54 protein-coding genes and 1 riboswitch (2 of these 55 running past the window's edge) are annotated in these 57,671 nt (G+C 46.6%); of the genes, 16 read left to right on the forward strand and 38 right to left on the reverse strand.

Annotated elements, in window-relative coordinates; genetic code table 11:
- From PPM_RS24950 to kduI, 5 genes are all read right to left on the reverse strand, one after another.
- Positions 1-945: the 5' portion of a winged helix-turn-helix domain-containing protein gene (locus tag PPM_RS24950; RefSeq protein WP_013373610.1), read on the reverse strand. It extends 207 nt beyond the left edge of the window; 945 of the gene's 1,152 nt are visible here — the first part of the coding sequence; it begins with the start codon at positions 943-945; its stop codon lies beyond the left edge, outside the window.
- The gene (locus PPM_RS24955; RefSeq protein WP_016324876.1) at positions 926-2,164 is read right to left on the reverse strand and encodes a CynX/NimT family MFS transporter; all 1,239 of its coding nucleotides are present in this window, start codon (positions 2,162-2,164) and stop codon (positions 926-928) included. The genes PPM_RS24950 and PPM_RS24955 overlap by 20 nt, the downstream gene beginning before the upstream one ends.
- A 249-nt stretch (positions 2,165-2,413) precedes the next feature.
- The gene (gene kduD / locus PPM_RS24960; protein ID WP_013373613.1) at positions 2,414-3,190 is read right to left on the reverse strand and encodes a 2-dehydro-3-deoxy-D-gluconate 5-dehydrogenase KduD; all 777 of its coding nucleotides are present in this window, start codon (positions 3,188-3,190) and stop codon (positions 2,414-2,416) included.
- A gap of 49 nt (positions 3,191-3,239) precedes the next feature.
- On the reverse strand, positions 3,240-3,884 hold the full coding sequence (locus tag PPM_RS24965) for a bifunctional 2-keto-4-hydroxyglutarate aldolase/2-keto-3-deoxy-6-phosphogluconate aldolase (RefSeq protein WP_013373614.1): 645 nt from the start codon (positions 3,882-3,884) through the stop codon (positions 3,240-3,242).
- Positions 3,885-3,963: 79 nt separating this feature from the next.
- On the reverse strand, positions 3,964-4,794 hold the full coding sequence (kduI, locus tag PPM_RS24970) for a 5-dehydro-4-deoxy-D-glucuronate isomerase (protein ID WP_013373615.1): 831 nt from the start codon (positions 4,792-4,794) through the stop codon (positions 3,964-3,966).
- 340 nt (positions 4,795-5,134) lie between these two features.
- Between kduI and PPM_RS24975 the strand changes: the two genes are divergently transcribed.
- Positions 5,135-6,091, forward strand: a complete 957-nt coding sequence (locus PPM_RS24975; RefSeq protein ID WP_013373616.1) for a sugar kinase — start codon at positions 5,135-5,137, stop codon at positions 6,089-6,091.
- Between the two features lie 180 nt (positions 6,092-6,271).
- Here the strand turns inward: PPM_RS24975 and PPM_RS24980 are convergent, their stop codons facing one another.
- Both PPM_RS24980 and PPM_RS24985 read right to left on the reverse strand, forming a co-directional pair.
- Positions 6,272-7,285: a LacI family DNA-binding transcriptional regulator gene (locus tag PPM_RS24980; RefSeq protein WP_013373617.1), complete on the reverse strand. Its 1,014-nt coding sequence runs from the start codon at positions 7,283-7,285 to the stop codon at positions 6,272-6,274.
- Between the two features lie 289 nt (positions 7,286-7,574).
- The gene (locus PPM_RS24985) at positions 7,575-8,984 is read right to left on the reverse strand and encodes an MATE family efflux transporter (RefSeq protein WP_013373619.1); all 1,410 of its coding nucleotides are present in this window, start codon (positions 8,982-8,984) and stop codon (positions 7,575-7,577) included.
- A 355-nt stretch (positions 8,985-9,339) separates the two neighbouring features.
- Between PPM_RS24985 and PPM_RS24990 the strand changes: the two genes are divergently transcribed.
- From PPM_RS24990 to PPM_RS25000, 3 genes are all read left to right on the forward strand, one after another.
- The gene (locus tag PPM_RS24990; protein ID WP_013373620.1) at positions 9,340-10,347 is read left to right on the forward strand and encodes an acryloyl-CoA reductase; all 1,008 of its coding nucleotides are present in this window, start codon (positions 9,340-9,342) and stop codon (positions 10,345-10,347) included.
- A gap of 256 nt (positions 10,348-10,603) precedes the next feature.
- Positions 10,604-11,164: an RNA polymerase sigma factor gene (locus PPM_RS24995; protein WP_013373621.1), complete on the forward strand. Its 561-nt coding sequence runs from the start codon at positions 10,604-10,606 to the stop codon at positions 11,162-11,164.
- Entirely contained in the window at positions 11,124-12,809 is a 1,686-nt protein-coding gene (locus tag PPM_RS25000; protein WP_013373622.1) for a DUF4179 domain-containing protein, read from the forward strand. Before PPM_RS24995 ends, PPM_RS25000 begins: the two co-directional genes overlap by 41 nt.
- Positions 12,810-12,918: 109 nt before the next feature.
- On the opposite strand, the gene PPM_RS25005 is transcribed toward PPM_RS25000, so the two are convergent.
- From PPM_RS25005 to PPM_RS25065, 14 genes are all read right to left on the reverse strand, one after another.
- A complete protein-coding gene (locus tag PPM_RS25005; protein ID WP_013373623.1) occupies positions 12,919-13,743 on the reverse strand; it encodes a carbohydrate ABC transporter permease in 825 nt (274 codons plus the stop codon).
- Positions 13,743-14,609, reverse strand: a complete 867-nt coding sequence (locus PPM_RS25010; RefSeq protein ID WP_013373624.1) for a carbohydrate ABC transporter permease — start codon at positions 14,607-14,609, stop codon at positions 13,743-13,745. Before PPM_RS25010 ends, PPM_RS25005 begins: the two co-directional genes overlap by 1 nt.
- Positions 14,610-14,625: 16 nt before the next feature.
- Complete coding sequence (locus tag PPM_RS25015; protein ID WP_013373625.1) at positions 14,626-15,858, reverse strand: ABC transporter substrate-binding protein; 1,233 nt, start codon at positions 15,856-15,858, stop codon at positions 14,626-14,628.
- Between the two features lie 199 nt (positions 15,859-16,057).
- Positions 16,058-16,825 carry a hypothetical protein gene (locus PPM_RS25020; RefSeq protein ID WP_013373626.1) on the reverse strand — a complete coding sequence of 256 codons (768 nt, stop codon included), beginning with the start codon at positions 16,823-16,825 and terminating at the stop codon, positions 16,058-16,060.
- A 12-nt stretch (positions 16,826-16,837) separates the two neighbouring features.
- Complete coding sequence (locus PPM_RS25025; protein ID WP_013373627.1) at positions 16,838-17,638, reverse strand: ABC transporter permease; 801 nt, start codon at positions 17,636-17,638, stop codon at positions 16,838-16,840.
- Positions 17,635-18,363, reverse strand: coding sequence for an ABC transporter ATP-binding protein (locus PPM_RS25030; protein ID WP_013373628.1), 729 nt, complete (start codon positions 18,361-18,363; stop codon positions 17,635-17,637). Before PPM_RS25030 ends, PPM_RS25025 begins: the two co-directional genes overlap by 4 nt.
- Positions 18,364-18,667: 304 nt before the next feature.
- The gene (gene abc-f / locus PPM_RS25035; RefSeq protein WP_013373629.1) at positions 18,668-20,752 is read right to left on the reverse strand and encodes a ribosomal protection-like ABC-F family protein; all 2,085 of its coding nucleotides are present in this window, start codon (positions 20,750-20,752) and stop codon (positions 18,668-18,670) included.
- Between the two features lie 103 nt (positions 20,753-20,855).
- Positions 20,856-20,999, reverse strand: coding sequence for an RAxF-45 family protein (locus PPM_RS29725; RefSeq protein ID WP_173364591.1), 144 nt, complete (start codon positions 20,997-20,999; stop codon positions 20,856-20,858).
- Positions 21,000-21,079: 80 nt separating this feature from the next.
- Positions 21,080-22,258, reverse strand: a complete 1,179-nt coding sequence (locus PPM_RS25040) for an MFS transporter (protein ID WP_013373631.1) — start codon at positions 22,256-22,258, stop codon at positions 21,080-21,082.
- Between the two features lie 68 nt (positions 22,259-22,326).
- Positions 22,327-22,426: riboswitch (purine riboswitch) on the reverse strand.
- Positions 22,427-22,481: 55 nt separating this feature from the next.
- On the reverse strand, positions 22,482-23,441 hold the full coding sequence (locus PPM_RS25045; RefSeq protein ID WP_013373632.1) for an acetylxylan esterase: 960 nt from the start codon (positions 23,439-23,441) through the stop codon (positions 22,482-22,484).
- A 12-nt stretch (positions 23,442-23,453) separates the two neighbouring features.
- The gene (locus PPM_RS25050; protein ID WP_013373633.1) at positions 23,454-24,503 is read right to left on the reverse strand and encodes a glycoside hydrolase family 130 protein; all 1,050 of its coding nucleotides are present in this window, start codon (positions 24,501-24,503) and stop codon (positions 23,454-23,456) included.
- Positions 24,504-24,547: 44 nt separating this feature from the next.
- Complete coding sequence (locus PPM_RS25055) at positions 24,548-25,381, reverse strand: carbohydrate ABC transporter permease (protein WP_013373634.1); 834 nt, start codon at positions 25,379-25,381, stop codon at positions 24,548-24,550.
- A gap of 2 nt (positions 25,382-25,383) precedes the next feature.
- Complete coding sequence (locus tag PPM_RS25060) at positions 25,384-26,268, reverse strand: carbohydrate ABC transporter permease (RefSeq protein WP_013373635.1); 885 nt, start codon at positions 26,266-26,268, stop codon at positions 25,384-25,386.
- 67 nt (positions 26,269-26,335) lie between these two features.
- Positions 26,336-27,655 (reverse strand): ABC transporter substrate-binding protein, encoded by a 1,320-nt coding sequence (locus PPM_RS25065; protein WP_013373636.1) that lies wholly within the window; start codon positions 27,653-27,655, stop codon positions 26,336-26,338.
- Between the two features lie 232 nt (positions 27,656-27,887).
- Here PPM_RS25065 and PPM_RS25070 point away from each other — a divergent pair, with 232 nt between their 5' ends.
- The 3 genes from PPM_RS25070 (at position 27,888) to PPM_RS25080 (ending at position 31,516) form a co-directional block, all read left to right on the forward strand.
- Positions 27,888-29,063, forward strand: coding sequence for an AGE family epimerase/isomerase (locus tag PPM_RS25070; protein ID WP_016324878.1), 1,176 nt, complete (start codon positions 27,888-27,890; stop codon positions 29,061-29,063).
- Complete coding sequence (locus PPM_RS25075) at positions 29,060-30,259, forward strand: glycosidase (protein ID WP_013373638.1); 1,200 nt, start codon at positions 29,060-29,062, stop codon at positions 30,257-30,259. The genes PPM_RS25070 and PPM_RS25075 overlap by 4 nt, the downstream gene beginning before the upstream one ends.
- 249 nt (positions 30,260-30,508) lie before the next feature.
- Positions 30,509-31,516 (forward strand): substrate-binding domain-containing protein, encoded by a 1,008-nt coding sequence (locus PPM_RS25080; RefSeq protein WP_040103815.1) that lies wholly within the window; start codon positions 30,509-30,511, stop codon positions 31,514-31,516.
- Between the two features lie 103 nt (positions 31,517-31,619).
- Here the strand turns inward: PPM_RS25080 and PPM_RS25085 are convergent, their stop codons facing one another.
- Together PPM_RS25085 and PPM_RS25090 are read right to left on the reverse strand one after the other, a co-directional pair.
- Positions 31,620-31,832, reverse strand: coding sequence for a cold-shock protein (locus PPM_RS25085; RefSeq protein ID WP_016822696.1), 213 nt, complete (start codon positions 31,830-31,832; stop codon positions 31,620-31,622).
- 119 nt (positions 31,833-31,951) lie between these two features.
- Complete coding sequence (locus PPM_RS25090; protein ID WP_013373641.1) at positions 31,952-32,467, reverse strand: DUF2179 domain-containing protein; 516 nt, start codon at positions 32,465-32,467, stop codon at positions 31,952-31,954.
- 156 nt (positions 32,468-32,623) lie between these two features.
- Here PPM_RS25090 and PPM_RS28225 point away from each other — a divergent pair, with 156 nt between their 5' ends.
- Positions 32,624-32,800 (forward strand): CsbD family protein, encoded by a 177-nt coding sequence (locus PPM_RS28225; protein WP_013373642.1) that lies wholly within the window; start codon positions 32,624-32,626, stop codon positions 32,798-32,800.
- Between the two features lie 254 nt (positions 32,801-33,054).
- Positions 33,055-34,104 carry a stalk domain-containing protein gene (locus PPM_RS25095; RefSeq protein ID WP_013373643.1) on the forward strand — a complete coding sequence of 350 codons (1,050 nt, stop codon included), beginning with the start codon at positions 33,055-33,057 and terminating at the stop codon, positions 34,102-34,104.
- Between the two features lie 102 nt (positions 34,105-34,206).
- On the opposite strand, the gene PPM_RS25100 is transcribed toward PPM_RS25095, so the two are convergent.
- A complete protein-coding gene (locus PPM_RS25100; RefSeq protein WP_013373644.1) occupies positions 34,207-35,004 on the reverse strand; it encodes a copper amine oxidase N-terminal domain-containing protein in 798 nt (265 codons plus the stop codon).
- A 185-nt stretch (positions 35,005-35,189) separates the two neighbouring features.
- Positions 35,190-36,296: a hypothetical protein gene (locus tag PPM_RS25105; RefSeq protein WP_013373645.1), complete on the reverse strand. Its 1,107-nt coding sequence runs from the start codon at positions 36,294-36,296 to the stop codon at positions 35,190-35,192.
- Between the two features lie 339 nt (positions 36,297-36,635).
- On the opposite strand from PPM_RS25105, the gene PPM_RS25110 reads away from it, so the two are divergent.
- Positions 36,636-39,185, forward strand: coding sequence for a LamG-like jellyroll fold domain-containing protein (locus PPM_RS25110; RefSeq protein WP_016324880.1), 2,550 nt, complete (start codon positions 36,636-36,638; stop codon positions 39,183-39,185).
- Positions 39,186-39,280: 95 nt separating this feature from the next.
- Here the strand turns inward: PPM_RS25110 and PPM_RS25115 are convergent, their stop codons facing one another.
- Together PPM_RS25115 and PPM_RS25120 are read right to left on the reverse strand one after the other, a co-directional pair.
- Positions 39,281-40,462: an NAD(P)/FAD-dependent oxidoreductase gene (locus PPM_RS25115; RefSeq protein ID WP_013373647.1), complete on the reverse strand. Its 1,182-nt coding sequence runs from the start codon at positions 40,460-40,462 to the stop codon at positions 39,281-39,283.
- A gap of 27 nt (positions 40,463-40,489) precedes the next feature.
- The gene (locus PPM_RS25120; RefSeq protein WP_013373648.1) at positions 40,490-40,921 is read right to left on the reverse strand and encodes a DUF1641 domain-containing protein; all 432 of its coding nucleotides are present in this window, start codon (positions 40,919-40,921) and stop codon (positions 40,490-40,492) included.
- A gap of 498 nt (positions 40,922-41,419) precedes the next feature.
- Between PPM_RS25120 and PPM_RS25125 the strand changes: the two genes are divergently transcribed.
- Entirely contained in the window at positions 41,420-41,815 is a 396-nt protein-coding gene (locus tag PPM_RS25125) for a rhodanese-like domain-containing protein (protein ID WP_013373650.1), read from the forward strand.
- 28 nt (positions 41,816-41,843) lie between these two features.
- Here the strand turns inward: PPM_RS25125 and PPM_RS25130 are convergent, their stop codons facing one another.
- Complete coding sequence (locus PPM_RS25130; protein WP_013373651.1) at positions 41,844-42,668, reverse strand: HNH endonuclease; 825 nt, start codon at positions 42,666-42,668, stop codon at positions 41,844-41,846.
- Positions 42,669-42,929: 261 nt separating this feature from the next.
- Between PPM_RS25130 and PPM_RS25135 the strand changes: the two genes are divergently transcribed.
- Positions 42,930-44,423, forward strand: a complete 1,494-nt coding sequence (locus tag PPM_RS25135) for an alpha-amylase (RefSeq protein WP_013373652.1) — start codon at positions 42,930-42,932, stop codon at positions 44,421-44,423.
- Between the two features lie 63 nt (positions 44,424-44,486).
- On the opposite strand, the gene gpmA is transcribed toward PPM_RS25135, so the two are convergent.
- The 3 genes from gpmA to PPM_RS25150 all read right to left on the reverse strand — a co-directional run bounded on the left by gpmA (position 44,487) and on the right by PPM_RS25150 (position 46,571).
- Entirely contained in the window at positions 44,487-45,236 is a 750-nt protein-coding gene (gpmA, locus tag PPM_RS25140) for a 2,3-diphosphoglycerate-dependent phosphoglycerate mutase (protein WP_013373653.1), read from the reverse strand.
- 157 nt (positions 45,237-45,393) lie between these two features.
- Positions 45,394-46,134: a Bax inhibitor-1/YccA family membrane protein gene (locus tag PPM_RS25145; protein ID WP_013373654.1), complete on the reverse strand. Its 741-nt coding sequence runs from the start codon at positions 46,132-46,134 to the stop codon at positions 45,394-45,396.
- Between the two features lie 149 nt (positions 46,135-46,283).
- Positions 46,284-46,571: a hypothetical protein gene (locus PPM_RS25150; RefSeq protein WP_013373655.1), complete on the reverse strand. Its 288-nt coding sequence runs from the start codon at positions 46,569-46,571 to the stop codon at positions 46,284-46,286.
- Between the two features lie 231 nt (positions 46,572-46,802).
- Here PPM_RS25150 and pepT point away from each other — a divergent pair, with 231 nt between their 5' ends.
- Together pepT and PPM_RS25160 are read left to right on the forward strand one after the other, a co-directional pair.
- Positions 46,803-48,038, forward strand: coding sequence for a peptidase T (pepT, locus tag PPM_RS25155; protein WP_013373656.1), 1,236 nt, complete (start codon positions 46,803-46,805; stop codon positions 48,036-48,038).
- A gap of 191 nt (positions 48,039-48,229) precedes the next feature.
- Positions 48,230-49,066: a methyl-accepting chemotaxis protein gene (locus PPM_RS25160; protein ID WP_013373657.1), complete on the forward strand. Its 837-nt coding sequence runs from the start codon at positions 48,230-48,232 to the stop codon at positions 49,064-49,066.
- 198 nt (positions 49,067-49,264) lie between these two features.
- On the opposite strand, the gene PPM_RS25165 is transcribed toward PPM_RS25160, so the two are convergent.
- Complete coding sequence (locus PPM_RS25165) at positions 49,265-50,140, reverse strand: hypothetical protein (RefSeq protein WP_013373658.1); 876 nt, start codon at positions 50,138-50,140, stop codon at positions 49,265-49,267.
- A gap of 445 nt (positions 50,141-50,585) precedes the next feature.
- Here PPM_RS25165 and hxlA point away from each other — a divergent pair, with 445 nt between their 5' ends.
- Both hxlA and hxlB read left to right on the forward strand, forming a co-directional pair.
- Positions 50,586-51,221 (forward strand): 3-hexulose-6-phosphate synthase, encoded by a 636-nt coding sequence (gene hxlA, locus PPM_RS25170; RefSeq protein WP_013312540.1) that lies wholly within the window; start codon positions 50,586-50,588, stop codon positions 51,219-51,221.
- 4 nt (positions 51,222-51,225) lie between these two features.
- Positions 51,226-51,783, forward strand: coding sequence for a 6-phospho-3-hexuloisomerase (gene hxlB, locus PPM_RS25175; RefSeq protein ID WP_013373659.1), 558 nt, complete (start codon positions 51,226-51,228; stop codon positions 51,781-51,783).
- Between the two features lie 76 nt (positions 51,784-51,859).
- On the opposite strand, the gene PPM_RS25180 is transcribed toward hxlB, so the two are convergent.
- From PPM_RS25180 to PPM_RS25200, 6 genes are all read right to left on the reverse strand, one after another.
- Entirely contained in the window at positions 51,860-52,576 is a 717-nt protein-coding gene (locus tag PPM_RS25180; RefSeq protein WP_013373660.1) for a glycoside hydrolase family 43 protein, read from the reverse strand.
- Positions 52,577-52,624: 48 nt separating this feature from the next.
- Positions 52,625-53,467, reverse strand: coding sequence for an endo-1,4-beta-xylanase (locus PPM_RS30300; protein WP_231860478.1), 843 nt, complete (start codon positions 53,465-53,467; stop codon positions 52,625-52,627).
- On the reverse strand, positions 53,406-54,749 hold the full coding sequence (locus PPM_RS30305) for a carbohydrate binding domain-containing protein (RefSeq protein WP_016324883.1): 1,344 nt from the start codon (positions 54,747-54,749) through the stop codon (positions 53,406-53,408). Before PPM_RS30305 ends, PPM_RS30300 begins: the two co-directional genes overlap by 62 nt.
- Before the next feature lie 104 nt (positions 54,750-54,853).
- On the reverse strand, positions 54,854-55,777 hold the full coding sequence (locus tag PPM_RS25190; RefSeq protein ID WP_013373661.1) for a carbohydrate ABC transporter permease: 924 nt from the start codon (positions 55,775-55,777) through the stop codon (positions 54,854-54,856).
- A gap of 390 nt (positions 55,778-56,167) precedes the next feature.
- Positions 56,168-57,148 (reverse strand): ABC transporter permease, encoded by a 981-nt coding sequence (locus tag PPM_RS25195; RefSeq protein WP_013373662.1) that lies wholly within the window; start codon positions 57,146-57,148, stop codon positions 56,168-56,170.
- Between the two features lie 14 nt (positions 57,149-57,162).
- On the reverse strand, positions 57,163-57,671 hold the final stretch of the coding sequence (locus PPM_RS25200) for an ABC transporter substrate-binding protein (RefSeq protein ID WP_013373663.1). Its footprint extends 1,159 nt past the window's final position; only the last 509 of its 1,668 coding nucleotides appear in the window; the start codon falls outside the window, past its right edge; it ends in the stop codon at positions 57,163-57,165.

The raw sequence follows: 57,671 nt of genomic DNA on the forward strand, positions 1-57,671 counted from the left end.
CCCCTCATCCATGAGCCGCTCGGCGTTGTCCACATCTCCAGTACGCAGCAGCATAAGTCCGCGCATCATGCGATAACGACCCAGTTCACGCAAATACGGAGCTTTCGACAGCATGCCTTCCAGACGATCAGAAAGTTCAGCAGCCTTTTCCATGTGATTGGCAACCAGATGCATGTACATCTCCATGAGCGCAACCGGCATCACAAATTTATCGAGATCATCCCGCTCCATGACCATTAAGGTCAGTGGTAGACCTTCCTGTGCGCGTTCAGGTTGTCCATTTTCCACATAAGCCTCCAGGATATTGAGGATGCGTAATTCGCGCTCTTGGTCACTGGACAGCAATCCACTGACAAGCGCACGCTCACATAGAGCAAGCCCCTCATCCGTTACCCCTGCTGTGCCCGTATATAGCAGCAGCATCCAATACAAACGGTCCGCGGGTGCAAAATCCTCCTGCTTCAAGAACCAAGCCACATCTGCCTGTACAAAACGGGTATACATTTGATAAAAGGAGGACATTTGAAAACCCATCTGCTCCTGCTGGGCAGCCAGTGCTACGATGGAATTTCCCTGTCCCAACAGCTGGTATTTGCGGAATAGTCCATGTACGGCGTCTTGCACCTCCTGATCGTGCAAGGACGGATGGTTCTGTTGCTGCACGTCAGTCAAGGTCAAGCTGTAGCCATACCCTCTGACCGTATGAATACGAAGCCCAGTCCATGCCTTAAGTTTTTTGCGCAATCTGTAGATATGATCATCCACGGTACGCTCCACTGGATATTCCAACGGCCACACACAATCCAGCAGTTGTTCCCGGGTGAACACCTGATTCCGGTTATCATATAGGAAGCGCAGCAACGCAAACTCTTTAGCCAACAACATAACACGATCTGCATTATAGACCACGCTATAGCCATCTGCATCAAATTGCAGCCTGATCATCCACCTCGCCTCCGACATATCGTTTCTTGGCTGCACCCAGGCCTATAAACATAAGCAGCACACTCAGGCACAAGAGTAAAAGCAGCGGAATTGTCCAGCCCTGTGTCGCATCATGCAAATAACCGAATAGTGTCGGTCCTGTCGCTGCCAGCAAATAACCAAAGGATTGCGCCATACCTGACAGTTCTGCGGCCTGCTGCGGTGTCCGGGTCCGCAAATTAAAGAACATCATGACTAGCGGGAAAGCAAAACCACCTGCTATTCCAATACAAATAACCCAAACTACACTCCACTGTGTAGCCCCGAGCAGAAATCCACCCAGACCGATAAAATAGAGCACTGCCATAATCAGAACCAATAGCCGCTGATCCTTCACTCGCGCCGCCCAAATAGGAACAATAAAAGTAAATGGCATTTGTGAAAATTGCAGCACAGACAGCATCCATCCCGCAGTCTCTGAATCCATTCCCTGTCCGCTCATCATTTCGGGAAACCAGGCAGCAGGAACATAGAAGAGGGCAGATTGCAGCCCCATGAACAGCGTCACCTTCCATGCCAAAGACGATTTATACACATTCACCGTTCGGGCGGATACTACCGCTTGATTAGCTGTTCGGCGCACCTTAAGAAGCTGGGGCACCCAGAGTAAAATACCTACGACGCCAATAATCGCCCAGATCCCTAAAGCACCACGCCAGCCCATTCCTCCATTCAGAGCCAGCGGTATACTCAGACCGGATGCTGTTGCAGCGACCACATTCATGGATACAGAATATACGCCGGTCATCAGTCCGCTATTGCGAGGGAACTCTTCTTTGATCAAGCTGGGCAGCAAAACATTGCACACAGCAATAGCCAGTCCCAGCATCGCAGTCCCGACAAATAATGCAGTCACCCCCAACGTCGAGCGCACCACAATACCTGCGGTCAACAGCAGCAAGGCTGCAAAAATAACAAGCGGCGACCCGAAGCGGCGCGACAATTGGGCTACAAAAGGCGACAACAGCGCAAAAGCAAGCAGCGGCAATGTCGTTAACAGACCACTTAGTGTATTCGAAATATGCAAAGAATCCTTAATCAAACCGATAAGAGGTCCTACCGAAGTAATCGAGGCGCGCAGATTGGCACCTACCAGGATGATCCCTACGGCTAGCAGCCAAGGACCGGCATGCCACAAAGATTTGTATACCAAAGCTCGTTGGTGTTGCTGTGAACTCATCTCTCCATTCTCCAATCCATTCTGTATTATGCTCAAAGGCTCCAACCAAGTGTAACGGCTGGAGCCTAGGCAATTTTTTATCTCATTAAATTATAAAGGCATTCGTGCCATATGCATAGGACGGAATCGACATAGCATCCCAAATCTTCATGTTCAGCTTAACGCTTCATCATGCAAAAAAGCTGCCTGAAAGGACGAATTCCTTTTGAGGCAGCTTTCAGTTCATGACTTATATGTGGTCAGCGCTGCTTAACGTACCAGCCAGCCGCCATCCACCGCCAAGATATGACCGTTCATGTAGTCCGAACCCTGACTGGCGAGGAAAACAACAACCCCCATCAGATCAGACGGATCGCCCCAACGACCCGCAGGAATACGCGACAAGATTTCTTGATTGCGGTTTTCATCCGCACGAATTGGAGCGGTATTCGCCGTAGCAATGTAACCAGGAGCAATCGCGTTAATCTGAATGTTATGAACCGCCAGCTCGTTTGCGAATGCCTTGGTCAAGCCAGCTACTGCATGCTTGCTTGCTGTATACGGCGGAACGAACTTGCCGCCCTGGAAAGCAAGCATAGAAGCGACATTGATAATCTTCCCGCTTTTTTGCTCTACCATTATCTTCGCCACTTCCTGGCTCAAATGGTATACAGCATTCAGGTTGATTTCCATAACAGCGTCCCAATCTTCGTCTTTATACTCCAGCAGAGGAGCGCGGCGAATCGTACCCGCATTATTGACAAGGATATCAATTTTGCCAAATTCCTTGATGCACTCTTCTACAAGCTTTTTAAGGGATGCTTTTTCAGTCAGGTCGGCTTGGTGAAAAGCAAACTTCACACCCGTCGGCTCCAGCAGACGTCTTGTTTCTTCATAATCATCATTGTTAGCTACAATGAACAGGTTTGCGCCTGCTTTGGCCAAAGCTACGGAGTATCCTTGACCCAAACCAGTGTTGCCTCCTGTTACAATCGCCGTTTTACCTTTGAGACTGAAAAAATCCAATGAAAAATGGTCCAAACCCATGCCTACGCCTCCATCACAAATTAGTATAAAAACCTATATTTTCTGAAGCCTACAACGCTGCACGTACTTCTTTATATTTAGCTACATAACGCGCTGCATTTTCTGTGATCAAGTCGTAGCGACCTTCCTTGGCTGGAGCCGTCAAATTGCCTCCAATTCCCACAGCCACACATCCGTTACGCAGCCAGGTTTCCATATTATCCAGATCAACGCCACCCGTTGGCATAATCTGCACGTGAGGCATTGGTCCTCTCACGGCCTTAACAAAGTCCGCCCCCATCGTATTGCCCGGGAACAACTTCACGACATCACTGCCCAATTTCATGGCTTCCTTGATCTCATTCAGCGTCATACAGCCAGGCATATAAGGAATCGCGTACAAATTGCATAGCTTCGCTGTTTCTTCTTCAAAAGAAGGACTCACAACAAATTCTGCTCCGGCCAGAATAGCAATTCTCGCCGTCAGTGACTCCAGTACAGTTCCTGCACCAATAACGGCCCGGTCCTTAAATTCGTCTCTCAATCTTCGAATGACCTGATCCGCATCCGGTGTGGTAAACGTAAGCTCAATATTATCCAAGCCGCCTTCAATACAGGCTTTGGACATTTGATACGCTTCCTCCGCTGTGTTTCCCCGAATGACTGCGACAACACCAACCGAAGTGATATGTTCCAAAACTTTCTTTTTCGTCATGTTCCTGATCCTTTCCACGAATGGGATGACCATGGTTCCTCAGCCGCTTGCAGGTCTACGCTCCAATGCAATGACCGGATTAACGCAGCTCGCTCATGGCTACCTGATCCATGTCCTTGTATGTTTTATTTTCACCGGCCATGCCCCAAATGAAGGTATAGCTACCCGTAGCCGCACCGCAGTGGATAGACCAAGGTGGGGAAATAACGGCTTCATCATTTTTCATGACCAGATGGCGCGTTTCGTTCGGCTCACCCATCAGGTGGAACATTCTGGCGTTCTCATCCAGCTCAAAGTAGAAATACACTTCCATGCGACGGTCATGAACATGTGTTGGCATAGAGTTCCACACACTGCCGTTCTCTAATGTGGTCATACCCATAACCAGCTGGCAGCTTTGAATGCCTTCATCATGGATAAAGCGACGTAACGTGCGGTTATTGGCTGTTTCCTGCGAACCCAAACTTTCAGACGGAACATCGGCAAAAGACTGCTTCGTCGTCGGATACGTGGTATGAGCCAAGGCTGAAACGATATAGAACTTCGCAGGTTTTTCGCTGGAATCGCTTTCAAAGATCAACTCCTTGGCACCTTTACCTACGTAAAGACAGTCTTTTGTGGCCAGCTCGTAAGTTTCACCATCCACCTTGACCGTACCACTGCCGCCGACATTAAAGACACCCAGTTCACGGCGCTCCAGGAAAGTTTCCGCTTTGATTTGATCGTTACCTTCCAGTGCAACAGATTTATTCACGGGGTGAATGCCCCCGATAATGACACGATCTTCATGCGTATAGACCAGCTTTACTTCCTCAGGTACAAAAAGCTCCTGGATCAGATAGTGCTGACGCAACTCTTCAGTCGTAAAATGCTTGGCATGTTCGGGATGAGTTGAATAACGCATTTCCATAAAAACATTCCTCCTGTTTAGATAAACTTTTTTATCAACGGAATTGTTATAAAAGCGATTTCTAACTCTACTTCTTAGCTAGAATTGTAATAATTATCTAAGAGGGTGTCAACCCAAAACTTCATTATTCCTAGAAAAAGCCTTAATATTCGCGAATTTTTACATACTTTTTACCTTTTGATAAACAAGAACATATTTTTTTATCTATTTTAACCAAAAAGTTTTTAGCAAATATATCAACTTACTCATTGTGAAAAACCGATTTATGTGATAATTTCATTTTATTCAAGTGGTGCATACGCTTACAGATTTAGTTTACTAAACATAAGGAGGAATTCAAATGACCGCAACATTGGATGCTGTTACCTTCGGAGAACCCATGGCCATGTTTTACGCCAATGAAGCAGGCTCTCTGGATGAGGTGCGTTCATTCACCAAAGCGCTGGCCGGAGCGGAGACGAATGTTTCGGCCGGTTTGTCGCGTTTGGGACTACGAGCCGGACTCGTGACCAAACTTGGCGAGGATACGTTCGGCAAGTTCATTGCCGATGCACTGCGTCAAGAGAAGATTGACACCCAAAATGTCATGTTTACCAAAGACCACTCTACCGGGATGCTGATTAAATCCAAAGTTACCAGCGGCGATCCTGAGGTCGAATATTTTCGCAGGCATTCCGCCGCTTCCACACTGAGCATTGCTGATTTTAACGAGGCTTACTTTGCCGGGGCTCGCCACCTGCACTTTACAGGTATTTCTGTCGCACTTTCCCCTGAATGCCGCGACTTCGCCCGACATGCGAAGCAGTTTATGAAAAAGGCAGGCAAAACCGTATCCTTCGATCCCAACCTCAGACCCAAGTTATGGCCTGACACACAAACGATGGTGGAGGCGATTAACGAAGCATCCGAGGGTTGCGACTGGCTGCTGCCAGGCATTCATGAAGGTAAAATACTAACAGGCTATACTTCGCCTGAAGATATCGCTTCGTTCTACCTCGATCGCGGCACCTCGCTGGTGATCATCAAGCTGGGAACCGAAGGCGCCTATTACAAATCCGCAGATGCAGAGGGATATGTCAAGCGTTTCCGCGTAGATCATGTCGTGGATACCGTCGGCGCAGGTGACGGCTTTGCCGCAGGTGTTATCAGCGCACTGCTGGAAGGATTACCCCTGGCTGAAGCAGTCAAGCGCGGTAATGCACTTGGTGCGCTGGCTGTCATGTCAGCCGGAGACATGGACGGCTATCCGACGCGAGCCGAATTGGAATCTTTTTTGCTCAGCGCCAGCACCAATTAGTTTGGGTTCATTCCCCGCATAACCTTCACCGCTATGAGCGCAAGCTCAACAAGGCCGAATCCTAAGTCAGCCTTAACTTCCAATAGCCCGTATTCGCATTTGTACGATCTGAGCAGCATACGCATACTTAGGTCGTACAAAGGAATACGGGCTATTTTTATATATATGACATATACTCGTCTACAGCGTTTTGACGGATTCCCCTCGATTGATATCCGGCACAAATCGGTAAATAATCGGAACCGACTCGCCGCCTTCCTCAATGCTGGACAGCAGCGTTTTTGCCGCCTGCTTCCCCATATCCGCAATCGGTTGTGTAATGGTCGTAATGGGCGGATTGTAAATATGGGCAAACTCCGCATCGTCAATCCCGATAATGGACAATTCTGCCGGAATACGTATACGGCGGGCATTCACATACTTCAACGCCTCAGCCAACACGATATCATTCCCGGCCAACAGTGCAGTCGGCGGCTCCGGCAGTTGGAACAGTTCCTTCAGTGTCTGCTGGATTTCTTCTCTCGGCACACTGTGCATATACTCTTCACGAAATGGCAAGCCATGCTCCTCCAGCGCCTTCTTATATCCGCTGAGCCGCTCCACTCGTGGAGTAATCCGATTCAAGCCAAGGGGCAAGGTAATCAACGCAATTCGTTCATGCTTGTGAGCCACAAGTTCCTGAATCGCCAGCTTAATCGCCATTTCGTTATCCAGCAGCAGGCTGCGTGTATTGACACCGTCCACCAGGCGGTCCAAAAACACCAATGGATATTTTTCCCGAATGAGCTGGTTGTAAATGTCCGCATGCTTTCCTGTCGGGAAGATGATTAAGCCGTCCACTTGGCGGGCCTTGAGCATCTCAATATACTGACTTTCCTTGTCAGGGTTTTCATCGGCGTTGCAAATGATCACCTGAATGCCAAAGCGCTGTAATTCCTCCTCAATCGCACGGATAGACTGAATCGACAGCGTATAATCAATGTTGGCTACAATAACTCCCACCATAAACGTCCGGTTTTGCTTCAAGCTGCGGGCCAGCCCGTTAGGCTGATAGTTCAGCTCTTGAATAACCTCGGCGATCCGGTCCTTGGTTTGGTCGCTCATATATTTATATCGTTTGTTCAGAAATTGCGAGACCGTGCTTTTAGACACTCCCGCCTTCTGGGCAACATCTTCAATCGTCGGCTTCTTCATCGGTACACTCCTTGTCTTTCATGTACTGCGTTAGTGCAACAAAAGTATATCTTTCTTTTAGTAAATTTACCATACTTCTATTTATGAATGCCATTATGATATATTCTGAGCTTAAAACTTACCTGTGGTGCCACTTCGCCAACTCCATTTTCATATACAATTTTTGGTCCTCTGCTATTTCCTCTCTACGCAGTAAAAAGAGGTAGTTCAAGATGTTCTCTTGAACTACCTCCACGTATACAACTCTATCGAAAAGCTAGGTTCCAGTTAACCCGAATGACTACTTGGATTAGTGTGCCGGAACAGGCGTAGCAGGTTGATCCGGTGTATCGTGCTCGACCAGCGAATGCCTTTCCCATAACCGGCTTCTCCAGCGGGCATACATGATGACAGCACGAGTCCATTCATCAGCAGCAATCGCCAGCCACACACCAGCGAGTCCCATATCCAGCTTGAATACCAGCAGATAACCCAGCGGCAAGCTCATGCAGACCATGGAGATCAGACCCATAAAGACTGGGAACTTGGCATCTCCAGCAGCACGCAACGAGTTAATAATGACGATATTTGTCGTCCGGCCAGTTTCCAGCAGAATGCTAAGTAAAATAACCTGCGCACCCAAACGAATAATTTCAGGGTTTTCCGTAAACAAACCGAGTAAGGGTACACGGAAAAAGATAACCACTGCATCAATGATCACAGTCACGAGCAGCGCCCATTTCACACTGCTCAATACACGTTTATAAGCCGTATCCTTCTCCCTGGCTCCCACGAGCCTTCCCACTACAATAGCCGTTCCCATACCAACTGCCATACTGAACAAATAAATATAGCTCGAAATATTATTGGCATATTGACGTGTCGCCATCGCTTCAGCGCCCAGATAAGTCACATACAGTGTAAATATGAGCTGACACGACTGATACATGATGGACTCCAGCGCGGATGGTACACCAATACGCAATATTTTTGTGATGAATTTTCTGGATAAATGGACGTAATATTTCCACTCGACACGGACCTCAGTTACCCGGTACATCAGCCAGAAGAAGATCAAGAGACAAATAAAGCGGCTACCTACTGTAGAAATAGCAGCACCTTCTACACCGAGTGCAGGCATTCCCCAATGCCCCAAAATTAAAACATAGTTGCCGACCACGTGGATCACGTTCATAAAAACCGATACATACATCGTTTCTTTGGTAAAACCATGCGTACGAATGGTCGCCGCCAGCGAGTTAATCAATGCCTGAAGGAAAATGGCCCCCCCGACAATACTCATATAGGATTCTGCGTAAGTCAGAATATCCCCCTGGACATTTAGCCATTGCAACATATGAGTACCAAACACAAGAAAAATCACGCTTAGCAAAAGACCTACCATTAAATTCAGAGTAATGGCCGTACCCGTCACCTGGGCCGCTTCGACAAGTTTCTTAGAACCGATATATTGAGCTACGACGATAGCAGCGCCGTTGCCGATAACCTCCAGTACAAGGATAGCGATTGAAATAATTTGATTGGACGCGCCCACACCCGACACTGCATTATCAGATACAGAACTGAGCATGAATGTATCGACGCTTCCCATTAGCATAAACAGGAACAATTCAAGGAAAATAGGCCATGTCAAACGGAACAAATTCAGTTCCTTGGCTTCGGACAATACCGAACCATTTTTTAGTGCTCTGGTTGTCATTCATTCACCTTTCTTCATAGAATATTTAATGATCAAAGGGTATGTTAGCACAGTCATTCTGAAAATACATCCCGTTTACGTAAAATGATTTGAAAAATACGTAAGAATTCATTTATCACCTTCTTATAATTGATTATCGAACTTTATTGAAACAGGATGTTGCAAGATTGTATTAGGAATCTGGACTTTTCGACGTCGTTATGAGCTAAAGGGTATAATAGATTAAGAGCTTGTGAGCATTGCCGCTGACAGGTTGTGCAGATTGTTGTATGCTTCCTAAGCATAATTTGTAAGCTGGAAATGGATTATATAGGTCATTCATAGACTTAAACGGTAATAAAGGAGGCTTTTACAGATGACTCAATCATTTCAAGCCCTTGTCGTCGATCAGACGCAGGACGGAGAGGTTCAAGCAGAAGTACGTTCTTTGAAAACTGACAGTTTACCTGCTGGAGAAGTATTGATTCGTGTCGCTTATTCCAGCATCAATTATAAAGACGGGCTTGCCGCCCGCAAGGATGGCAATATTGTCAAATCCTATCCGTTCGTACCCGGCATAGATTGCTCGGGAACCGTCGTCTCTTCGGAGGATAGCCGTTTTAGCGAAGGACAAGCGGTACTCGTTACCGGGTACGGGCTGGGTGTGTCTCATTTCGGAGGATTCAGCCAATATGCGCGTGTGCCTGCGGACTGGGTGGTTCCGCTTTCCGACGGACTCACGCTGAGAGAGGCGATGATTTTTGGGACAGCCGGATTCACCGCAGCCCTGTCGTTATATCGGCTGGAGCAAAACGACGTTGCGCCGGAGAAGGGTAAGGTGCTCGTCACCGGTGCGACGGGTGGCGTAGGCGGTGCAGCCATTGCCTTGCTGCACAAGAAGGGCTATCATGTCGTAGCCAGCAGTGGCAAGGCTGATTCGCATGATTACCTCAGGGCGCTCGGAGCAGCCGATGTTATTTCGCGTGAGGAGGTTTACGACGGTGCCGAGAGCATCCGACCGCTAGCCAAGCAGCTTTGGCAAGCGGCTGTAGACCCTGTAGGCGGAAAGCCGCTCGCTTCGTTGCTCAGCCAGATCGCCTACAACGGCTCTGTTGCCGTGAGCGGCCTGACGGCAGGCACCAAGCTGCCTACGACGGTGCTGCCGTTTATTTTGCGCGGCGTAAATCTACTGGGCATAGACTCTGTCTTCTGCCCCTATGATACCCGCGTAGCGATCTGGAAACACCTCGGCAGTGACTGGAAGCCGAAACAGCTAGAACAGCTCGTTGAGCGCGAAATTGGCTTGGGTGACCTGCCAAGCGCGCTTGAAGACATCCTGGCAGCCCGCTCACAGGGTAGAACGATTGTACGGCTGGCTGATTAAGCGGAAGGTTGTCCATAAGCTATTCGTTGACGGGTTTTTACGCGAAGGTGTGTTCATCCCGTAGGGTCTAGCAATGAAACCTATAAGAAGCCTGTAAATCTGCAGTTTTGAGATTTACAGGCTTCTTTTTTTGTGTGGTACATTGGAGAAAAAGTGGACACATTCAGAGCGTACGATCTATTTTTCACAACCAAATGAACCTTTTGGGGACTCCAGTTGTTATATAGGTAAACTGCACGAGAAAGGAGAACCGTCTTTGGAGAGTAATCGAGAACTGTTTGATCTGTATCAGCGGGATGTATATCGAACCTGCTACTACATGGTCCATAACGCCTCGGATGCGGAGGATTTAACACAGGAAGTGTTTATTACCTTGTTTCGCAGCAATCGTGAGCACATCGAGCAACTAAAAGCCTGGATTATGAAAGTTACGGTCAATCATTGTCTGAACCATCTTAAACGCCGAAAAAGCCTGCATCTGAAAGTATCGGCCAATCCCCATCTTTTTACTGGAACAGAAAACAAGCCTGTGGACAGGCAGGTGGAGGAACGCGAGTCGGCTGAGGAATGGGCTGTTTATATGAATCGCCTACCGGCCAAAATCCGCGCTGTGCTGACACTTCGCTATATGCATGATTTCACGCTTGCAGAAATATCCAAACTGCTGGAAATTCCGCTGGGAACCGTCAAATCCAGGACACACAAAGGGCTAAAGTTAATGGAACAAATACTGCGGGAGGCTGGCGCACAGATTCCCGAGCTGGAAGGAGAGAACTATGAACAACATAGAAAAGGCATTGAAGCACAAGTTAAATGATGATTCGAAAATGGCCTATCCTGACTTCGATGAGATGTGGAACCGGATGGAACAGACAGGGCATACTGCCCCTACGCTAACCGACACTTTCGATTCATTCACTCCGCACCGACATAGAAATTGGCGCAAAATAGCTATCGCTGCTTCCCTGAGCGCACTTCTCGTTGCCGTTCCCGTCTATGCCGCCATCCATTATAACTGGGACAATCTGCTGCACGGAAGAAGTGGAATTGAGACGGCTTTAGCTCAAAACCTTGGACAGCCTTTAGAACAGTCTGTCACCAGAGACGGGATAAAGCTGACGTTGCATACCGCTATTGTCGATGAGAACCGGACCGTGATTCTGTACAGCTTGGAGGTCGGAAAACGGGCAGACAACGAGTTTTGGAATGTCAAAGGCGTATCACTTAAAAATGCTGCGGGGAAAAGCAGCGAAGGGGAGTATAGCTTTCAGCAATGGGACGAGAAAAATCAACGCTATAACGGTTACTTTGAAAGTGATTGGACACCGCAGCAAGAAACAGAGAACGCGCGGCTGGCCGTAGATCATATAGAGCTCACCAGCGTTCAGGAACTGGATTTGCCGCTCGATATCAAATCACCTCAGACGCAGACTTTCAAACTGGATCGTAACGGCTTACAAAATATGAAGGTACAAGTATTTGAACAAGGTAAGGACAAGCTGATGCTGTCCTCAGCAATTACCTTCGATTCGTCCATACCAAAGGAATGGGACAATCCACAAATTATTGCCTACAAAGATGGGAAGCCTGTGAATCCTCAATCTGGAGGGACATTTGGTACACCCGGTGAGAACGGAGAATACACAGCCCAGCAGTATTTTACTAAAGAGGATATACCAGAAGGGCAAACTACTTTTAAACTGCAATATGCACAAACCGAGAAAAGTATACATGAGCCCCTAAATTTTGACCTGCAGTTAAGCAAGAAGAAAATGGAGAGCGGTACAATAAAAAGCGTGCTGAATACCCCATTAGAGAACGGCAATCCGAATTTTATGCTGGAACAAATGATTGTCACACCGACACAAATCCGTGTCACGATCAGAAGCAAGGAGAAATTCGCCATGTTACCTTATCAAAAATATTTTCTTTCTGTGAACGGTACAACGTTAGAGGGTAGCCGTTGGTCTTCACCTGATCAGGAACACGATCTGAACACGATCCGTTTTGAGCGACCGGCCAATCTTGTGATTACCAAGGACACTCCCATTACTTTTACAGGCAAATACAAGGTTACGACCCATTCGGATGACAAAACGCCACAGCGTTTAGCTGATATTTCTGAGCAAAAACAGACGCTAACGACGCAAATCGGTGGCTATCCTGTGAAGTGGACCTACTACAAGCAAGGCTCGGACTTGTTCGTAGAAACCGAAAGTGAGGACACTCACTTTGGGGGGATTAACCAGACGCATATTGGCCTGGGGGAAGAAAGGATTATTGGCAAGCCGATCACGGCCAACTTCGCCGGAGATGGCAATAATAAGGCAGTGGATGTCTACAAGAACTTCAAGGGAAAGGAAGCTTCTATTTATATGTTCTACTATACAACAGACGACCCGGAAGCAGAGACGACCGTACCCTTGCAGCCACTGACAAGCAACAGCAAAGTATCTAAATAACAATGCTATAAAAAGAGGGTTTTCTATACCTGTGTGATTCGCAGTATAGGAGCCCCCTTTTTATTTGCCTAATAAGGCACAGTCTGCGTGAAGCTGTTGTAGCTCAGCTTTACTTCACAGAACCTTGCGTAACACCATTGATAATCCATTTTTGTGCAATCAGGTAGACGATAATCATCGGCAGCAAGGCCATCAGGTACGAGGCAAAGGCCAGATTAAAATCCGTATTGAACTGTCCCTGAAATACATACTGAACGAGCGGCAGTGTATATTGTTCCGCATCGCTGATAATAATGAGCGGCAGTAAAAAGTCATTATATGTGGACAGACAAGTGAGGATCCCCACCGTAGCACTAATCGGCGCCATCAGCGGAAATATAATGCGCCAAAATGTCCCCCATGTCGTCGCGCCATCTACCGTAGCTGCCTCTTCCAATGCCACCGGTATGGAGCGAATATAACCGACATACACGAAGACATTAAACGCCAAGCCATATACCGTATGCAGCACGATAAGACCCAACAGATTGGTCATATGGAGGCCCGAGGCCAGCTTCACAATCGGCAGCATGATGATCGGGAACGGAATGAACATGGCGCTCACAAAGTAAAAATATAACCCCTTGAAGAAATGCCGCTGCATATTACGAGCAATGGCATAAGCAACCATGGAATTGGTGAGCAAAGTGAGGATAACTGTCGATGTTGTCACCATCACACTATTCTGAAAAGCACTGAAAAAGTTGGTCATTTCCACTGCACGACTAAAATTTTCCCAATGCAGCTCCGTCGGAAAGGCAAAGGCGGAATGCGCCATCTGCTCGGGATTTTTAAGTGCAATCGTCACCGTCATATAGAGGGGAAACAGGATAAATATTGTCCCCAACGCTACCAGAATCAGCACAGGCCAGTTGGTACGTCTGCTTGTTTTCATCAGTTGTCCATCTCCCTTCTCTGGAGGAATCGCAGCTGTAAGATGGAAATGATCGCGATCACAATAAAGTAAATCACAGAGTTAGCCGACTGATATGCAAATTCCCCACCTCTAAAGCCCCCGGTGTATATCAGATGGGAAATCGACTGCGTGGCCCGTCCCGGTCCGCCGTTCGTCAAGGCCACGATCTGATCAAATACCATCAGGGAATTTTTCATCGCCAATACCATATTGATCGTAAAAAACGGAGCAATCAACGGAAAGGTAATGCTCCAGAATTCACGCCATTTACCTGCACCATCCAGATTGGATGCCTCATACAGACTGGTCGGAATCGTTTGTAGCCCTGCCAGATAGAGAACCGTATTAAAGGCGATGCCCTGCCATACAGCTACAATGACCACTCCTACCCAAGCCAACTGCTCACTGCCTAAGATGTTCGTCGATAGTGAGCCAATACCTAAGTTCTGTCCCCAGATCGTAAACACGTTCGAGAACAGGTAATTGAATATGTAACCTACGATCAACACGCTCAAAATATTAGGTAAGAAATAAATCCCGCGAAAGAAATTACGAAAACGTATTTTAGCGTTTAGCCCTATGGCAATCAGCAAGCTGAGAATATTAATCGCAATGGTAACCACAATCGCAAATTTGAAAGTAAACCAGTAAGCATTGCCCACATTGTCGTCCTGAAACAAATTAATATAGTTCTTAAACCCGACAAAGTGATACTGATGGCCAAATCCGTTCCAATTGGTGAGCGAGTAATAAAATCCCTGCAAGGCAGGTAAGGTCAAAAATATAAAAAATAATAGCACCGCCGGCACCGTCATCCAGTAAAAAGTCGTTAGTCGCTTATTCATGTCTCGTCCTCCTCCCCTATCGGCGGTTAGCTACCTTATTCCACTCCCGGTCGAGCTTGGCTAGATAGGCATCGATGTCTCCGTTTTGCAGGAACGCCTGTACAATTGAATTCAATTGGACCGCTTTGGGAATATAATGATCGGCAAAATCAATGACACGGCCTGATTTAAAATACGGCAGCAGCTCTGTCACACTCGGGTCATCCTGCGTGACTCCCTTCACCGCTGAAAATAATGTTTGTTCCGTAATGTATTGCTTGCTGTTCTCCGGTTTTAATAAGAAGGCAATGAACTCCTTCGCCTCCTTTTTATGCGGCGTGCCTTCCGAAACGGCCAATAGCGTATCTATACCAGACACCAGCTTGACCGCCTTTGCGTCATTCCCTGAGGGTAACGGGAAAAATCCGAGTTCCACTTTCGGGTTAGCCTTGCGAATTTCAGATATAGCCCACGAGCCCTGAATGTACATCAGTCCCTGCCCGTTAGCGAAAGCACGATTACCGTCAGCATAGTTTTTGCCAAAATTATCACTATGTCCGTATTTCAGTAGCTCCAGCTGCTTTTCCGCAACCTCGCGGTACTTGTCCTGAAAGGTGACCTGATTCTCACGCCGTTGCAGGAAAAAATCAATGCCCACCAAATTCGGACCCAGTGCATTAAAAGGAAGGTTCGTTTGCCAATCATCTTTATATGTAAAATAAAATGGGATTTTACCAGCAGCCTTGATCTTTTGCGCCGTTGCAATCAGTTCATCCCACGTTTTGGGCACCTGTATTCCCATTTCCTTAAAAAGTGTCTTGTTATACATCACACCATTCGCATTCGCAGCATAAGGAATTCCATACACAGGATCGACCCCAGTCACATCCTTAAGCATTTTGAGGTAAATCGGGTCCACCGTACGTGGCAATTCTGTATTCGCGAGATCCGTAAAAATACCGCTCTGTGCCAAAATGGAGTAGGTATCCGTGGCCCCAAGTCCCACAATGTCAGGTACATCGTTTTTGACAACCCGGGTCAATAACACCGTTTCTGCCTCTGGCGGATTGACCTGTGTCACTTCAATACCGGGATGTTCCTGATTGAATTGAGCGATCAGCTTATCGAACGAACCCTTGGCCTCCGGCTTGTTTTGGAAAAACTCAATTTGTACCTTGCCTGAATTGTCACTCCTATTGCATGCGCTTACAATGATCACTAGCAGCAGGATCGCCGCTAGTGTAGACAGTCTTTTGACCCCATTCCACATGCTCATACCTCCTTTTCCCCTATGTCAATCTATGCGGGACTAGACAATTAATACCCGTCCCTTGCAGAAAAGAAACGATACAGTGGAAGCAATTACCGCCACGAGGTCCAACACCGTTCGTATAAAAAAAGATCCAGCTAACCTTCAAACGGTCGCTTGGATCTTTTTTATTTGTATAGTGTCAACTGCAAAATCTATGTTAAAAAATTCGTTTTTGCCACCGTACACAACTAATAATAATGCACACCACCAACATTCCCCCTGTACACACCCAAAATTCAAATGAATTTTGGACCCTTAGAGCAAGTAATATTTCCCGAAACGGGTCCATTAACATAATGAGCGGTCTAGACAATTTAAAGAGAAATGCAGATAAAACCAGAATTGATAAATAAGCAAACAGGGGTCGAGATATAAATAAGCATACGGCACTGCTCAACATGAGCTTCACCAAACAAACGATAAACAGTATGAGATAAAATGCGAGTATGTAGGTTATGGTATCAGATGAGGTAGAAGGTGTTGATGCACCATATTTTAAGAAAGTAGAGCTATGCGGGAAAAGAAACCATCCTGCAATCACGCTTATAAACAAACCTGTCCCAACGAAAATGACCGTCGTGACCGATAGTGCGAGCATCTTGGCAAGCCAAAACTGCAAACGACGGTACGGACGCAACATGTAGAGCCTATACGCCCCTGAATAAAGATCACCACTCAACTGATCCACATACAGGATAGGCAACATCGCCAAAGTTAGAAATAAAGCAACCTCACTCATCATCAGCCATGGCAGATTTAAATTGTTGACGAGCATGGTTCCTTCACCAAAACGGAAGATCTTTGTTCCCGTCATTTTATAACTCCATATAATCGCTACAATTATTAATATATAGGCTACGTACAACGAATAAGTGGACTTCCGCTTCCAAATTCGTTCCATTTCACTGTGCCAAATTCCCAGCATCAAGCAATCCCCCTAACACAAATAATCATCGGCTACAAAGCGGCGATATGCCCCCCATGTAAACAAGACAAGATATACACTTACAACGGTAATGATGGCCCCGTTCACAGATAAACTTCCGATTAAAGAATTATTCAATCCCGTATGTTGCAGATATGGAATAATCATAAATGTGACCACATCATATAGGTATGGAACATGAGAAACAAAGGATGCCAATTTTAGATACAGCGGATCAAATAACAGAGAAGCCAAATTGTATACCATGCAAATACCAATAGCATATGTAACACTCTTGCTATACATAGCAAAAAAGCAATACAAGGAACTTATAGCTAATAGAGAAGCAAATGCCCAGCCATAGTATTCAAGGATGCGCAGCAATCGAACTCCAGACAGACCTATATCACTTAAATCATATGAAAATTTCCATACTTCAACGATCACCTGTGAGGATAAGGCATATATAATGAGAAGAAGTAAGATAGAAACATTCAAAACCAGCAGCTTGCTCCAAAAAATCTGACCACGGGTAAATCGACGCATGAATAATAGCCGCAGCCGTCCACTTTGAAATTCCTCAGTAAACACAGCAGCAGCTAAAGCAGCCACAGCACTGTTGCAAAATAAATATAAATTCTCCTGCAGACTGGTGACGATAAAATTCTGGTGTAGCACCTCTATTGGAACATTCCGAGTACGCAAATAATATAATCCTGTCGAATAGGCTAGCACAGGTGTGCATAAAACCATAAGCCAGAACCACTTTCGCTTCCACAATCGTTCGAATTCACTGTGTATCAATCGCTTCATAATCCCATTAACCCCATAAAGGCATCCTCCAGACGTTGGCCCTCCTTTATCAGCTGATCAGTAGGCCCCTGCCAAACTAGCCTGCCCTCTTTAATTACGATAAGTTCATCGCACATCTGTTGCAATTCGTCCAGCAGATGACTGGAGATAAAAAAGGCATAATTGGCCGAGTTACGCAAACCAAGCACAATATCACGCAGTTCTCTCATCCCCATGGGATCAAGACCATTAGACGGTTCATCCAACAACAAAAGCTCCGGAGTACCCAGCATGGACTGTGCAATACCTAGTCTTTGCTTCATTCCAAGCGAATAGGTTTTTACCTTGTCGTCGCCCCGCGTTTCTAATCTCACCTTTGTAAGCAACTCTTCGATATGTGCCTCCCGATCTGAGGATGCAATTTCAGAGTGCAGGCGTGATAAATTACGTAAAACCTGCCTGCCTGTCATATAATCAAAAAAGACCGGAGATTCAATAATGGCCCCCACCTTGGACAGCGCTTTTTCCCGGTCCGTATGTACATTATATGAAGCTATCTGTACAGAGCCGCTGGTTGGCTTCATTAATCCAGTCATAATACGCATCATTGTTGTTTTGCCCGCTCCATTGGGTCCGATGAATCCATAAATCTTCCCTTTCTGAAGCTTGAATGAAATATTATTTAATAAATTTCTTTTCCCCATTTTTTTTGTTACCTGATTGACCTCCAGCAAGAAGTCCGACATATCGTTCCCTCCATCGTATAATTGATAGGCATGATATTAATATGGATAAGCCCATTTAATATTGGTTAACATCGCGTGCACAAATTAGAAAGTATCATATGTTGCGAAATGTAAACGAATTACTTTATATGTAAAATAAAAATATAAAAAATCATTAATACCAATTTATTTTAATATATGGTTATTCTATTGCCACTCTCTCATTCTCTTTACTATACAAAAATAGCCCTTCAGTAGGCGTGCTACCTCAGGGCTATCCTTTATAAAATATACGTTTGCCTATCTTCAGCAACCAGCCTATCACTTACTCTAGTTCAATCCACTCGCCGAGCAACGTGTCCAGCTCCGCTTGCAGCTGCTCACGCACGTCCCACAGCTCCGCCATGCGCGCCGTGTCACTACCAGTACCGAGCAGCTCCAGCTCGGCATCTGTCGCCGCCAATTCTGCTTCCTTGGCGGCAATCGCCCGCTCCAAGCGCTCGCGGGACGCAGCGGGCGAGCGGGATGGCTTCGCGGCCTTCGCTCCGCGTGCCCCACTCCGGGCATCAGGCGCCCCCAATTGACCTGCCGACCCGGAGCGAGCACGGCTCGCATCGGCTCCGGTGGTCGCTCCTGTCCGCGAAGCCATTCCCGCATCATTGCTCGCTGCGCCAGCAGGCATAGCTAGGCCCGAGCCTGAGCCGCCACCAGATGCGGCTCTACTTGCAGATGCCGATCGTCCCCCTGCATCCGCCCCATGTTGCAAGCGAGCGTTTTCCAGCTCCCGCTTCTTCGCGCGGTATTCATCGAAGCCGCCCAGATAAAAGAACAGCTGCCCGTTCTCCAGCTCCCACACGCGCTCAGCCAGCTTGTTCACAAAGTAGCGGTCATGTGAAATCGCCAACACCGTTCCCGTGTAGGTGTCCAGCGCTTCCTCCAAGGCCTCACGGGAATCGATGTCCAGATGGTTCGTCGGCTCATCCAGCACCAACAAATTCGGCTTTTTCATAACCAGCAGCGCCAGCCTTAAGCGGGACCACTCCCCACCGGACAGCATGCTCACGGGTTTAAACACATCCGCACCATAAAATAAATACTTCGCCAGCTGCCCGCGCGCCTCGCCTTCTTCCAGCCCTGCTTCCTCCTTGAAGTAAGCAAGCACCGTCGCCCGGCTATCCCGTTCTCTCTCTTGCTGCGCCAAATATCCGTACTCGACGCGCGCGCCCCATTGGACCGTGCCTGCATCTACGCTTTCCTGACCAAGCAACAGCTTGAGCAGCGTCGTTTTGCCCGCGCCATTATCGCCTAACAAGGCTACCTTTTCACCGAATTCTAGGCTACCCGTAGCCCCGTTTAATATCTGACGTTCTCCATAGGCTTTGGCGATTTCTTCAAACTGAAGCACCCGGCGACCGGAACGATCCTCCAGTCTTAAGTTAAACTCCGCTCCCTGCGGGTCCAGTACAGGCCGCTTCACCAATTCCATGCGCTCCAGCGCCTTGCGGATTGAGGCTGCCTTTTTGAAGAACTTTTCGTTGTCGCCATTGCGCCCCCACTCTTCCAAACGCCGAATGGTCTCCTTCATCTTTTTGATCCGCTTTTGCTGTTCCTTATAATCCTCAAATTGCAGCAGCAGACGTTCTTCCTTTTCCTTAACGTAGCCGCTGTAATTCGTATAGTACGTAAAGGCCTCGCCATCCTCCAGTTCGATCATCTTGCCAGCAACTCGATCCAGAAAATAGCGATCATGGGATACAACCACACAGGCCCCGGTGTAGCTCTGCAAAAATTGCTCTAGCCATTCCAGCCCTTTCAAATCCAGATGGTTGGTTGGCTCATCCAGCAGCAGCAAATCCGGCCGTCCAATGAGCTGTGATGCCAGTGCTATTTTGGTTTTTTCTCCGCCTGACAGTGATCCGAAGTTGCGCGTATACATAGCTTTGGGAATACCTAGCCCATCCGCTACCTGATCCATATTTGCATCCATTTCATAGCCGCCGTTACGCTCAAACTGCTCCTGTAGGGAAGCATACGTTTGCAGCATTTTCTCCAACAGCTCCGGATTCGCTGCCACAACCGGATCTGACATTTCCCGTTCGAGCGTGCTCATCTGATTGCGGCAATCCTTCAGTTCACGATAGGCGTAAGCCAGCGTTTCGTATACGGTGAAGCTCTCAAACTCCGCAGGGATTTGCGGCAAGTAGCCGATTTTCGTATCTTTGGCAATGACAAGCTGCCCTTCATCCGGGCGGGACAAACGTGCAATCAGACGTAAAAGGGTGGTTTTACCGCTTCCGTTGCGGCCGATGAGCCCCACTTTTTCTCCCTTATGGATATCAAACGTTACACCATCTAAAATCAGATTGGCAGCGTGGTATTTTTTCAATTGTTGACCGTTTACAATATACATGTTCAGGCTCTCCTTTATTTAGGAAGACCCTTACCCAGGTAACACAAAAAGAGCCGCAGGAGCAAGCCCGCGACTCTTCGGAAGGTACAGCAATCCGTTCGAGTTAAGGTAGGCGTCTTCTCGCGATGCTTACAACCGTATGATTAAAATTGGACAGACTTCTCCCGTTGTATGGAAAAGCATGAACAATGCCAGCCATAGCAATCGGCAGCTGGCTAATACGGTTGTTCAGCATCTCGTGATTCACCTACCTCACCCCCTTCTTCATAATTGGAAGTAGTATAACATGTTTTTTCGAATAATAAAAGGAGGAAATATCCTACTGGGCTATGAGACGGAGTGGTGTCCTCTGACTGTCTGCGATGTCCCCGCTCTCGTAATCGAAAATACGCCGCAGACAAAAGCAACAATCACAAATGCCCCGCCCACCCAGGCGTTCGTGGCAACAGAAGTACTATTATCAATCACTACCCCTCCCAAGGCAGAACCGAGGGCGATCCCGACCTGGAGTGCAGAGAAATTAAAGCTTTGCTGAATACTGCCTGATTCGGGTGCATTTTCAATAAGATAACTTTGCATTGGGGGCGACAAGGCCCAGCTCAGGATTCCCCAGATGATCAGAAGCGGCACAAACACATACATCGAGTGAATCGAGAACGGCAGCAGGAACATCACAGCGATAAACACACCTACGACAATGAGAATGCTTTTCGCTGTGCCGAATCGATCGGCCAAAGAACCGCCAATAAAACCTCCACTCACTGCCGCCAGCCCAAAGACGAAATAGGCCACACTCACCCACGAGGCGTTCAAACCCATCAGGTTTTCCAAAAACGGTGTGAAATACGCATACAACGTGTAGTGTCCCGCCAGTGTCAGCGTAGTAACCAGATGGGCGCTGATTACTTTAACATTTTTCAAGGACTTCAACTGCTCACGCATAGGCACAACATGTTCCGTTGGAATCCGTTCCATAAACAAGTTCATAATGATCATAGAAACTACGGTCAACAAGGCAATAATCAGAAATAGCACCCGCCAGCCAAACGCATTTCCAATCAGCACCCCGGCTGGGATGCCTAGCACGATAGAGGAACTGACCCCCATGGAGATCACACCGAGAACGCGGGCCTGATAAGCTTTGGACACCACTTTAACCGCAATGGTTAGTGACAATGTCACGATCAACGACCCACTGGCAGCAGTAACGATACGAGATATAAACAACACAGCATAGTTCGGACTCCAGAAAGCCAGCAGACTTCCCAGGATAAAGATAAACATCGACCACAAATACAGTCGTTTTCGTTCAATTTTGGCGGTCAACGCCAACAAAGTCGGCCCGGCAATAGCGTACACAAGCGCATAGATCATGATAAGCTGTCCTGCCGTGCTTACAGAGACATTCAAATCCTGTGCAATCTGGGGCAGCACGCCACCAATAATCAACTCCACCAGACCTACCGTAAAGGTCGCAATGGTTAAAATAACTACTTTGAAGTTCATTACATTAGCTCCTTTGCTGTCATGTAATTCCCTCGCATCACGCAAAAAAATCCTGACCACAAGAAATGTACAAGACGTACACTTTTTGTAATCAGGATTTATCGGTTCCTGGTAGAGACCCTCAAACCATATTATTGAGGTTATACAAATGGGGCATTCATTTATTACGCTTCACGAAGGTTATAGCTATTACTATAAAGGAGCCTCTGGTTAAGTTCAACCCCTACAGCCGCAAAAATTCACTCATGGCACGATCTGACAGATAGGGTAAATACTCATGACCATATTCGTGATACACAAGCAATTCCTTGTCCGATACGATTTTATTGTACACTGCGAACTGTGTGGAAGGTGGGCAAATCACATCGGATAGCCCTGTCACGAATAGCACCCGTCCTCGAATACGGTCTGCTAAATGTTGAATGTCGATGTAGCCTAAGCGGTGAAACACTTCGCTCTCACGTACATGATTGGGATCAAACCAGCGAAAATAATAAACCAGTTCCTCATAGGCCGATGTCGTTGCATCCAGCGCCCAAGCTCTTTTATAATCCGACAGGAACGGATATACCGGGACCGCCACACGGACACGCGGCTCCAATGCAGCACAGGCAACCGTTAGTGCCCCGCCTTGGGAGCAGCCAAATGCACCGATCCGTTCAGGGTCAACCTGCTCCATAGACATTAGAATGCGCACCGTCTGTACCGTATCCAAAAATACGTTGCGGTAATACAACCGATCCGGGTCCGGGTCGTCAATCCCGCGGATAATATGGCCGCGAACTGTCGTCCCCTGAACCTGCAAATTGTCCTCGGACAGTCCGCCTTGCCCTCGGCAATCCATAGCCAGCACAGTGAATCCGTGTGCCGCATAGCTCACCTTGTCGAACCAGTCGCCACTATCGCAGGAATACCCATGGAACATCGCCAAGGCTGGACCTTGTTCCGTAAGATGCTTGGGACGAGCCAGCTTCCCATGTACCCTTGCCCCGCCCACTCCAGTAAAATACAGATGGTAACACTCCACCAGCGGAGAGACAAAATCGGCAGGCTCCAGTGTATATTCAAGTGGCTGTCGTTCCAGTTCTTGCAGCGCCCGTTCCCAATACTTATCAAAATCCTGCGGCTTCGGATTACTTCCCATATAGGATTGTAGCTGCTGTAAAGACATATCCTCCGGCATGTAAATTCCCTCCTACATCCGGCCTGACTCACGGTCATCTGCGACTACTTCATCCGTTGCGATGACATACTCCATAATGTCAGATACTGTCGTGTATGCGATACCTACATACGTATCAGCGGCTCCATAATAAATTGCAATTCTGCCGGTGTCCGCATCATGCAGTGTAGCACACGGGAACACCACATTCGGCACAAAGCCACGCTCTTCGTACCATTCCTCCGGGGTCAACACGAAATTGGAGGAACGATATTTAACTTTGGACGGATCATCCAGATCAAGAACGGCTACGCCCATGCTGTATACCAATCCATTGCACGTGCCTGTCACCCCGTGGTAGAACATCAGCCAGCCCTCAGTCGTCTCAATCGGTGCTGGTCCACCGCCAATCTTCACCGATTGCCACCAGCCCTGACCTCCCTTGCTCATTACATGACGGTGCTTGCCCCAATAAACCAAGTCAGGACTTTCGCTAAGGAAAATATCCCCAAATGGCGTATGACCACTGTCACTCGGACGGGATAGCAACATAAAGTTTCCATTTAGCTTGCGAGGTAACAGCACTCCGTTGCGATTAAACGGCAAGAACGGATTTTCCAATCGCACAAAGCTTTTGAAATCCTTCGTTTGTGCGATCCCCAGCGCTGCTCCATAAAAATCTGTGCACCAGATGATATAATACGTATCTTCCACTCGAACCAGACGCGGATCGTAAGCATAATTAGGCTGATACTCATTCCCTTCCTCATCGACCAAATGCAGACGCTCTGTCTCAATGTCCCAAGCCAGCCCATCGTCACTCCAGCCGAGATGCAAATGCGGACGTCCATTAATCGTTTCAGCACGAAATATTCCTACAAACCGTCCTTCATACGGAGCTACTGCACTGTTGAAAATACGGGCAATGCCGGGTACCGGATTCCGTCCAATGACCGGGTTTTCAGTATGCCTCCACACCGGAGCCTCGCTACCTTCGGGCTTATCCTGCCACGGCATTTTCGACAGGCTATCTCCTACAATTCGTACGTTACCTACATCCAAATCCACATTCAATTTACTCATACTTGACTCTCCTCTCACCTAAACACTTTATTTTTTTGATCTTTCTATTTGACTGAACCCTGTGCAAATCCGTTATAGATATACTTTTGTAATGATAAAAACGCAACCAGCGTCGGAATAATCGCAATGATGATGCCTGCACTAATGACCTCCCATTGCGATCCGTATGGCCCTTTAAACTTAAACAGTGCCGTCGATATAACCTGAAGACTTGTTTTGGGCATATACAGGAACGGGGTGTAAAAATCATTGTAAATATTAACACCCTTGATGATGATTACCGTCACAATGGCAGGCTTCAGCAGCGGCAAAATAATGCGCCAGTAGATGGTCAGATAGGAAGCCCCATCCAACATGGCCGACTCATCCAGCGCCACTGCGATGGAATCCAGAAACTGAAGGAAAATATACACCGCAATAATATCGGTTCCCAAATACAGTAAAATAGCTGCCCAAGGTGTGTTAAACAGCTCCAGTTTGTTAATGATCTGGAATGTCGATACCTGTGTCGTCACCCCCGGAATGAGCGTGGCGAGCAAGAACGCACCCAGCATGAGACTTTTACCTTTAAATTTAAAACGATTCAAAATATACGCGATCATGGAACCGGTCAACGTAGCCCCGATGATGGAGATCAGCAAAATAAAGGCTGTGTTCAAAAATCCGGTTAGCATATTTCCATCCACAAAGGCTTTGGCGTAGTTCGCCCAGTTCAGCCAGTTCACCGGGGGAGTCAGAGGACTGCTTGCGGTATATTCAGCCTTCGTCTTCAAAGATGCAAACAAAATCACAACAATCGGCAGTAGAGCAATGAACGCACCTAGCAATAGCGCGGCATACTTGATGCTGTTTGCCAGCAATCTTTTTAGCTTATACATGATTAGTCCTCCTCCCCCCGAATCAGCAACCGCTGAAGCAACGTAACAGCAATTACGATCAACAGCAGAACAACCGCCATCGCCGAGGCCAAACCAACCTTGCTGTATTTGAATGCCACATCAATCGTCTGAATGACGAACGTTTTACTACCGTTGGAGCCACCGGTCATAATGTAAGGAATATCGAATGCACTGATCGCACCGCTAATTGCCAGGATCAGGTTCAGCTGCAAAATTCGCTTGATGGTCGGCAAAATGATAGAGCGGAACTGATGCCAGCGGTTGGCTCCGTCGATATCGGCTGCTTCATACAGATCACTGGATATAGAAGAAATCGCACCTAGAAACACAATAAAGTTAAAGCCCATGTATCTCCAGATCGACGTACCAGCCAGCGAAATATTAATAATCTCCGGGTTGCCCAGCCACAGCTTGACATACGAACCCAGCCCCACTGCCTGAAGCAGAGTATCGAGGGTACCGTCCGGTTTAAAAAAGAATAGAAAAATAAAACCAATCGCCACCCCGTTCATCAGGGAAGGAAAGAACAAAATGCCTTTAAAGAAATTTTTAAACCAGGTTTGAAAGCTGAGAATGGTTGCAAAATAAAGGGCCAAACCCATCTGTACAAACGTGGCTACAAAGTAATACAGACTGACCTTAAACACCGAGAAATACTCGGGGTCGGTAAAGATTTTGATATAGTTTTCAAAACCCACATATTCCAGACGCTTACTATAGCCGTTCCAGTCCGAAAAGCTGTATTTAAACATATTGATCACCGGCAAGTATGCAAAAGTGACCAGCAGCGCCAGCGGAATAAATGAAAAGGCAACAATAATCGCTAATCTTTGTTTGGAGTAGCTGAGATTCGAAAATTTAAACATGCTGCACCTCCTGGCTATCCGTCCATCAACTGCCACGTCAATCTCTTCTTATGGTCAGTTCAGATGGCTATTTTGCTTCCTTGGCTGCCACTTCAGCACGCGCCTTCACCCATGCATCGTTCAGATCCTTCATAATGGTGTCATACGATTCCGGGCGATTACCCACCGCTGCCTCAATAATGCGTTTCTTGAAATCAGGCTGCCACAAGCCGATTTCTCCCATTTTATCGATTTTATCGACAATTCCTTCCTGCCCCTTCGGAGACGGAGTCAGCGCTTCAAAAGCAACGCCCTCATTCTCGTACTGCTTCAAAATGGCAGGCATTGCGGCACCCTTCAGCGGACTAATGCTGCCTGCCTGCTCTACGGCATAGTTGGACTTTTCGGTAAACCAATCCACCCAGGCACGGGCCGCCTCTTTATTTTCACTGTTTACGTTAATAGCGAGGTTAAAGTCACCTGCCAGCGGTACAAGTACCTTGGAGGCATTCGTCGGGAAAGGCATAAAACCGATATCATCCTTGTTAGAAGCTACGCTTTTGATCTGATCAATCGCCCAAGAGCCAAGCACCATCGTACCGATTTTGCCTTGTGCAAGATCCGCCTTGGAGGTCTCCCAATCCGTAGTCGTTGGATCTTTTTCAATCAGACCATTTTTAGCCGCATCGTACAGGACCTTGTACAGCTCATAGTGGGGCTGACCCTTCGTGAAATTATCATCCGAATTCGGTTGTGTCACATTCACGTATTCCTTCGTACCCGCTACTGTCGCCAGGCTAGACTCCCACTGGGTCAGTGCCCAACCAGAGGCATAGTTCGTAAACAGCGGCACTGCCTTGGTTTTGTCCTTAATTTGCTGTAACGCTTTCAGGAATTGATCCGGTGTTTTAGGAATTTGTGTGATCCCTGCTTCCTTGAACACTTTTTTGTTATAAATCACGCCAGAGTAAACCATCGCAATCGGAATACCGTAGCTGTTACCATCCACTGTACGTTCTTCAATGCCGGTATACTTGTTTTTCATCTCGTCATAAGTACCTAGTGGCTCAAAAAAATTAGGAAGCTCCTCAATCGGAATGCTGCCAGGAATCAGCAACACATCTCCGTAATCCCGGGTTCCCATCCGAATTTTAATTTGACCATCATAATCGGCCAATGCCTGAAAATTGACCTTCACGTTCGGATAAAGTTTGTTAAATTCCTTGGCGTAATCCTGAAATACGGTATCTACAATATCTGTCCGCTGTGTGATCACCGTAATTTCCCCTTCCGGACCCTTCGGATCAGAACCGGCAGCTGGCGTATCCCTCTTTGAGCTACAGCCAGTAAACAGCCCCGCTATCAAAAGCACGGATAGTAATGACATCAAAACCTTGGACAACTTCATGAGACGACCCCTCCTGTTGTTTTTAATAAGGTTATCGTTAAACTAACAAAATCATTTTATTATGTTAGCGCTTACTGTGTCAATTACAATATTTTTTTGTAAAATATCGTGGTCCTCTTCTTGTAAAAAACACGATTCTAGCATGGTTGACAGTTTAAAAACACCTAGATATGATACTTCTGTAAGGTTAACGATAAACTAATAAATAATTTTCCGAAGGAGGCTTTGTCTCTTGGAAACACTAGTACACGAAATTAGACAGGAATGGAAGGAACACATACTCCCATTCTGGTTAGGCTTGAAAGATGAAGCGCATGGCGGATTTTATGGAGAGGTAGACGTGGATCTGCACATCCATAAACAAGCGGACAAAGGTGGCATCGCCACTGCGCGACTACTTTGGTCTTTCTCAGCAGCAGCCCGTGTAACTGGGGAACGCGCCTATGCAGACGCGGCACGACATGCCTTTACATTTCTGCAAGATCACCTGCTTGACCCGTTACATGGAGGAATGTACTGGATGGTGAACTACACGGGGCAGCCTGTGGATACGTGCAAGCATATATATGCGCAGGCATTTGCCATCTATGCGCTGGCAGAATATGCACGAGCTACGGATGACCCGAATGCATTGCCACTGGCAATGGAACTGTTTCATCTGGTGGAACAAAAGGGGTATGATCCTGCTCTACAAGCATACGGTGAACAATATGATCGTTCGTGGAACGCGCAGCCTAATGAGCTACTCAGCGAAAATGGAGTTACCGCGCATATTACCATGAATACGCATATTCATGTTTTGGAAGCGTATACCCAATTGCTGCGCGCCTACCCAAACGAAGAGGTTCGGGACGCACTGAAGAACGTGCTGGACATTTTACACCACCGTGTTTACGATGCTTCCGCCCGGCGTTTGGGAGTCTTCTTCGACCGCGAATGGCGTTCACTGCTCGATCTGACCTCATATGGTCACGACATCGAAGCCAGCTGGTTGATGGAGGACGCAATGAATGTACTGGGTTATCATCCATCCGAGTATGTGAACATGGTGGTGGATATTGCCAGTGCGGTAGCTGAGCGGGCTATTCAACCAGACGGATCGCTCATCAACGAGCGTGAGGGAGAGCGGGTAGACACTTCACGTATCTGGTGGGTACAGGCCGAAGCAATGGTTGGCTTTTACAACGCATTTCAGCGGACACAGGATGAACGATTTTTGCACATTGTGCGAAATCTATGGACCTATACCCGGCAATATATCATCGATCCGCGCGCCGGAGGCGAATGGTTCTGGTCAGTTCAAGCCGACGGTAGGCCTGATGCGAGAGAGATTGCAGGCCCTTGGAAGTGCCCATATCATAACAGCCGATTTTGCATTGAAATGCTGGAAAGGATGGAAAAACAATGATTCATAGCAAATACAATGAGCTGCTGTTGCAGCAAGAAGAACTGATTACGCGCCCCAATGAGGTTAAAACCTCCTTTTACAATGGTATCTATGAACGCTACCTCTATCCGGTGCTCACACGCCATCATGTTCCCATTCACTGGCGGTTTGACCTGGATGCACAAACCAACCCCTTTTTCATGGAACGACTGGGCGTGAATGCGGCATTGAATCCTGGAGCGATCTATCATGAAGGAAAATACATCCTTGTTTCACGCACCGAGGGACTGGATCGAAAGTCGTTTTTTGCCTTGGCAGAGAGCGATAACGGCATTGATCAGTTTCGGTTCATTGATGCTCCCTTAGTATGGGATGATATCGACCCGGATGAAACCAATATGTACGATATGCGGCTGGTGAAGCATGAGGACGGCTGGATTTACGGTATTTATTGCTCGGAGAAAAAGGACCCTGACGCGCCAGCCCACGATACCTCCAGCGCTGTCGCTCAGGCTGGACTGGTCCGCACTCGTGATCTCCGCACATGGACCCGGCTTCCCAACATCACTACCCAGTCCCCGCAGCAACGCAACGTTGTCCTGCACCCCGAATTTGTGGACGGTCAATATGCCTTCTATACTCGTCCCCAAGATGGGTTTATTTCCACAGGCTCAGGCGGAGGCATTGCGTTCGGTCTCTGCAAAGATATTACGCAGCCCGTGATTGAACATGAGACAGTCATTGACGAGCGCTACTATCATACGGTATACGAAGTCAAGAACGGGCAAGGTCCTGCTCCGATCAAAACGAGTCGCGGCTGGATTCATATCGCTCACGGGGTACGCAATACAGCCGCCGGGCTGCGATATGTGCTGTATACCTTTGCCACCAGTCTGGAAGACCCTACGCGTGTCATTGCCAAGCCTGGCGGGCATTTCCTGGCTCCTTATGATGAGGAACGCGTGGGTGATGTTTCGAATGTTATTTTCTGCAATGGGGCAGTCGTTAATGAACGAGATGAAGTCTTCATATACTACGCGTCCAGTGATACCCGTATCCACGTAGCGACGACCACCATTGCCCGTCTAGAAGACTACACCTTCAATACACCGTCCGACCCATTGCGTTCTCTTGGCAGCGCCGCTATCCGCCGTGAGCTGATCCATCGCAATGAAGCGCTATTGCAAGCAAGCAACCGTCCTTCCCAGCAGATCTAAGCCGTAAGCTTTATCCTGCTTGTGGAACCATGTATACTATCCATAGAACAACTGTTACCCGCAGGCTAATTGTTGTTCTATGGGCAGCTATGGCTGCCAGTCCTTGTATCTTTACAGAGCAGCTGCACCGCTAAGCTAATTGAATTTCTACAAGCGGATAAGCTATCCATATTCACCCCAGCATTTTGCAACTCTTATCTGGATGTAGGCAAAATGCTTATCTTTTTAAAATTGGAAGGCGGAACAGGAATGAAGAGCAACGTAACGATGCGGGATATTGCAGATAAGCTGGGAATAAGCAGCGTGACCGTGTCGAAGGCGCTCAATGACAAGGATGGGGTTAGCGAGGAGCTAAAAGAACGTATTAAAACGCTCGCGGGCGAAATGGGTTATCGTTTCAATACCGTTGCCAAGTCCATGAAGGAAGGGCTCACCTATAACATTGGTGTTGTCATCCCTGAACGTTTTACCGGTCCTGGCCAATCGTTTTATCTGCATATTTACCAGCAAATTTCACGAGCACTGGAGCCATACGGCTACTACGGGATCCTTCACATCCTCCATCGCGAGGACGAAGAACAGCTTAATCTGCCACGTATCTATTACGACCGTAAGGTGGACGGCTTCATTCTTCTGGGCCAGGTGAGCAAGCCATATATTGAGCTGGTACAAACCATGGACCAACCTAAAATGTTTCTCGACTTTTATGATGAGCATGCCGATATCGACTCTGTGGTGACGGATAATTTTTACGGAGCCTATGAGCTGACCAACTACTTGATCGCCCAGGGGCACCGGGATATTGCTTATGTGGGAAATATCTATTCCACCAGTAGTATTCAGGATCGTTTCCTCGGCTACTATAAATCCTTGCTGGAGCACAGGTTGCCCCTCCGTAACGAGTGGGTACTTAGTGACCGGGACGACGAAGGGTCCTATGTTGAAATGGAGCTACCTCAGCCACTACCGACCGCCTTTGTATGCAACTGCGATCAGGTTGCTCACAATCTGGTGCACCAGCTGATTGGTCTGGGATACCGCGTACCCGAGGATTGCTCTGTAGTCGGCTTTGATAACGATGTATACGCCACGCTTATTGTTCCGCAACTGACCACGGTCGGAGTAGACATTGAGCAAATGGCACGTACCGCGGTGGATTCAATGATGAAAAAAATAAGCCATCCCGGCAGTCGTTTTGGTCGAGTCCTTGTACAGGGTCATATTGTATATCGTGATTCCGTGCAGCCCCTTGAGTGATCATGATCAGTGAATTTTCCACAACCAAAAGCCGCTCAGCATGTCGCTGGAGCGGCTTTTGACGTTTAGAATCTTTGCAGCGTAATCATAGGCTTACCTTCAATTAAGAACGCTGGGCGACAAAGGAATTGCCCGTCCGATTGAGAATCGGCAGCATCCGCATTTCCTGTCCCATCGTGGCCTGGCAAAGTGGACAAGCTGGCTCGCTCAAAAAGGTAAAATCCGTTCTCATCCATCCGTTGCAACCCTCGTTGGTACACGACCAAATAGCCGTATTTTCCTCTGGAATGATTTCCGGGGCCTGGCGTCTGTACATCTATATCCCCCCTTGGTTGTTATAGGGGAACATCCCCTGTCGGCATACTGTTAATTCCCTCCTGTGCGGGTATTAATATGCTCCAACCTACGGAAAATATGCGTATTTTACCAAAATCCTTATTTGCGGATAGCCTTGGTCCAGAAACCGCCGTGAAATTGCTTTGGCTCCACTGTAATGACAAAAGCCTTGGGGTCCAGCTCCAGAATGGATTGATACAGCTTATTCTGGTTTTTTCGCTTGGCCAATATCTCCATCACCAAACGTTCTCCATCACGTCCACTGCCCAGCCAGGCTGTAACGCCGTAGCCTTTGTCTCGCAGCGCATTGGCAATCCCTCCATTGATTTCATTACTGATCACCTTCACGGTGACATAACCGAGCGCTATTTTTTCCTCAATCCATGCCCCAATAAGAATACCTACTGCGTAGCCGATGGCGTATACCGCAAGACTTGCCACTTGATCCAGATATTTAAGCACGACATTCAAGCCCAACACATAGACCGTAACTTCCACGGTGCTGATGAGTGCAGCAATGTACTTCTGTCCTTTCAGCGTCAAAATCATACGTAGTGTATACGCCGATACATAAATAAGTTGAATAACGAGAATAAACAATAAAATTTTGAGCATACGCTCACTCCTTATTTCACGATCTAGTTAACCCCGTCTCCAACATTATGCCCCTGTCTGTGATCTACAGCCTTACGTTTCGTATTACCCTCGCTCGGGTAATGAGTAACTACAGCATGCTGAAAGAAAGTTTGATTATATGAGGAGGGCTATACCATGAAGGATAACGGAATTAGCGATAAAATCAAAGGTAATGTAAATAAAGCTAAAGGCGAAATCAAGGATCAAATCGGGAACGCTACAGATAATAAGTCACTTCAAGCCGAAGGTAAATTGGATAAAGCCAAAGGCCATCTTCAGGAAACAGCAGGCAAACTGAAGGACCACAAATAATCCAACTTTTGATACCCTAACGCACTGTACTCCAAACAAGTCCGCTGTCTTGTACAGCGGACTGTTTTATTTTATTCAGTTACTTTTGGAAAAATATTTACGCAAACAGGGCAACTTTTACAGTCGCTTTTGCGTCTAACTAATATAAGCACAACCAATAACAACCCTTCCAACCTGTTGGATTTTGTATGTATTAATGTTACTCTAGTCTATGTATCAAGCTATAATTCTTAAATAAAGGGGTAGACCAACGAATGAAATCATTGAAGTCCATGAAGAAACCAGTCATCATCACTGCCGTGTCGGCCTTGGCCATCTCCGGGGCTCTGTTCAGCCAATCTACATATGCTGCACAAGTAACTAAGCCGATCCAAGCAGTATATAACAATATTAAAATTATCTATAACGGAACTGAGGTTCCTGCTGATGCTAAAACAGAACCATTTCTGCTGGATGGCGTGACGTATATCCCGCTGAAGCTGGCAGGTACTGCTTTGGATAAAAAAGTAACATGGGATGGCACAAACAAACGCGTAGTCATTGCTGACAACGGCGTTCCTATTGATCAGTCTACGGTTACAGCATTGAACAACCAGATTACGACGCTGACTCAAGAACTGAACACAGCAAAAGCAGCGAACACAACGAAAGATGCTACCATTGCTCAATTGCAAAAAGACAATCAGACGCTGAAAGATACAGCTAGCAAAAGTAGCACCGATACCTTGAAAGATCTTGAACGTCAATTGAACAGAGACTATCGCGACACAAATAACGCCAATGCAGATATTACTCTGAAAGGTGATAAAAACGATATTACTGTGACTATTGAGTTGACAGAAAGTAGATGGAACGATATTTCGAGTAGCAGACAAAAATCTTACCTAGAAGATATTTCGGAGGATATTTTAAAGACCTTTAAAGATGCTGATATTGAAGGAACCGTTAAAAACTCAAGTAACGGAAACAAACTTGCAACCTTTGACTCCGATAGTAAGGGGAATGTGGATATAGAAAAACTATCCTCCAAAATTGATCTGAGCGAGATCAAAAGGGTCTTGCTTAACGACTTTGATCGTAAATATAACAATGTTTCCATAGACTTTAGCGTAAAGGGCGACTCTAGTGAAGTCACAGTGGATGCTTATGTTAAAACAGATGATTGGAACAGTCTAACCTACTACCAAAAGAATAGAATCCAAGAAGATATTATTTCAGACATTAGAAATAAAAATGTATCACGTGTAAAAGGTGTTGTTCATTCAAACGAAAACAATAGCACACTGGCGACATTCAATTACTAAGTTGAATAAATACTAGAAAATAAGAGATCTTCTAAAAAATAAGACAGGGAAAATAACTCCCCTGTCTTATTTTCATTGCTTCATCTTTAAAAATCTGAACAATTATTGAATCAGCCTGCCCACAGAAGTAATGTAAATTATATAATCACTATCCGCATTAGTTGTACCGATATTTTTTGTATAAATCAAATGACCTGCACTGGTTATTTTGACTTTGTGAAATGAACCGGGTTTAGAATAAGAATCTACACTATAAGTCCCTTTGCTATACACAATCATAGGATTAAAGTCAATTTTTTTGAAGACGGGCGATAAGTCACTCTTATAAGTAGCATAAATATTCAATACACCCTGCTTTTGATCCCAGTCAAAGGAAGTAAGGTCAAACGCATTCGCGTCAATGACTCGGGCTAAGTCTTGTCCCATAAATCGCATAAGAACTGGACTTTCCGTAAAGCTATCATGTCTTAGCTTCAATAAACCACGCTTCGAATCCCACTCCATCTTCGCATCTGTATCCTTCAACAAAATGGATACCGGCAAAAACATCGCGTTGCTTTTCATGATGGGAACTGTGTCCATTGTCACCGACTCACCGTTAACTGATATTTCGGGTGATCCAATCGTAGCCGTTACATTACGCCCCAACAGATCAACAGCAGCCGTCTTGTTCGCTGCATTATAACTTACTTTGCCGCCCAGTATATCCTCAGCCGCTTGGAGCGGTATAAGCAGTCTCCCCTTCTTATCCAAGAAAGGTGCTGCAGGGTAAGTATATAGAACGTAATGATCATTGACCTTCAGATGTATGGGGGTTTGAGCTTGAGCTGATGTCGAATTCGAGTGTGCAGTAGCAAAACTTAGTACAATCATAATACTGATTAATAACTTGATTTTCATAATGCCCTCCTAATTATTTTGTTTAGGCTCAAAACCAAAATTACGGTGGAGGAGTCCAGTTGAGTATGCTTAACATGGAAAAACATCTGCCAAGCCACATTGTTGTAAGTCCCACCCAACAACAAAGGAAATGACAGATGCTACTCAGTATATTTTAGCTTGAGCCATTGTTTAACTAATTGTTCTTATCGGTTTGGATTTCTGATCCATACACTTGGACCAAAATGAGTAATATAATCGGCGGGCCAATCAATCGTACCGAACCACTGACTTCCATCCCAAAACGAGTAATCCCGATAGTCATCCCATGGATAATAATAATCTGAATTGAATTTTGAGACTACCAATTCTGAAAACTCCCCATTGATAGCACTTCCATAGATATTGCTGCCATCAAAGTTTTTTTTCGCTATTGCCGTCACTCTCTTAACAGACATGGATGATAGGTCTGAAGAGTCAAAAGAGGTTTGCATAACGACGATTTGATTGTAGTAGGCTAACAGATAAGCGTTATAGGTACTATTATCAATATAAAATTTAACTGAATTAAATCCCTCGTAATTTACCCACGACTCTGTAGAATATCTATAATCTCCATTTTTAATGTATCCTAAGTATCTTTTTTGGCCCGTTTGAAAGGAAAATCCCCCCTCGATTTTCCGTCCATTCTTCGCATCAAAACCATAATACGCCCATGGCTGTTCGTTTGCTCCTAGGTCCTCAGCTCTTGGCAGAATCACACGTGCATTAACCCCATCAAAACCATCATAATCCAATTGAACCCTTGAAAAAGCTCCAGTTGTTCCTCCACTTACTTGCGATGGAGTAGGATTATATTTACTTGATATGGAAACATCATGATTGTTGCTTGGTTCACTCAAAGAGTTTGTTTTCATATAAGTAGCATCCGTTACACTATCTTCTTTTGATTCAACTTTATCCGCCATACCTACATAACCTTTTTCTGAGCTGTATACTTCTCCATCGAGCGTAAGATATATGTATTCCGATTTGTTAAGCTTCTCCAGATTTTGTTGTAGATCACTATTACTTTTACTCTTTAGCGATGTACTATCCGCTGTATTCAGTAGTTCAGCAATAGATGCTTTTGGATTAACGGCAATCTGGTGTTCTTGAAGTTCATGGACAATGGCCCGCTGTTTGAGATTTTCAAAAAATGAAGCATCGTACTTAGTTGCCTTAGGCTCCGCATAGGCGAGGCTTCCCGAGAATGCGGAACACATGAGGATAGTTGCTAACCCCACGCCAAAAAACTTATTTTTCCTAAACATACACAAACCCCCTAGTTATTTTTCGAAACTAGCATACTCCCACAAATATATAACGTCAACCATAATTTATAATTTTTTCCTAAAAAGATAACATGTCATTTTACATATCATAGTGTATAGAAGATCAACTACGTATCAAAAAAAGAGATTGTGGATTAGCACGTTCAAAAACATTTTATAGCCTTTTAGGTTTTTACTATTTTCACCTTACAGGTATACAGACCTTCCTACAGCTATGTAATTCATAAATACATTAATAATATTTATAAACATAAAGGTATTTTAGCGATGAAAGCAGAATGTATCACTGTATTCCAATTTTGAAAGGGGTAAATGTATATGATGAGAAGTTTTATTAAGCGTAGAGCCAGGTCTAGCATTGCATTAACAATGACTTTATTATTGGCAATTGCAGCCGTACCTTCAGGTACAATGGACGCCGCCACAGCGGATCCGAACCAGAATAATAAGCAGAATGTGCCGACCTTCTCTAATGTATCGGTTCATGATCCTTCGATTGTCAAAGACGGTGACACTTATTATGTGTTTGGGTCGCATATCTCCGCAGCGAAATCCAAAGATCTCACAAACTGGACTTCTTCTGCAAACGGTTACACAACGCCTGGGAATACCCTTTACGGAGATTTGTCGAAGAATCTGGCCGGATCTTTCGCTTGGGCGGGCGAGAATGATGCGGATAGCAAGGGAGGATTCTCAGTATGGGCGCCGGATGTATTTTGGAATGAGCATTATGTCAATAAGGATGGCTCAAAAGGGGCCTATATGATTTATTATAGTGCCTCCTCCACCTATATACGTTCCGCGATCGGTATTGCCGTTGCACCCAACATTGAAGGCCCCTATCAATATGTGGATACTATTGTGAACACTGGTTTTACAAAGGAGACTGCATTCGATAAAGATAGCAAAGTGGATAAAAAGTGGACAAATACGCCGATTTCTCAACTCATTAATGAAGGCAAGCTGAAGGGGCCTAGAGCAGGATGGTTTAACGCCGATGGTTCTTATGCGAATCGGGTGTTCCCGAATGCAATTGATGCAGCAGTCTTTTATGATACAGACGGGCGCTTATGGATGACGTACGGGTCATGGTCCGGAGGAATATTTTTGCTGGAGCTGGATAAAGCAACTGGCAAACCGATCTATCCAGGCCAAGATGGAACTACAGAGGATGGCCGTCTGATTGATCGCTATTTTGGCACCAAGATCGCAGGTGGATACGGTGAGTCCGGGGAAGGTCCATATATTGAATACAACTCAAAGACAGGTTACTACTATCTGTATGTAACCTATGGCGGACTTGCGTCAGACGGTGGGTATAACATGAGGTTATTCCGTTCCAAGAGTCCGACAGGACCTTATAAGGATGCCAAAGGACAGAATGCTGTGCTTCCAGCAAACACCAAAAATGTAGCCTATGGCAACAAACTAATGGGTAACTTCTTGTTCGATAGCAAAATAGGTGATCCAGGTACAGGCGTGGGCTACGGTTATGTATCGCCTGGGCATAACTCGGTATACACCGATCCTGCTACCGGACAAATGTTTGTTGTCTTTCATACCCGATTCCCTCAGCAAGGGGAGACTCATGAGCTGCGTGTACACCAAATGTTCATGAATCAGGATGACTGGCCTGTTGTAGCTCCTTACCGTTACGGCGGCGAGACGCTTACAAAGCTGGATGAGAAACAATTCATTGGTGATTATCAATATATTAACCATGGCAGTGATTCCTCGGCGACGATCAAAAATACACAGTTCATTCAGCTGAGAGCAGATCATACGATTAAAGGCGATGTGCAAGGAACATGGCGCAAGTCGGGGGATGCGAATGTCCAACTAACACTGGATGGTGCTGTATATGATGGAGTATTCCTGAGACAATGGGACCAGGTTACAAATCAATACATCCTTGCGTTTACAGTTCTATCGAATAAAGGTGAAATGGCCTGGGGCAGTAAACTCCCTGATATGACGGATACGACAGTCGTTGACAGTGTATATCGTGAATTAGATCTTGGCAATACGAGCCGGGTGACGGCTAATCTGACGCTTCCAAAGGAAGGCAGTCGGCAATCCTCCATTACCTGGAAAACCTCAGACCCAGGCATCATTTCCGATACTGGTGAAATCAAGCGCCCCGGGATCGGAGAAAAGGCTGTATCCGCCACTTTGACAGCTACCATTACCAAAGGGGACAGCAGTCGGGACAAAGCTTTTAACATTACGGTAGCTCCTTATGAGAAGGCAACATTGACTGCTTCATACCCATTTGAAAATAATCTAAAGGATCAGAATGATGCTTTTGCCAAAGGTAAGGTTATTGGTGACCGAATCGATCGTCAGGGAGGTAGTATATCCTACGCTGAAGGCGTAAGAGGCCAAGCTGTAGTCCTTGATGGACAGTCAGGTATTGCTCTGCCTGAAGGACTCATATCCAGTTCAGCCTATTCTGTGTCACTGTGGGTGAAACCTAGCGAATTGACTGTGCATACACCAACTTTTTTTGGAGCTATGGATAGCAACCACTGGGTTAGCCTTCTGCCCAGAGGACCTGAGAAGGATAACACCATGGTCTGGTCCGGCAGCTCAACTTGGTATACCGGCAGTACTGGCCTGAAGATCAAAACCAATGAATGGACACATCTCGCCTTCACTGTAGATCATGGAGTGCTAGAGGTGTATGTGAATGGGAAAATTCACTTTACAGGGTCAGGGTTTTCGGATGTCTTTACCTCTAAATCTGGAACATTCAGCTTAGGGGTCAACTGGTGGGACCCTGCATTCAAAGGTTCTATGGATGAGCTGAGTATTTTTGAAGGCGCGCTCCCTCCTGCACAGGTGGAAGAGTTAGCCCAGATGAAGTGAATTAAAACTATCTGTGAATGGTGAGCATCACTAGTGTCAAAGAATGAAAAAAGAGAGCGCTGAACAGCGCTCTCTTTTAATAAACCATATAGATATTAGTAGGCCAATGCAAAAAGTCCTTTGATGTGGGACAAGTAACGGATGTTACTGCCTTCTTTCATCAAAGTAGCTACAGCGCCTTTTAGTTGGGTGCCATTCGCGCCTACAGTACCGATCGCGTCTGTTCTTCCCAAGCTGCCCAGTGTACCGGAGAACACTGGCGTAAAGCGTTCCATTTTCGCTCCGTTGAAATAAGCGAAGATGTTGTAACCAACTAATTCGCCCATTTGCCAAGCCAACTGTGCAGTTGGAGGGTATGGACGCTCGCCTTCACCTGGGAACACTACTGCGCTGTCGCCAGCGAGGAAGATGTCTTCGTGGGAAGTCGATTGCAGTGCGCCATTCACAGTTGCGCGACCACGGTTTACTTCGATACCGGATGCACCAACCAGTGCATTACCTTGTACGCCGCCTGTCCAGATCAGTGTGTTCGTTTTGATCGAACGTCCGTCTTTCAGGAGAACTTCGTCAGCTTTCATTTCTGTAATCGGAACACCCGCTACGATTTGAACACCACGTTTTTCAAGGCTTGTTACTGCACGATCAACCAATGGTTGAGGGAAGCCTGCCAAAATAGATGGTCCAGCTTCTACGCAATACAAGTTGATATCTTCGTAGTTGATGCCTTTTTCACGGCAAACTGCAGGCAGTTTGTCAGCATATTCGCCCACCAGCTCAACACCAGTCAGACCGCCACCACCGATAACGATTGTAGCGTCCGCTTTGTTACCGGATTGCTTGTAAGCATCCAGACGAGCTTCCACATGTGCGCGGATGCGATTAGCTTCTGCTACTGATTTCAGCGTGAAGCTATGCTCTTGCAGCCCTGGAATACCGAAGTATGCCGTTTCACTGCCCAGGGAAATAACGAGAGCGTCATAGCTCAACGTAGCACCACTGGCCAAGGTTACTTTCTTATCGTCCGGCTTGATTTCGGAAACTGTATCCACTTTCAGGATAATATCTTTGTTGCGCAGCAGTTTTTCCAAAGGAAGCGCCACAGCTTTTTCGGCAATAGTACCTGCCGCCAAACGGTGTAGTTCCGTAATAATTTGGTGCGACGCAAAGCGGTTTACAACTGTAATGGTTGCTTGGCTAGCGTCCATATGCTGGCGTGCTGTAAGAGCGGCCAGCAATCCGCCGTATCCGCCGCCCAAGATCAAAATTTGCTTCGACATGTCCATCCTCCGTTCTCGATCAGGTAATTATTTGCTTTCGCGTTGGCGCTCATTCAGAATATCCAGGAAAGCCTGGCTGAAACGCAGCGTTTTTTGTACATTAGGATCTTTAAGCATTTTGAGCAGGCCAAACAGACCTACACTGCCGTCCGTAGTTTGTACACGGTCATTTGCTTCAATTGCAGCAGAAGCCAATCCTTTAGCCGAATCTGTAACAGGCTTCACAAACTCTCCCATGGAGTTTTTCATATCTCCGATAAAGACAGGGTCAGTTGCCAGACTGCGTGCTACATCATAAGCATCGGTCATAAAAGTAACCATCTCAGTCAACTTTGGCAGATTCTCTACCAGTACGGTCAGCGATTGCTGAACCTCCGGTTTCATCAATTGGTCCAATACATCCCGAGACTCTTTGGTAGCTTCTTGTGTTACGGCCACCTCTTGTTGGTTTTCAGACATGCGTGAACGTCCTCCTTTACTGTGAAAATAGAAGTCCATTCCTTTCTCGTAACCTGTATCATAAACTCTAGCAATAAAACGTTCAATGAATTCGCCCTAAACATGCAAGAAGCACAGCTTAAACCGGCCTATACCCTAAAGGGCAAGACTGATGATCGCAGATGCCAATTGTATATTGCTTGGACGTTATTCTGTTGTTGTTACTGCTGCGGAATATCTCACGAAGCGCTCCCTCGTGACTACAACAGGACGAAACGGAACCCTATACCTCTATATTACACCTTTCACAACCCAATCGTCGAAGAAATTTTAAATTTGCACAAATTTCTGCAAATTTTTTATTGTTATTTTAGATAAAAACTAGAATAAGCACGATTTTTGTCTAAGTTTACCTTAAAAAAGGGGCATTTTATACTAGAGATGGGTAATAGAGAGAGTGAGTTTCTGTTCATTAATATGAAAACCAATACAAAACATATTCCTACGGAGGGTTGAACGATGGCTAAAACATTTGCAGATATGGTTCAAGAAGCGAGGCAGCACGTTCAGGGCATTACTTCACAGGAGGCACGTCAGCGAATTGAATCAAATCCGGATACATTCGTTATCGACGTACAGGATTCTCATGATGCAGGTGCTTGCGGCTTAATTCGCGGAAGTGCCAATATTTCACTAGGCATGCTGCCCATCCGCGCTGACCTGGGCGTTCCACAAGATTTGCGTGATGAACGCTTACGTGACCGTAACCGCCCGATTATCACCACCTGCGGGGCAGGCGGACAAGCCGCACTGGCAGCTTATATACTCCAACAGATGGGCTTTACCAATGTAGCCTTTATCGAAGGCGGTACAACAGCCTGGAAGGAAGCCGGCTTTGAAGTAGAACTGTACTAAGGGAATGTTGCCGCTTCCCCAGATCGTCCTAGGTACGTAAGGTGTCCTCAGAAGCATCGGGAGGCTCAAAATCATTCGGAATCGGCAATGGCACACCAGACTCGATGAATTCCTCTACATCACGGGCAGCTTTAACTTGATTGCACTCATTGCAGGCGCATACACAATTTACTGGCGTGGTGTGTCCACCTTTAGCCCGAGGAAGTAAATGATCAATCGTGTCACCATAGCCACCGCAAAAAAAGCAGGTATAGCGGTCACGTTTAAGCACATATTGGCGGAATTCCTTGTTGCTATAAAGTCTGCGGACTGTGTACGGATTTACAATCACCGCCATGCGTTCTCTGACCAGAGTCATCGCCAAATCAAGCTCAATCTCCTGATGCCAGCGTCTCCCTTGGTCGGTTTTGCCTCTTAGCCGAATCATGCCATTGCGATTAAGCCGCAACGCACGGGTATCCGCAGGCTTCAGCCTGCTAAGCAAATGGCGAACCCGTTGCCGATGGCGCTCACGCGCTTTGTCCGTGACGGGCTTCCTACGGGGGCGTTGAGAATCATTAGAAGGCTGCGCGGACGCTTCCAGACGATACGCAGCCGTATCTGCTACGGAGCTATGCCGCTCCACAGGAGCAGCCAAGGGCTTCGTCTCCTCATGGGAAGGAGCGGACGTAACCACCCGTTCTTGCGGGGCTAACCCCCGGCAGGAACGGCAAGGACCACGCCGGGAATAAGGCCCAGCCCGGCGACCGGTTCTGCGCTGAAAGTCCGTTAATGGTTTTGTCTCCTGACAATACGTACATTTTTTCATCAGCGGTTCTCTCGCTTCATCCTTATCCTGCTGCAGGTCTGTCACGTTCATCCCTCCTTCCCTCTCTTGGTCGAGCTTATGGTTTGCCCGAAATCCGAACTATTGCTAAGTTAGATTCATTTTACCGTTTTCACGTTTCCTTTTCTAGCCATCGAGTCGTTGTGATCACTCAATGTATAACAAATTTTAATGATTTAGCATACGCTATACAGCGATCCATGTTCTTCATCAACATCATATTGGCCATCAGACGTTTAGCCCCCCTCACTTGGTGGGTAACTTGTTATATATGAAGGAGGGACGCACATGAAAAGGAACCATACGATGATGCAATTTTTCGAGTGGAATGTCAAAGCTGACGGTTCTCACTGGAAAAAGCTTGCCCGCCTGGCACCGGAACTGAAGGCCAAAGGAATTGACGCGATATGGATTCCACCTGTCACCAAAGGCCAATCTCCTGAGGATACGGGTTACGGCGTCTATGACCTTTACGATCTGGGCGAATTTGACCAAAAAGGTGCAGTGCGCACCAAATACGGAACCAGGGAAGACCTGCTGGAAGCTGTCGCATCCTGCGTTCGCCACGGCGTAGCCGTCTATGTCGATCTGGTCATGAACCATAAGGCTGGTGCGGATGAAACCGAAGTATTCAAAGTCGTCGAGGTCAACCCGGATAATCGTAATGAGGTCATTTCCGAGCCCTTTGATATCGAAGGCTGGACTAAATTTACATTCCCCGGCCGACAAGGTAAGTATTCCACATTTCAATGGAACTTCGAACATTTTAATGGAACGGATTACGATGCAAGTCAGGACCGGACAGGAATCTATCGTATTTTAGGTAAAAACAAAAACTGGAGCGATAATGTAGATGATGAATTCGGCAATTATGATTATTTAATGTTCGCCAATATTGACTATAATCATCAGGATGTGCGCAAGGAAATGATCCGCTGGGGCAAATGGCTGGTGGATACTCTACAATGCAACGGATTCCGTCTGGATGCGATCAAGCATATTAATCATGAATTTGTACGAGAGTTTGCTACAGAAATGATTAAAAAGCGTGGGCAGGATTTTTATATGGTAGGCGAATTTTGGAAACCGGATCTAGAATCTTGCCAAAAGTTTCTGGATACCATCGATTATAAAATCGACCTGTTTGACGTATCCCTCCACTACAAACTACATAGCGCTTCCTTGGGTGGTAAGGATTTCGATTTAAGCACCATTTTCGAGGATACGCTGGTTCATACCCATCCCCTGAACTCGGTTACTTTTGTCGATAATCATGATTCCCAGCCGCACGAAGCGCTCGAATCTTGGGTAGAGGACTGGTTTAAGCCCAGTGCCTATGCACTCATCCTACTGCGCAAAGATGGTTATCCCTGCGTATTCTACGGTGATTACTACGGTATCCAGGGACAAACGCCTGTGGAAGGCAAGCAGGCTGAGCTAGACCCGCTCCTATATGCCCGATACCACAAAGCTTATGGTGAGCAAAAAGATTATTTTGATGATCCCCATACGATTGGATGGGTTCGTCAGGGCATTCCTGAGCTACACGGCTCTGGATGTGCTGTGGTGATCACTAACGCAAATGACGGGGAAAAGCGCATGTTCGTGGGTAAACAACGTGCAGGAGAAAAATGGACCGATTTGACCGGGCATCACGATCATACCATAAAGATCGAACAGGATGGCTATGGCATATTTCCCGTTCGTGCCGGCAGTGTATCGGTATGGGCACTTCCTACTGAGGAAGACAGCCTGGATGCAGAGGATACCGCGAGTGCTTGATGTTTAACAACTTAAAGAGGACAGGATGCAAGGAAGCGCCCTGTCCTCTTTGTATATGGAAAATCACTCCGTCACCTTGCTTTGGTTGGCCACAGCCTGTTTCTTTGCCTCTACATGACTCGGATCACCAAGATAGAAGCGCCGGATAGGATCGATATGCTCATCCAGCTCATACACCAGTGGGATACCTGTCGGAATGTTCAAATCCAGCAATGCGGTTTCGTCCAAATTCTCCATGTACTTGATCAAGGCCCGTAAAGTATTACCGTGTGCGGAAATGATAACCCGCTCCTTTTTAAGAATCAACGGCATGATCCGTTGCTTCCAAAACTCACCAACCCGATGCACCGTGTCTTCCAGACTCTCCCCAAGCGGTAGCTCCTCTGGCTTAATATGGCGATAACGCTCTTCTCGATGTGGACTCCGTTCATCCTGCGCATCCAACATAGGAGGTCGCACCGTCAAGCTACGCCGCCAAATATGAACCTGTTCCTCGCCGTATTGCACGGCGGAATCCAGTTTGCTATGCCCCTGAAGCGCACCATAGTGGCGTTCATTCAGCTTCCATGACTTCTGCACGGGTATCCACAGATGATCCAGCTCATCCAAGATATGATACAACGTGCGGATAGAACGTTTTAACACAGAAGCAAATGCCAAGTCAAACGTATACCCAGCCTCCTTGAGGATACGTCCTGCCTCGATAGCCTCATGAGTTCCCTGCTCAGTCAGATCGACATCCGTCCAGCCTGTGAACAAGTTTTGTCGGTTATACACGCTTTCTCCGTGCCTCACCAGCACCACCTGATACATATACCTCACTCCTCACCTATCTATCCTCTATGTTTTACCCAACTTCTATGTATTTAACGTAAAATGCATTTTTTAAACCGCTTCTTGCATACAAAAAGGACGACATTCAGCCGTCCTTCTTCTCATTCTACTTAACCATATGAAGTAATCGCAGACCTTAGTCCCTATTGCTCAACTTGGCTAGCAGATCCAATATTCGTACATATAGCCACACTAACGTTACCAGCAATGCAAAAGCGCCATACCATTCCATATATTTGGGTGCACCTTGATCAGCTTGTTCCTCAACGAAATTAAAATCTACGAGCAGATTCAAAGCGGCAATGATGACGATAAATAAACTAATACCAATACCCACCCAGCCCGTTTCATGGATGTACGGAACATTCATACCGAAAAAATTCAAAATAAAATCAACCAACGTCACTAGAAAAATCGCCATCGTACATAGGACAACAAATGAGATAAAGCCACGTGTCACCTTGATGATTCGTTGTGTATACATAAAGAGCATCAAGAACAAGATACCCACTGTCAGCAAAATGGCATTAACTACAATTCCAGGGTACTCATATTCCATAAAAGCGGAAACGCCACCCAAAGCAAAGCCACTCAGAATCGCATATACAGGAGAGAGCAATGGAGCCGTTTTGGGAAAAAAGGATATCGAAAGTGCTATGCCTGCCATCCCAATAAAGCCTGCCGTCATCAACGATAGCACCTCTATGGTTCCTTGATAGGTCATATACCAGGTAATACTGGCAGAGACGATGAGCAGGACTAGCAGAAGCAACGTTTTGTTCACCGTTCCTCCGATAGTCATACGTTGTTCGCTAGCTTCTCTTTCATCTTCACGCAAAAAGATGTCATCACGTAAAACCGGGTTGCTAAAGCTCATACAGGGTACTCCTTTTCGATGTGTTATTTACGATGCCATATGTATATATCGGTACAACCTGAGAAAAGTTTCAGAAAATTTCAAACAATAAAAAAACTCTAACCTTGCTTTTCAGCAAAGCTAGAGTTAGAGGGTCAAGTCGTTACAGATTAAAAATCAGCAGTAGCAATTTGGATGCTACCTGTTACTGCTCCAACTGGAGTAGCTTGGAGAGCAGCTACCAGCAGCAAGGCAACTTCTAACGTCAGACTATTGCCCGCCGGAATAGTATAAGTGATCACAGGAGCATTGACACGGGTAACCACAAGATCCACCGGATTGGCACCGAAATTATTAACGGTAATTGTAGCATTACTACCGCCTCTCAGGTTTTCAAAAAAGGACTTACCTACACCAGCAGCAAGATTGTAAATTTGCGAAGGTAAAAGGATCGCCATAGAATTCACCTCCCTTGCGTTTGATAGTGTATTCTATGCTTCCAATCTATGAACGTAACGTTAAGTGACTCAGTAATAAGACACAATTTAAAAGACTCATAGATTAACATCTCTCTATATGTGCTACAAACAACCTTTCATTCTGAAAGGTTAAACCATTTTTTTCATATCATAAGCCTAATCATGATAAAATACGTACCATAATGGAAATGACCCAAGGAGGATAACCACATGAAACAGGAACTGATTGACCGCCTGACTACATATGTACAGGTAGATACCCAATCCGACGAAAGCAGCCACACATGCCCCACCACACCCGGACAGCTCACATTGGGCAACCTCCTGGTAGACGAACTGAAAGCCATCGGTATGACAGACGTAACCATTGATGATCATGGTTATGTGATGGCAACCCTTCCCTCCAATACGGATAAAGAAGTGCCCGTCATTGGTTTTCTGGCACACCTCGATACGGCTACTGAACTAACTGGCGCAGGAGTAAAGCCACAGTTGACGGAGAACTATGATGGGGGCGATATCACGCTGAATGCCTCACTTGGTGTAGTCCTTTCTCCACGTGAGTTTCCCGAATTGACTCAATATAAAGGCCACACCCTGATCACAACAGATGGCACCACCCTGCTCGGTGCAGACAACAAAGCCGGCATCGCAGAGATCATGACAGCAATCCACTATCTGATTGATCATCCCGAAATTCAACATGGCAAAATTCGCGTTGCTTTTACACCGGATGAAGAGATTGGAAGAGGACCTGAACGCTTTGATGTAGCCGCTTTTGGCGCTGAATATGCTTATACGGTAGACGGCGGACCGCTCGGAGAGCTGGAGTATGAGAGCTTCAACGCCGCGGCTGCTCATATTACCATTCATGGTGTAAATGTACATCCCGGTACGGCTAAAAACAAAATGATCCACGCTGCCAAAATCGCTATGGAACTGCACAGTAGATTACCTGTGAATGAAGCCCCGGAATATACAGATGGGTACGATGGCTTCTATCATCTGTTGGAGTCTACTGGCACAGCAGAACAAGCCAAACTATACTATATTATCCGCGATTTTGATCGTGAGAGCTTTGAGAACCGGAAAGCTTATTTGACAAATATCGTAAAAGAGCTCCAGGCTGCCTATGGAGACAACCGTATTACGCTGGAGCTGAGAGACCAGTATTACAACATGAAAGAGAAAATTGAGCCTGTCAAGCATATCGTCGATATCGCTCATGAAGCAATGACGAAGCTGAATATTGAACCCATTATCAAGCCGATTCGTGGAGGCACAGACGGTTCACAGCTGTCTTACATGGGACTGCCTACACCGAATATTTTCACAGGCGGGGAGAACTACCACGGTAAGTACGAGTATGTGTCGGTGGATAACATGGTGCTTGCAACCAAGGTTATTGTGGGGATTGCACAATTGTTCGAGCAGCGTGGCAAGTAAGCCGCTTATACACAGCACTGACACGTTCAAATTAAATCGGAAGGCATATCGTTTCTATTATGAAACGATATGCCTTTTTTTCTGAATTTTCTTTAAATTCTCAATACTTTTATAACTTTTATCCGTCTTTAGACCGACAAATATATAGGACTATAAAAAATATATTTAGTAAAGAAAGGTAGGTGATCCACTTGAATACAATAGATGCATTAATTGCAGCCATTCCCTACATACAACAGATTATGCGGGAGAAAGTAACCCTTGCTCTTTTCGACCGTACTCACGTTCTGGCTTATACCCAATCAGAGGGTATGAATCTTGGCTTTGAAACCGGCTCGGAGCTACTTGAGGGCTACAAAAATTTCGCCATGCTTAAAAATGGACATGAGGCCAGCTTGACCCACATTCCGGCTGAATTGCTGGGATATCCTCTCGATATGATCAGTATTCCTGTGTTTGATGATAATGGGAACGTCATTGCAGCGTTTGCCGCTTCCTATAATTTGACCAACAGAAATCAGCTGGATCAAATCGTATCTGAAAACCACTCCATTACCGAGCAGCTCATTGAAATGGTGCAGCATGTAACAGCACATTCAGAGGAGCTACAAGCTACCAGTGAACACATTTTAAAGAACACCCAATTTGCCGTACAAAACTCGGGTAAAATTAATCAGGTCGCTGTATTTATCAAGGAAATTTCCGACCAAACCAACCTGCTTGGATTGAATGCCGCGATTGAAGCCGCACGTGTCGGAGAAGCAGGAGCAGGCTTTGGTGTCGTTGCTCAAGAAGTACGCAAGCTATCTGTAGAGTCCAAAAAAGCGACAGTCGATATTGAGGGAGCCCTTAAGGATGTACAGAACTCCATTCGTCAGATGGAGCAGGAAATAGAGCAAATTGTTGCTTCTTCTCAAGAGCAGGCGACTCTGGTAGGCTCTTTCACCGAAGTCATGGAGCGTATGCGAAAGGCGAGCGAAACGATGCAACATCTGGCCGATAACCTGACTTCCTATATTGTAAAATAATTAATATTGTTTATTGGCATGAGAAAGGGGAGCGCACTGATCCGCAAATGGCGTAAAAGTGCGTTCCCCTTATTTACAAAATCCCTACTGGGTCTAACAATCCAAATCTAAACTCAAGCAGTATAAGAAAAAACACCATGATTCGAAGGATACACGGGGTCTAACTGTCCCAATGTATTTCCTACCGGAAGAGCAACACTAAGAAACGCTAAGACCATAGTTATCGAGATTAATGCCTTTTTCATTATGAAGCCCCCTTAATAAAATGGTTTGGTATTGCTCTTGCTGCGACAGGGTTGCCAAATCTCGATAAGTCTCGAACAGTGCAACCAGTGTCCTAAAATCAGTATTGGCTTCTACACCAATAGAGAATTGCAGAGAAACAAGGATATAATTCAAGGCAACGATGTACTGTTTCTTTTTCAACTGGTAAATAGCTAATTGGTTGACCAGTTTTAAATAATATACGCGGTTGGCTCTATCTTCATAACCTTCAAATATCTCAATATCATCGGCAAACTCGTTCAGCAGGTCGTCAATATCCCAATTGTTCAAGTTAGCTGCTTCAGCAATACCAACCAATCCCGGGAGTAGCTCCTCGTCATTGTCGTGAAGAAACTGAACATATTCTGGTAAAAGTTCCTTCTTCCCCGAAAGTAAATCAATCGTATATAAATTGGCCTTGGCGAGAAAACGGAATCTCTCTACTTCTTCGTGACCGCTTTGATCCAGCCCCATAAACCAACCCATTTCGCTATACTTCATAATATAATCTCTGGCTTCCTCATACTGGCCCATATTCTGATAATAAATCGATTTCGCTAGATAGCTGTAAGCATAATAAAACACCAGCGGGTGTTTGGCGTTCAATGTCTCGTACTTGCCGTCTGCAGCATTTCTCAGTTGGGTGTGATACAGGCTTTCAGCCAACGAATGCAGATAATCCGCAACCTTGTTCGCTTCATCCCAATCATTACACGTATAGCTGATTCTAAACAACTCGCAAGCTTTATCGAGCGCGTGGCTGTCCGACAACAAATAAATAGCTTCCCTTTGGTTCAGGACCTCTTCCACTAAACCCCGCCTCCCTATCCTGAAAATTAAAGTCACCCCTAGCCTAGTGGCTATTCTTCAGGGTAGTTATGCTGTTAGACTCCCTTTTTTTGCATACCAGTATATTACAAATATAGTCAAAACCTAACTTGAAGTCAATTCAATTATCGGTACATTCATACTTTTGCAACCTGACATGGATGTGTATATTTTACTGGTTACGAATAGATGATTTTCATTATCGAAATAATGCTAAAGAAGACAAAATATTGGCTCTCATATGGGTGGTTTTCATGGTCTATAGTATCGTCAGGGTAACTACGTTACGAATTAGTGCGTACTTTTCAACCGAATACCGGGGCCTTACAATCAAACCTGTGCATGAAAACAAAGTATAAGTACGACTCAACAAAGCATGTACCTGTTCACTAAAATACAAATTCACTTAAGGAGTGAAGTTAATAACATGGAACTTCAATTGGCTTTAGACTTGGTAGATATCCCGCAAGGTATCGCACTGGTAAAAGAAGTAGAATCGTATATTGATATCGTAGAAATCGGTACGCCGATTGTCATCAATGAAGGACTTCATGCTGTAAAAGCAATGAAAGAAGCATTTCCCAATCTAAAAGTACTGGCTGACCTGAAAGTTATGGACGCAGGGGGCTATGAAGTGCTAAAAGCTTCCGAGGCTGGTGCAGATATCGTGACGATTTTGGCTGTAGCTGAAGATGCAACGATCAAAGGTGCTGTAGAAGAAGCTAAGAAACAAGGCGGCAAAAAAATCCTGGTGGACATGATCGGTGTTAAAAACCTGGAGCAACGTGCAAAAGAAATCGACGCTTTAGGCGTTGACTACATCTGTGTGCATACAGGCTACGATCTGCAAGCGGAAGGTCAAAGTCCGTTCGAAGCACTGCAAACCGTCAAAAAAGTCGTAAAAAACTCCAAAACAGCCGTAGCTGGCGGCATCAAGCTGAGTACATTGGCTGAAGTGGTAAAAGCTCAACCGGATCTGGTTATCGTAGGCGGCGGTATCACTGGCGAAGACGACAAAAAGGCTGTAGCTTCGCAAATGCAGCAGCTCATCAAACAAGGTTAATCCAATGGAAACCTCTCAATATTTATCTGAGGTCATCAAGGAGCTGCAATTCGTTCCACAGCTAATCAGCGATACCGAATCAGAACAGTTGATCCACTCCATCGCTGCTGCGAATAAGGTATTCGTAGCAGGAGCGGGGCGCTCAGGGTTCATGATTCGCTCGCTGGCCATGCGGTTGATGCATATGGGGGTTCAAGCTTACGTAGTTGGGGAAACCGTAACCCCTGGCTTGAGCGAGGGAGATCTGCTGATTATCGGTTCAGGCTCTGGTGAAACCAAAAGCTTAGTCTCGATGGCAGACAAAGCGAAGAAACTCGGGGCCTCACTGGCGGTGCTTACCACTTCCCCCGAGTCTACCATCGGCAAACTGGCCGATATCATCGTCAAGCTGCCCGGCGCGCCCAAGGACCCGTCCAGCAAGGATTACCAGACCATTCAGCCCATGGGCTCACTGTTTGAGCAAACTCTGCTGCTGTATGGCGATGCGTTGGTGCTCAGAACGATGCAGCTGCGCAAGCTGACCTCCGAATCCATGTATGGTCAACACGCCAACTTGGAATAAAACTGCTTGTTCCTTTGCGATAACAAGGCAGGCTGCTTACATGTCCGAGCATGTAAGCAGCCTGCTTTTTTTTGTATTAAATGAGGGGATTCTCTTGTCTGCACAAGTTTGGATATTCATTCTGAAGCATGGGCTCTTTCATCCGTTCAAATGGACCATACAGGCTATTGGCCCGATACACGAGCGTACGATGATCACGCCCCGTGCCGCCACAGGCGCACAGCAGGTAATAACGACTGCCGATGTGATACAGATGCGGCCCTTCGGTCCATACGCCGCCATCTCCATGAGCAATAGCCACAGGCTCGGTCAATGCCTGGCCTGTAGCAATATCCAGTTCGTACTGAATAATATGCGACTCGGCATCTGCCCCGGATTGTACGGTAACATACACTTTCCCGTCGTCATCAAATAGCAGGGACGGATCTATATTTCCGTAAGGAATACGGATCGGATCAGACCAAGGTCCCACAGGGTTCACAGACGTAATATAAAAATTGCCTATCCCCATCACATCTGTCGTAATCAGGTAGAATACACCCTGATGATAGCGCAATGTGGGCGCATATATACCTTCTGAGCTCTTCCGTGTGGACAAATCCATCTGACTGCGCCGATTTAATGCATGCCCGATCTGCCGCCAATCGGTCAGGTTTCGGCTATGAAAAATCGGCAACCCCGGCATGTATTCAAATGAGCTTGTCGCCATGTAATAATCCTCTCCGACACGTATCACGCTCGGATCAGGATAAAATCCGGGGACAACCGGATTCGTATAGCGCAAGGTAGCCATAGCTTCAGCTCTCCTTTTGAACAGCTCTACTCCTCTGTCTCAAATCATTTATTCGTTACTCCCTGCTGGTAGCGGCGGCACTTTGGATGGATCCACCAGCGCCCAATATGCATATTTGGCCTTTAACCGTTCATCGAACAGCAGCGGCTTATCCAACCGGGCAATCGGGAACGTACTGAGCCACGTATTGCCATCATCTGTCCCCCAAATGGTCACATTGCTGATATGGTCCTGCTGTCGTGTAAACATATCGAACAGCGCCTGATAACGATGAGCCTGCCGAATCAACATGGCTTCAGGGATCGTTTCGTAGCGATCCGTATCATTAGAGTAAAGGCCCATATCCAGCTCCGTGATCTGATTATCCAGCCCAAGTGAAGCAAACTTCTCGATGGATTGCTCAATTTCGGCTATGGTAGGAAACTCCAAGCGGATATGCGATTGGTGACCTACGCCGTCAATCGGTACGCCTTTAGCAAGCAAATCACGCACCAGATTGTACAGAAAATCGCGTTTCTTCGGTTCATGGGTATTGTAATCGTTAATGAACAATCGCGCGTTCGGCCCTGCCACTTCCCTCGTGACACGGAACGCTTTTTCAATATAATCGGTTCCTGTAATCTGATACCACTTGCTGCGGCGCATGCCGTCCGGCTGATCAGGATCAATGACCTCATTTACCACATCCCAATCGGTAATGACATTTTTATACCGGGCCGCAACGGCGCGAATATGCGTCTCCAGGCGGTCCAGCAAAAGCTTTTTATTCTCAGCAGTCTGCGTCATCGGCTGTCCATTTTTGTCCTTAAACATCCAATCTCCAGTCTGGTTATGCCACACCAACGTATGGAAACGAATTCCCAATCCGTGCTGTCTGGCAAATTTGCACAATTTGGTCTGCTTCCTCCCAATGAAACTGCCCCTCAGATGGTTGCAAGGAGACTGGCTTCATCGCATTCCCTGCAACGACGCTGTTAAAATGCTTTTGTACCAGTTCTCCGTAAGCCCCTTCGGTCTGGAAAGCCTCAATCGCTGTGCCGATGCTGAACTGTCCCTGATATAATCCATGCAAAGCAGGTATGTCCTTTTCAATCGCCAGCGGCGGCACCAGCGACAATTCGAAATCATCCATATAAAAGGAAGACGTCCCTTCTGGCGATTCCAGGTACATAGAAACGGTATCTGCATCATGTGCGAGCGTATACGTACCAGACAAATGCACCCATCCCCCTGTCGTGACAGCCGTATCGCCTACAACCGTTTCATATGCACTTTGGCCTTGGTAATCACGCTGTGCACTGAGCCTCACCTTATTAGGCTGCTCACCCGGAGCCAGCTTCACCCAGGCACTGACCGTATATCGGTTGCCTTTTTGCATTGTGGCAGTCACGTCCAGCTTGGGTCCGGCATATGCCTTTTGTCTGCCCGATGTCAGCAGACTGTATGAGCCGGTCCGTGCATCGGCATTCGAGACCTGCACGGTCTCGTCTCCCAAGCGGGATACCCATCCTTGGGCTGTACCGTCTTCGAATCCGGATACGATCCCACTTGTAGGATTTGTTGGTGTTACTGAAACCTGCCTGATTTCCACCTCATCCACGTAGTAAGCCTGAGCAGAATTCGAGTTCTCCACATACAGCTTCAATGCATTCATCTCCCCGGTAAAAGTATATCTCCCCTGGAGTTTGATCCACGATGTATCTGTTGTCTCCGTCTGAGCTAGGGTCTTCCATGCTGTAGTCCCGCCTGTCGGCTGCTGCTCCATCGTAAACTTAAGCACGCTTGGAATTGCAGCATTGCCGTCCAGTTTCACATATCCGCTAATTTCATACTCCACATCCGGCAGCAACAGTGGCTTCACATCTAACTCTGCTCCATTCCAAGCCGCCGTACGAGCGGTTGCCTTCAGACTGTGCGTACCGCCATATGCCGCTTCCGTGACGGATGCAATTTGGGTATAAGCTCCCCGTGGCTTCCAGCCGTCACTGTTTCCTTGCTCAAATCCATACGCTCCAATGATCTTCCCTACCGATAGCACCGTGTTCGAAACCGACGGAGAATGTTCCACAGATGGAGCTGCTCTCGCTACAGACATTCCCCACCATCCGATAGGCGATAACAACAGCACTCCAGCCAGCACCAGACAAAAAGGCGTATACCAACCTGACCGCAAAGCAATCCCTCCTGCACTCAAATTTTTGAATTCGTATTTGGCACCCTTGGATTTCAATTACTTGCGGATTAAAAGTGGCTCCTAGAATAAATGTAAAATATCTACTATCCTTTCACGCCTCCCAAGGTCATACCCTTCACAAAGTATTTTTGTAAAAACGGATAGACTAAAATAATAGGAACTGAGGCGACAATCGTCATCGTGGCACGAATAGAGGTAGGCGTAACCGCCTTCGCCAGATTTTCTGACCCTGAAAACTGGCTGGCATAATCCTGAGCGTTAACGGACGTATTGGAATTTTGCAAAATTTTCATCAGCTCATATTGGAGTGTGCTCCACTGCTCATACGACGAATTGTACAAAAATACATCGAACCAGGAATTCCATTGCGAGACTGCCGTGAACAGGGATACCGTTGCCAGCACCGGCACACACAGTGGCAAAACGATACGCATAAAAGTAGCAAACTCCCCAGCACCGTCAATACGCGCCGACTCCAAAATCCCCTCTGGCAAGCCCTCAATAAAGGAGCGAATGACTATGACATTAAACACCCCGATTAACCCCGGTACGATGTACACCCAAAAGGTTCCCAGCATCCCAAGCTCACGAATTAAGAGAAAATTGGGGATCAAGCCACCGCTAAAATACATCGTCAAAATAAAGGCAATCGAAACAAATTTGCGCAGCACATATTCCGGCCGGCTGATCGTATACGCCACCATCGCGCAGCAAAACACCGAGGTCACTGTACCCGCGACCGTACGTAATACAGAAATCAACGTAGCATGGAAAATCGTCGCTTCCTTGAATACAAATTCATAATTACTCCACGTGAATTCACGCGGCCACAAATAAATCCCACCCCGAATGGAGTCATTCGCTTCATTTAATGAAACCGCCAACGTATTTAAAAATGGATACAGCGTGAACACCATTAGGCACAGCATAAACACAACATTGCACGCATCAAAAATCCGATCCGAGGGCGCCCGAAATCGCCCATGTACGGCCTTCCCTTTGCCCATGACTTCCTCTCCTTTCTAAAACATCGCCTAGCCCAGCACTTAAGGTCTTGATGAGGTCCGCGAAGCGGCCTGTTAAAAATCCACAGACTTGCACCTGTAGTATGCATAAGCACGCACTCCTGCTATCGCCTCGAATAGCCCATTCCCAAAGACATCCTCTAATGGCGATAACGAAGCTGAGCCACCATCATGACGCAGTTATTACAAGGAGGCGCGAGTCACGCGCCTTTCTTAAGCTCTTCCCTGCCACTACCCTCAGTTCTTAAAAAAAGTGACTTTACGGCGGGTAGTAGCGGAGCGGGCGGAATTGTTCTGAAGAAGCGGAGGATTCGGAAGAACAATCTGCACGCGAAGCGACAACGCCCCCTCCCAGAATAACTCACCCCTTTTTCAGAACAACCTCTCCTCCCCTAACCGCTTCGCAATATAATTGGCGCTAAACAACAGAATGAAGCTAACCACCGTTTTGAACATTCCGGCAGCAATGGAAAGCGAAAAGTTCCCCATCTGGATACCATATTTCAGTACGAAAATATCCAAATTTTCCGAGTAATCCACGTTCATGCCGTTGCCCAGTAAATATTGAGGTTCAAAGCCTGATTCGAGCAGGTTGCCAATGTTCATAATGAGCAGGATGATAAATACAGGCTTTAATCCTGGTAATGTCACATGCCAAATCCGCTGAAACCGCCCTGCTCCGTCCATCTCGGCCGCTTCATACTGCGAGGGATCAATCATCGTCATCGCGGCCAAATAAATGATGGTATTCCAGCCGACATTTTTCCATACCTCCGACGCACCGAGAATGCCCCAAAAGTAGCTTCCCTCACCTAACCACAGAATAGGTTCCTTAATCAGCCCAAGCCACATCAGCACCTCATTGATGATACCGCCGTCCGCAGACAGTGCAGTACTAATGATGCTGGCCGCGACCACCCAAGAAATAAAGTGTGGCAAATAGCTGATCGTCTGAACCACCCGTTTAAATACGAGCTGGCGAAGCTCATTCAGCAAAATCGCCAATGCTATAGCGGTGACAAAGCCCAGCACCAGGTTAATAAAGCTCATCGCCAGCGTATTGCGCATCACCCGCAGAAAGTGTTCATCCTGAAACAGAAAACGGAAATGCTTCAACCCGACCCAATGCTGGTCAAGCAGCTTGCGGGCAGGCTTAAAATCCTGGAAAGCAATCGTCCAGCCCCACAGAGGTAAATATTTAAAAATAAACAGCCAGATTAAAAAAGGGACGGACATCCATACGAGTGCACGCTGCTGGTTCAGCTTGTGTATAAATCCCCTAAAGCCGGTTCGCCGTGAGGACGGCAAACGACCCGAGGAGGTCGTAACAGGTGGCGGTGACGTGTAGCTCATAGCTGCTTCCTCCTTTATTTTTTTCCGACCGTCTTGACTTTTTTGGCAACCTCCTTCGTGATCAGTTCCTCAAAAGCCTTCACATCCAGCTTGTTAAACTCGGTGGTGTATTCATTCCAAATGGCATCAAACTGTGCCGGTGCAGACAGCACCAAGCGCGGGAAATATTTGCGCTGCAGGTCTCCTTTTTTTTGCTGAAAGATCTGCGCTGGTGAGCCTTGGGCAACCTGAATGCTCCAGGCTGGGAACCATGGACGTTCGTCAGGTGCGGAAAACATCTGCGAGAAGGACTCTACACCGTTTGCTTTTAGCAGCTTTTTATCACCTTCGGTATACGACATACGTGCAACCTCAGGCTGCCGTCCGGGGCTAGCCGAGTTGCCGTCAGGCAAGGAAGAACCGTTACCGTATCGCGGCCAGCTGTATTCAAAATATTTGAACCCAAATGAGTCACGGAACGCATCCTCACCCGTCTTTTTAATTTGCTCCTTGGTCCGATAAAAGCGCCCATTTTTATCTACAT

Source organism: Paenibacillus polymyxa M1, from assembly GCF_000237325.1.
Classification (GTDB): domain Bacteria; phylum Bacillota; class Bacilli; order Paenibacillales; family Paenibacillaceae; genus Paenibacillus; species Paenibacillus polymyxa_C.

Bases quoted from the DNA above. Each gene is read 5' to 3' on its own strand.
- PPM_RS25045 (WP_013373632.1), bottom strand. From the start codon at position 23,441: ATGCCGGAGGATATGTCTTTACAGCAGCTACAATCCTATATGGGAAGT.
- PPM_RS25040 (WP_013373631.1), bottom strand. From the start codon at position 22,258: ATGAACTTCAAAGTAGTTATTTTAACCATTGCGACCTTTACGGTAGGT.
- PPM_RS25050 (WP_013373633.1), bottom strand. From the start codon at position 24,503: ATGAGTAAATTGAATGTGGATTTGGATGTAGGTAACGTACGAATTGTA.
- PPM_RS25195 (WP_013373662.1), bottom strand. From the start codon at position 57,148: ATGAGCTACACGTCACCGCCACCTGTTACGACCTCCTCGGGTCGTTTG.
- PPM_RS25005 (WP_013373623.1), bottom strand. From the start codon at position 13,743: ATGAAAACAAGCAGACGTACCAACTGGCCTGTGCTGATTCTGGTAGCG.
- PPM_RS25025 (WP_013373627.1), bottom strand. From the start codon at position 17,638: ATGAAGCGATTGATACACAGTGAATTCGAACGATTGTGGAAGCGAAAG.
- PPM_RS25080 (WP_040103815.1), top strand. From the start codon at position 30,509: ATGAAGAGCAACGTAACGATGCGGGATATTGCAGATAAGCTGGGAATA.
- PPM_RS25090 (WP_013373641.1), bottom strand. From the start codon at position 32,467: ATGCTCAAAATTTTATTGTTTATTCTCGTTATTCAACTTATTTATGTA.
- PPM_RS25145 (WP_013373654.1), bottom strand. From the start codon at position 46,134: ATGAGCTTTAGCAACCCGGTTTTACGTGATGACATCTTTTTGCGTGAA.
- PPM_RS25150 (WP_013373655.1), bottom strand. From the start codon at position 46,571: ATGGCGATCCTTTTACCTTCGCAAATTTACAATCTTGCTGCTGGTGTA.
- PPM_RS25030 (WP_013373628.1), bottom strand. From the start codon at position 18,363: ATGTCGGACTTCTTGCTGGAGGTCAATCAGGTAACAAAAAAAATGGGG.
- PPM_RS25010 (WP_013373624.1), bottom strand. From the start codon at position 14,609: ATGAATAAGCGACTAACGACTTTTTACTGGATGACGGTGCCGGCGGTG.
- abc-f (WP_013373629.1), bottom strand. From the start codon at position 20,752: ATGTATATTGTAAACGGTCAACAATTGAAAAAATACCACGCTGCCAAT.
- hxlA (WP_013312540.1), top strand. From the start codon at position 50,586: ATGGAACTTCAATTGGCTTTAGACTTGGTAGATATCCCGCAAGGTATC.
- kduI (WP_013373615.1), bottom strand. From the start codon at position 4,794: ATGGAAATGCGTTATTCAACTCATCCCGAACATGCCAAGCATTTTACG.
- pepT (WP_013373656.1), top strand. From the start codon at position 46,803: ATGAAACAGGAACTGATTGACCGCCTGACTACATATGTACAGGTAGAT.
- PPM_RS25060 (WP_013373635.1), bottom strand. From the start codon at position 26,268: ATGTTTAAATTTTCGAATCTCAGCTACTCCAAACAAAGATTAGCGATT.
- gpmA (WP_013373653.1), bottom strand. From the start codon at position 45,236: ATGTATCAGGTGGTGCTGGTGAGGCACGGAGAAAGCGTGTATAACCGA.
- PPM_RS25000 (WP_013373622.1), top strand. From the start codon at position 11,124: ATGAACAACATAGAAAAGGCATTGAAGCACAAGTTAAATGATGATTCG.
- PPM_RS25125 (WP_013373650.1), top strand. From the start codon at position 41,420: ATGGCTAAAACATTTGCAGATATGGTTCAAGAAGCGAGGCAGCACGTT.
- PPM_RS28225 (WP_013373642.1), top strand. From the start codon at position 32,624: ATGAAGGATAACGGAATTAGCGATAAAATCAAAGGTAATGTAAATAAA.
- PPM_RS25115 (WP_013373647.1), bottom strand. From the start codon at position 40,462: ATGTCGAAGCAAATTTTGATCTTGGGCGGCGGATACGGCGGATTGCTG.
- PPM_RS24985 (WP_013373619.1), bottom strand. From the start codon at position 8,984: ATGACAACCAGAGCACTAAAAAATGGTTCGGTATTGTCCGAAGCCAAG.
- PPM_RS25085 (WP_016822696.1), bottom strand. From the start codon at position 31,832: ATGTACAGACGCCAGGCCCCGGAAATCATTCCAGAGGAAAATACGGCT.
- PPM_RS25190 (WP_013373661.1), bottom strand. From the start codon at position 55,777: ATGGGCAAAGGGAAGGCCGTACATGGGCGATTTCGGGCGCCCTCGGAT.
- hxlB (WP_013373659.1), top strand. From the start codon at position 51,226: ATGGAAACCTCTCAATATTTATCTGAGGTCATCAAGGAGCTGCAATTC.
- PPM_RS25135 (WP_013373652.1), top strand. From the start codon at position 42,930: ATGAAAAGGAACCATACGATGATGCAATTTTTCGAGTGGAATGTCAAA.
- PPM_RS25055 (WP_013373634.1), bottom strand. From the start codon at position 25,381: ATGTATAAGCTAAAAAGATTGCTGGCAAACAGCATCAAGTATGCCGCG.
- PPM_RS24980 (WP_013373617.1), bottom strand. From the start codon at position 7,285: ATGAAGAAGCCGACGATTGAAGATGTTGCCCAGAAGGCGGGAGTGTCT.
- PPM_RS25075 (WP_013373638.1), top strand. From the start codon at position 29,060: ATGATTCATAGCAAATACAATGAGCTGCTGTTGCAGCAAGAAGAACTG.
- PPM_RS25065 (WP_013373636.1), bottom strand. From the start codon at position 27,655: ATGAAGTTGTCCAAGGTTTTGATGTCATTACTATCCGTGCTTTTGATA.
- PPM_RS24975 (WP_013373616.1), top strand. From the start codon at position 5,135: ATGACCGCAACATTGGATGCTGTTACCTTCGGAGAACCCATGGCCATG.
- PPM_RS25180 (WP_013373660.1), bottom strand. From the start codon at position 52,576: ATGGCTACCTTGCGCTATACGAATCCGGTTGTCCCCGGATTTTATCCT.
- PPM_RS25095 (WP_013373643.1), top strand. From the start codon at position 33,055: ATGAAATCATTGAAGTCCATGAAGAAACCAGTCATCATCACTGCCGTG.
- PPM_RS25015 (WP_013373625.1), bottom strand. From the start codon at position 15,858: ATGTGGAATGGGGTCAAAAGACTGTCTACACTAGCGGCGATCCTGCTG.
- PPM_RS24955 (WP_016324876.1), bottom strand. From the start codon at position 2,164: ATGAGTTCACAGCAACACCAACGAGCTTTGGTATACAAATCTTTGTGG.
- PPM_RS24965 (WP_013373614.1), bottom strand. From the start codon at position 3,884: ATGACGAAAAAGAAAGTTTTGGAACATATCACTTCGGTTGGTGTTGTC.
- PPM_RS25120 (WP_013373648.1), bottom strand. From the start codon at position 40,921: ATGTCTGAAAACCAACAAGAGGTGGCCGTAACACAAGAAGCTACCAAA.
- PPM_RS25020 (WP_013373626.1), bottom strand. From the start codon at position 16,825: ATGCTGGGAATTTGGCACAGTGAAATGGAACGAATTTGGAAGCGGAAG.
- PPM_RS25105 (WP_013373645.1), bottom strand. From the start codon at position 36,296: ATGTTTAGGAAAAATAAGTTTTTTGGCGTGGGGTTAGCAACTATCCTC.
- PPM_RS25110 (WP_016324880.1), top strand. From the start codon at position 36,636: ATGATGAGAAGTTTTATTAAGCGTAGAGCCAGGTCTAGCATTGCATTA.
- kduD (WP_013373613.1), bottom strand. From the start codon at position 3,190: ATGGGTTTGGACCATTTTTCATTGGATTTTTTCAGTCTCAAAGGTAAA.
- PPM_RS24990 (WP_013373620.1), top strand. From the start codon at position 9,340: ATGACTCAATCATTTCAAGCCCTTGTCGTCGATCAGACGCAGGACGGA.
- PPM_RS25100 (WP_013373644.1), bottom strand. From the start codon at position 35,004: ATGAAAATCAAGTTATTAATCAGTATTATGATTGTACTAAGTTTTGCT.